Source organism: Burkholderia puraquae, assembly GCF_002099195.1.
Lineage (GTDB): Bacteria > Pseudomonadota > Gammaproteobacteria > Burkholderiales > Burkholderiaceae > Burkholderia > Burkholderia puraquae.
In genome coordinates, this window is sequence record NZ_NBYX01000001.1 from 911291 (window position 1) to 968961 (window position 57671).

Here is a 57671-nt window from a genome sequence, read left to right on the forward strand (position 1 = left end):
GCACGACGATCACGATCGCGATCAGCGCGGCTTCGAGCGTCACGCCGTACGTCGCATTCCAGAAGCCACCGAGCCGATGTTCGGCGAGCGGCATGCCGATCAGCACGACAACGATGATCGCCGTCACGATGCGTGCCTCTCCGCGCCACGACCGAATCCACGCTTCGAGCCGTTCGCGGTTGAGCGACGCATAGCATCCGATCAGGATCGAATCGACGCCCGTGTGAAGCATCATCCCGAGTTGCCCGCGCAGCGCGGGCGCAACGAAATACGTGACGGCGCGCACGAGCGGCACGATCAGGATCAACGCGCCCAGCCAGCGCGTGCCGCCACGGCGCATCCCAGACACGAACAGCAGCGGCCAGAACCAGTAGAACTGTTCCTCGAGCGCGAGCGACCAGAAATGACCGAGATACCATGCGCCGTCCGGATGCAGCGCGTTGTCGCCGGTCAGCCCGAACCACGCCGAGTAATTCCACAGGTGGAGCGCCGCATACAGCCACTGCCGGCGGTCGACGTCGAACCAGCCGGCGAAGGCCGCGATCGCGACCGCCGCGAGATACACGTAGCAGGCCGGCCAGATCCGCAGCGCGCGGCGCACGTAGAACGACGTCAGCGCGATGCCGCCCGTGCGCGCGAATTCGGCGCGCAACACGTTGGTGATCAGGAAGCCGCTGAGGACGAAGAAGATCAGCACGCCGAGCCGGCCGTCGGCGATCAGCCGCAACGGCGCGTACCAGCCCGTATAGCCGCCGGGCAGCACGTGCTCGGCGTGCCCGATCACAACCATCGCGACCGCGACGGCGCGCAACCCGGTCAACTGCGTGACGCGATGGTTCATCGGCTGGTTTCCGTTGGCACGGTGGATGGGCAGCAGACCGGCGCCGCCGTTCCGGCACGCCGATATGTCGCCGGGATTTTGTATGAAAAATATCGGAATGAAATTGCTTCAAAAATCCCCGGGCCCGCACCGGCGGCTGCGCACGCCGCGACGACCCGACGCCCGGGGCGGCGAATGGGCATAATGACTAGCCTTGTCCGGCGGCGGCCGGTCCGATGCCAACACAACGAATTTTGCGGCGGCGCAATATCCGTGGTCCCCTGCCCGCACGCCGGCCCGTGCCTCGTCCGCCTCCTGTCGCCCCTTACCCGGAGCCTGCCTGTGTACCCACCGATCGAACCCTACGCCCACGGCCATCTCGACACCGGCGACGGCCACCGCATCTACTGGGAGCGCTGCGGCAACCCGGCCGGCAAGCCCGCCGTGTTCCTGCACGGCGGGCCCGGCGCGGGCTGCAGCCCCGACCATCGCCGCCTGTTCGATCCGGAGCGCTACGACATCCTGCTGTTCGACCAGCGTGGCTGCGGGCGCTCGACGCCGCATGCAAGCCTCGAGAACAACACGACGTGGCATCTGGTCGCCGATATCGAACGCCTGCGCGAGATGGTCGGCGCGGAAAAGTGGCTCGTGTTCGGCGGCTCGTGGGGCAGCGCGCTGTCGATCGCGTACGCGGAAACACACCCCGAGCGCGTGAGCGCACTGGTCGTGCGCGGCATCTTCACGATGCGTCGCGCGGAATTGCTGTGGTACTACCAGGAAGGCGCATCGTGGCTGTTCCCCGACCTGTGGGAAGACTTCCTTGCGCCGATTCCGGAAGCCGAGCGCGGCGACCTGATGGCCGCCTACCATCGCCGGCTGACCGGCAACGACGAAGCCGCGAAGCTCGAAGCCGCACGCGCATGGAGCATCTGGGAAGGCCGCACGATCACGCTGCTGCCCGACCCCAAACTCGCCGCGCACTTCGCGGATGGTCACTATGCCCTCGCGTTCGCGCGGATCGAGAACCACTACTTCGTGAACAAGGGTTTCGTCGAGGAAGGCCAACTGCTGCGCGACGCGCATCGCCTCGCCGGCATTCCGGGCGTGATCGTGCAGGGCCGCTATGACGTCGCGACGCCCGCACGAACCGCATGGGACTTGTCGAAGGCATGGCCGGACGCGACGTTCGAGATCGTGCCCGGTGCCGGGCATGCGTACAACGAGCCGGGGATCCTGGAAGCGCTGATCGCGGCAACGGACCGGTTCGCGGCTTAGTCAACGCGATGCAACGCGGTGCGTGCGGCCGTGCCTGCCGCACGCTCACGCGCCGCCCGATCAAAGCGCCGCTTCGACGATCGCCTTGCCGCTGATCGCCCGCTCGACGAGCTGTTCGTCGCCGACCTTGCGGATCGCGTCGTCGAGCAATCCTTCCGGCGCTTCGGTTGCCACCTTCAGCAAGCCCGACAGGCCGCGCGCATCGAGCACCACCAGCGTCTCCATCGAATCCGCGCGGCTCACGAGCACGCGGCGCCACGCCGGCCCCGCGCCGAAGCTCGCGCAGAGCGCAATCGTGTCGCTGCCGAGCGTGTAGTCGAAGTGCTTGATCATGATCCGCCGCCGTTGCAAGGGAATGGCGATGCGCGTCGGTGCGGCGCCGTGACGTCGACGCACCCGCGCGTGCCGCCGGTGCCCCGGATCGAGTCCGATCCATGCGCCGGCATGACCATGCTAGGCAGGCAGTATTAACGAAGACTTAAACCGCGATTCGCGCCGGCACGCGGGATGCGTTACGCCGCGTCGAGCGGCTCCACCGTCACGCCGACCTTCAGCTCCTGATCCGCGCCGCCGCCGCGGATCACGCCGCGCAGCGGCGTCACGTCCGCATAGTCGCGGCCGATCGACAGCATCACGTAGTCGTCGCCCGGCGCGCGATCGTTGGTCGGATCGAGCTGCAGCCAGCCGTTGTCCTCGGGCCACGCCGGGTCGTACACCTCGACCCACGCATGCGACGCGTCAGCGCCGATCAGCCGCGGCTGCCCGGGCGGCGGCTGCGTGAGCAGGTAGCCGCTCACGTAGCGCGCGGCCAGCCCGAGCGAGCGCAGCGCGCCGATCATCACGTGCGCGAAATCCTGGCACACGCCCTTGCGCAACCGCAGCGCATCGAGCGCCGACGTCGTGATGTCGGTGCTGTTCGGCGTATACGCAAAATCGGCATGCACGCGCCGCATCAGCTCCCACGCGGCCTGCACGAGCGGCCTTTGCGGCGTGAAGCTCGCGGCCGCATACGCGGCGAGCTCGGGATCGCAGGCGACATGCGGCGACGTGAACACGAATTCGCTCGCGGCGTCGTAAGGCTGCCCCGCGCGAAACCGCAAGCGGTCGCGCACGGCTTCCCATTCGGTCGCCTGCTTGGCATCGGGATGCGCGATGGCGGGCGGCGGCTCGCCGCGCGCGCCGCGCGACCACACGGGCGGCGTCACGCGTACCGTGCTGCGGCTGCGCACGAGCAGCGCGTCGTGCGGCTGGTTCAACGCGAACGATGCACGTGCGTTGCCGAATGCATCGATCTCGGTACCGATCGATTCCGGCACGGGATCGATGTCGAGCGCGAACGACAGCACCTGCTGGCGCGGCGTGACGAGCGGTTGCAGGCGTGCCTGGTGCTGCGCCGATTCGACGCGCGCCGCGTAACGGTATTCGGTGTCGTGCGTGACACGCAGCAACCGGCCCGGCGCAACGTCGGCCGGTGCGGCCGGTGCGGTCGGCGAGGCCGGCGCTGATGCCGGTGCCGATGCGTTCCGTGCATTCCCGGAACCGGGTGGCGCCTTCGCCGCGCCTTTCGTCGTCACCATAACGTCCTGCCCGCCTCGCGCACGTGGCTGAAATAGCGCTCGCCGATCCGGTTCGACAGTTCCCAGACCGCCTTCACCGTCGTGTCGAGCGCACCGAGCAGCTTCTCGTGCCGGCCGCCGTCGGCGGTCTCGCACAGCTCGTGCAGCGACCATGCGGGGACGTCGGGAATCGTCTCGGCCAGCTCGGACAGCGCGTAGCCTTCGCTGCGCTCGACCTTCGACATCCGGCCGCGCAGCGCCTGCACGACCCAGCCGAGCGAGCGCGGGTTGTCGGTATCGAGCACGACGAGCGACAGCAGCGGCGCGACATCGAAGCCGCGCTGGAACCGCGAACGGAACGTGATCGTGCTGTCGAACAGCTCCAGCACGAGCTCGAAGCCGTCCTGCCGGTGCACGGCGCCTTCGTCGAACGCGAACTTCAGTACGCTGCACAGGAAATCCAGCCGGTCGATCTGCCGGCCGATCGACAGCAACCGCCAGCCGTCGTCGCGCGTCATGTTGTCGGTCTGCGCGCCGGTGATCGCGCCGAGCAGCAGGCCGAGGCGCTCCAGCAGCTGCAGCGCCTCGTTGCCGATCTGCTCCTCGGCTTCCGGCTGGCCCGCGCTGTCCGCGAACAGTTGGGTTGCGTCGTCGATCAACCGCCACTGATCGCTCGACAGCCGTTCGCGGATCGCGGCGGCCGCGCCACGCATCCCGAACAGGCACGACGCGATGCCCGACGTGCGATCGGCGCCGCGCGTCAGCGACATCGCGAGCGTGTGCTGGAATACACGCGGCGCATCGACGGCGTTCGGCGCATCGGCCGCGATCAGGCCCGTGTCGCGGCACAGCGTGTCGATCAGCTCCAGGTGCGCGGGGCTGTCGACGTCGTCCTCGCCGCGCAGCCGTTCGAGCGCGGCGCGCGCGAGGCGCATCAGGTTGGTCGCGCGCTCGGTGTAACGGCCGAGCCAGAACAGGTTCTCGGCCGCGCGGCTCGCGATCGCGCGCGGGCGCTCGACGAGGTCGTCGGGGCCGAGGTGCGTCTGCAGCAGCGTCGTCGAATCGACGATGCCTTCGGTCATCACCCACGTATCCACGGTGCTGCCACCGCGCGGCATCGGCGCGTTGAACAACGTGTCGCGCGTACCGACCCGCGACAGCCCGCCCGGCAGGAGCCGCCAGCGCTGCGCGCCGTCGGCGAGCGCGAAGACGCGCATCAGCACCGGCTTCGGCACGATACGCGCGCTGCCGTTGCTGTCGGGCGCGTCGTGGCGCGGCCAGGTCGGCGCCTGCGACAGCGGCAGGTCGGCCTGCACCGTATAGTGCTCCGGCCGCGCGAGGATCCGCGCGCGCCACTCGGCCAGCTGCGCCTGCGTGAGACGCGCGCCGATCACCGGTTCGAACGAGCTGTCGGCCTGCACGTCGGGCGGATAGGATGCCTTGATAATGCCGCGCGCGAGCTGCGGCAGCGCATCGTCGCACGCGGCTGCCTCGCCGCACCACCACGAATGCACGGCCGGCAGTGTCAGCGTTTCGCCGAGCAGCCCTTCCGCGAGACGCGGCATGAAGCCGAGCATCGCCGGCGATTCGAGGAAGCCCGAGCCCGGCGCGTTCGCAAGCAGCACGTTGCCCGCGCGCACGGCTTGCAGCAGCCCCGGCACGCCGAGCATCGAATCGGGCCGCAATTCGAGCGGATCGAGCCACGCGTCGTCGACGCGCCGCAGGATGCCGTGCACGGGTTCGAGCCCGCGCAGCGTCTTCAGGAATACGCGGTTGTCGCGCGCGGTCAGGTCGCCGCCTTCGACAAGCGTGAGGCCGAGGTAGCGCGCGAGATACGCGTGCTCGAAATACGTCGCGCTGTGCGGCCCCGGCGTCAGCAGCACGATCCGCGAATTCTTGCGGGCCGGGCTGAGCGCCTGCATGCTCTGCAGCAGCGCGCGGTACGCGGACGCGAGCCGCTGCACGCGCAGCCCGCGAAACCCGCGCGGAAAGAGCCGCGACACGATCAGCCGGTTTTCGAGCAGGTAGCCGAGCCCGGCCGCGCCCTGCGTGTGCTGCGCGACGATCCGCCACTGCCCGTCCGGGCCGCGCGCGAGATCGAATGCGACGACGTGCAGCCAGGTATCGCCCGGCACGCGCGCGCCGCGCATCGCACGCAGGTAGCCGGGATGCCCGGTGACGAGCGCGGGCGGCAGCAGCCCGCGCTCGAGGATCGTCTGCGGCCCGTACAGGTCGGCCAGCGTCGCGTTGAGCAGCCGCACGCGCTGCAGCACGCCGCGCTCGATCGTGACCCAGTCCTCGGGCGTGACGATCAGCGGCAGCAGGTCGAGCGACCACGGGCCGGCTGCGCCGTCGCCGGCACGCTGCTCGTGCAGCTGGTAGAACAGGCCGTTCTCGCGCATGCGCCGGTGCAGCGCATCGGCGCGGCGATCGAGGTCGGCCACGCCGTCGCTGCCGATCGACGTGAAGAAGCTGCGCCACGCGGGCGCGAGCGCAGGTGCGTTCAGGCCGGCCGCGCTGCCGCGCAGTTCGTCGTAGCGGCCGGCAGACGCCGGCGCCGCGAGCGCGGCGGCCAGTTCGGCGGCGTCCGGCTGCGCGCCGGTATCGAAAAGCGTGGGCATCGCGTCGGAGGCGGCGAGATGATCGGTGTCAATGGGCGGCACGGTGTCGTTCCGTCGTCAGGGCGCGGCCGCGCACGCGCACCGCCACACGAGTGGCGGTGCGCGGCGTGCGGCCGCAATCTGCCCGCATCCTAGCATTCCGGCGGGGCCGCGACCGGCCTGTTTGCCCGGAGATCGCGAACCGCGCATCGTCGTCCGCCTCGTCATCGTCCGGTCACGGCCGCCGCAGGTCGAGCGTGAACGGGAATTCGCGGCTCGGCGCGGCAGCCGCGACATCCATCCGGCCCGGCGTATGCCCCATCTCGACGAAGCGCGCGAGCCGGCGGCTCTCCGCTTCGTACGCATTGACCGGGAACGTCGCGTAGTTGCGCCCGCCCGGATGCGCGACGTGGTAGCGGCAGCCGCCGAGCGAGCGCTGCAGCCACGTATCGACGATGTCGAACGTGAGCGGCGCGTGCACGCCGACGGTCGGATGCAACGCGGACGGCGGCGACCACGCCTTGTAGCGCACGCCCGCGACGTATTCGCCGACGGTGCCGGTCGGCTGCAGCGGCAGCGCGCGGCCGTTGACGGTCACCACGTGCCGGTTGTCGTTCAGCCCCGTCACGCGCACTTCGAGCCGTTCGACCGACGAATCGACGTAGCGCACGTTGCCGCCGGGTGCACCCTCCTCGCCCATCACGTGCCACGGCTCCAGCGCACCGCGCAGCGACAGTTGCATCCCGTTCACCGCGATCTGGCCGAACAGCGGGAAGCGGAATTCGAAGTGCGGCGCGAACCACGCCGGATCGAACGCGAAGCCGGCATCGCGCAGTTCGGCCAGCACGTCGTCGAAATCCATCTGAAGAAACGCCGGCAGCATGAAGCGGTCATGCAGCGCGGTGCCCCAGCGCGTGAGCGGCGTCGTGTACGGTGCGGCCCAGAAACGCGCGACCAGCGCGCGCAGCAGCAATTGCTGCACGATGCTCATTCGTGCATGTGGCGGCATCTCGAACGCGCGCAGTTCGAGCAGGCCGAGCCGGCCGGTCGACGAGTCGGGCGAATACAGCTTGTCGATGCAGAACTCGCTGCGGTGCGTGTTGCCGGTCACGTCGATCAGCAGGTTGCGCAGCACGCGGTCGACGAGCCACGGCGGCATGTCCTGCCCGAACAGCAGCTTGTTGCGCTGGATCTCGGCGAACGCGATGTCGAGTTCGTAGAGCTGGTCGTTACGCGCCTCGTCGACGCGCGGCGCCTGGCTCGTCGGCCCGATGAAGAGCCCGGAGAACAGGTAGGACAGCGACGGATGGTTGTGCCAGTACGCGATCAGGCTCGCGAGCAGGTCCGGGCGGCGCAGGAACGGGCTGTCGGCCGGCGTCGCGCCGCCGAGCACGAAGTGATTGCCGCCGCCCGTGCCGACGTGGCGACCGTCGACCATGAACTTCTCGCTGCACAGCCGCGATTGCCACGCGGTGTCGTACAGGAATTCGGTGTGGTCGACGAGCTCGTCGAAGTTCGCGGCCGGATGGATGTTCACCTCGATCACGCCGGGATCGGGCGTCACCTGCAGCAGCTTCAGGCGCGCGTCGCGCGGCGGCGGATAGCCTTCCAGCACGAGCTTCACGCCCAGCGCGTGGGCGGTCAGCTCGATCGCGCCGAGCAGGTCGAGATAATCCTCGAGCGCGGCCAGCGGCGGCATGAACAGGTACAGGATGCCGTTGCGCACTTCGACGCACAGCGCGGTGCGCGTGATCCACGCGGCCGATTCGAAGCGCTCGGGGTGGCGACTCGGGTCGCGCGCGGCCGGCCGCCCGTTCCCGGCCATGCCGTCGTCGCGCCACTGCATCACGGTCTGTGCGGACGCCTCGCGATGCACGCCGGACAGATAGCGCGGCGCATCGTCCGGGCCCGCGTAGCGCGCGCGGATTGCGGCAGCGTCCGGCAGCGCGGCGCGCGGCGCGAACGGATCGCGTTCGACCAGGTACGGATAGTCGGCGCGGCTGGCCCACGGCAGCGAATCGAGCGGCAGCCGATAACCCATCGGCGAATCGCCGGGCATGAGGTACATCCGCTCGTCGCGGAAAAACCACGGGCCCGTCTGCCAGCGCGGCCCGTCGAGGCCCGGCCGATCGCGGCCCGGCGCGTCATCCGCGCGCTTGACCGGCAGTACGTAGCCGACCACGCTGTCGAGCTGCTGCTCGAACACCTTGCGCAGCCGCGCGCGTTCGAGTTCGTCGTCGAGGCGTGAGTCGAACGGGTCGACGTTGACCGGCAGCCGACGCTCGCGCCACAGGTAGTACCAGACATCCTCGTAGCCGGGCCGGATGAATTCGCCGGTCAGGTTCAACCGCGCGGCGAGCGCGTCGATGAAGCGCTTCGCGTCGTCGGTCGTGTAGGCGGACGGCTCGCGCTCGTCGGCGAACAGCGACGGATCGTGCCACACGGGCTGGCCGTCGGCACGCCAGAAGATCGACAGCGCCCAGCGCGGCAGTTGCTCGCCCGGATACCACTTGCCCTGCCCGAAATGCAGGAAGCCGCCGTCGCCGTATTCGGCGCGCAGCCGCTGCACGAGTTCGGTCGCGAAGCCGCGCTTGGTCGGGCCGAGCGCGTCGGTGTTCCACTCGGCGCCGTCGCGGTCGTCGATCGACACGAAGGTCGGCTCGCCGCCCTGCGTGAGCCGCACGTCGCCCGCGGCCAGCGCGCCGTCGACCTGCGTGCCGAGCGCCAGCACGGCGTCCCATTGCGATTCCGTATACGGCTTCGTCACGCGCGGCGATTCGTACACGCGCGTCACGGTCATCTCGTGCTCGAACGACACCTCGCACTCGTCGATCAGCCCCTCGACCGGTGCGGCGCTCGTCGGCTGCGGCGTGCAGGCCAGCGGAATGTGGCCTTCGCCGGCGAGCAGGCCCGAGGTGGGGTCGAAGCCGATCCAGCCGGCGCCCGGCAGGTACACCTCGCACCACGCGTGCAGGTCGGTGAAGTCGACCGACGTGCCGCTCGGGCCGTCGAGCGACTTCACGTCGGGCGTGAGCTGGATCAGGTAGCCCGACACGAAACGCGCGGCGATGCCGAGATGACGGCACAGCTGCACGAGCAGCCATGCGCTGTCGCGGCACGAACCCGAGGCGAGTTCGAGCGTCTGCTCGGGCGTCTGCACACCCGGCTCCATCCGCACGAGATAGCCGATATCGCGCTGCAGTTGCTGGTTCAGTGCGACGAGGAAGTTCATGGTGCCGGCCGGCGTGCGATCGACGCCGTCGACATACGCGCGGAACAGCGGCGCCGCGCTCGCCTGCGGATCGCACACGAGATACGGCGCGAGCTCGGTCTTCAGCGCGTCGTCGTAGCTGAACGGGTATTGCTCCGCACTGGCTTCGAGAAAGAAGTCGAACGGGTTGTACACCGACATCTCGGCGACGAGATCGATCGTGATCTCGAAGTGCTCGGTGCGCTCCGGAAACACGAGCCGCGCGAGATAGTTCGAGAACGGGTCCTGCTGCCAGTTGACGAAGTGCTGCGCGGGCTCGACCGTCATCGAGTACGCAAGGATCGGCGTCCGGCAGTGCGGCGCGGGCCGCAGCCGCACGACCTGCGGGCCGAGGTTGACGAGCCGGTCGTAGCGATAGCGGGTGGTGTGATGCAGCGCGACGTGAATGGACATGGGAGCTCGGTTCGGGTTGGGCCGGCCGCGCGCCGGGTCGCGCTCAACGCGACCCGGCGGCCCGGCCTGGCGGATTCGGCGAAAGCGCGCGTGAGGTCAGACGAGTTCCGGCGTCTGCACGACGCTGATCTCGACGCCGACGGCCATCGCGCCGAGCCCCGTCACCGGCTGCGCGTCGCGATAATCGAGGCCGACCGCGATGCGCACGTAGCGCTCGTCCGGGCAGCGATTCATGAACGGATCGAAGCCGACCCAGCCGAGCCCTTCGACATAGGCCTCGGCCCACGCATGGCCGGCCGGCTGCTGCATCAGCCCGGCCGCTTGCGGCTGCGCGCCGAGCGCCGGCTGCGGCAGCCCCTGCGACTGCGCGGCATGCGACGCGCCGAGTGCCTGCTGCATGCCCTCGCCGCTCTGCAGCGCGAGCGCTTCTTCTTCCTCGTCGTCGCCCGCGTTCTGCTTCGCGTCGGCGATGCGCTGCATCGCGCTGTCTGCCAGCACGTAGCCCGAGATATAGCGCGCGGGAATCTTCAGCACGCGCGCGGCCGCGATGAACGCATGCGCATGGTCGCGGCTCGTGCCCTCGCCGCTTTGCAGCGCGGTTTCCGCATCGACGGGCGCGTCGGCGGCCAGGTTCGGCGCATATGCGATGCGGTCGTGCACTTCCGTCATCAGCCAGTGCAGCGCGTCGAGGCTGCGCGGCTCGATCGGCAGCGCTTCGGTGAGCGCACGCACGGTGTCGCCCGCCTTCGTGAGCGCGGTCTCGCGCTCGAAGATCCACGGCGGCGCATAGCCTTCAGGATTGCCGATGATGCCCGAGCGGTCCTGCGTCTCGACGACGCCGGCCGCGATGACGACGATCTCGGCCTTCGCGCCGCGCTCGTGCCGCACGAGGTCGATCCGGTTGCCGAGCCCGTCGGCATAAGACAGCGTCGGCTCGACGCCGTCGATCGTGACCTGCCACGCGCGCACCGTCTGCCCGGGGCCCGACTGCGGACGCAGCCGCAGCCGTTGCAGTGCATGGGTGGCTTGATCGTCGAACTGATAACGCGAGATGTGTCGGATGGCGAGTCGCATGGCAAGTCTCAGTCGAAGTTGTAGGCCTGGGCGATTTCGAGCCCGAGGCTGTTGTTGCGGCCGATGAAGTCGGTCAGGAACTCGTGCAGGCCGCTCTTGAAGATCCGCTCGACCGAGGTATCGGACAGCATTTGCAGGATCTTCGCGGCCGTGTCGTGACACGGGTGTGTCATGCCGTAATCCTTCGCGAGCAGGTTCAGGCTCGACACGACGCGCCCGTAGCAATAGCGCAGCGAACGCGGCATGCGGCCGTTCAGGATCAGGTAGTCGGCGATGTTCATCGGCTTGTACTGCACGTCGTACACCCAGCGATACGACCGGTGCGCGGCGACGCAGCGCAGGATGGTCTCCCACTGGTAGTTGTCGAGGATCGTGCCGACGTGCGACACCGACGGCAGCAGCAGGTGGTATTTGACGTCGATGATCCGCGCGGTGTTGTCCGCGCGCTCGATGAACGCGCCGATCTGCGCGAAATCGAAGATCTCGTTGCGCAGCATCGTGCTGTAGAAGCTGCCGAGGATCAGCGCGGTTTCGCGCTTCACCTCGTCGAGCACGGCCGGCAGTTCGCTCTCCGGCACCGGCTGTGCAAGCGCACGGCGCAGCGCGAGCCACGCGCCGTTCACGCTCTCCCACGCCTCGCGCGTGAGCGCCGTGCGCACCATCCGCGCGTTCGAGCGCGCGGCTTCGATGCACGACAGCACGCTCGACGGGTTGTCGCGGTCGCGCAGCAGGTAGTCGGTCACGGTATCGGCCGCATACGCGTCGTATTTCTGCCGGTAGCCGTCGTCCGTGCCCGAGCTGACGAGCACCGACGACCATTCGGCCGGCGCGTCGGACGTGCGCGTGAGCGCCATCCGCAGCCCGGCATCGACGATGCGCGCGATGTTCTCCGCGCGCTCGATATAGCGGTACATCCAGTAAAGACCGCTCGCAGTTCGTCCCAGAAGCATCTCGTGTCCACTCCGTCTTCGTTCGGTTCGCGCGCCGGCTGCGGCGCGCGCGGTCGTGCCCGGCTCAGTCGGCCAGCACCCAGGTGTCCTTGGTGCCGCCGCCCTGGCTCGAGTTGACGACAAGCGATCCTTCCTGCAGCGCGACGCGCGTGAGCCCGCCCGGCGTGATGCGGATCCGGTCCGACACCAGCACGAACGGCCGCAGGTCGACGTGGCGCGGCGCGAGGCCGGCTTCGGTCAGGATCGGCGTCGTGGACAACGCCAGCGTGGGTTGCGCGATGTAGTTCGCGGGCCGCGCACGCAGCTTCGCGGCAAATGCCTCGAGCTCGGCCTTCGACGCGCACGGCCCGACCAGCATCCCGTAGCCGCCCGAGCCGTGCACTTCCTTCACGACCAGTTCGTCGAGATGGTCGAGCACGTACTTCAGGCTGTCGGCCTCGCCGCAACGCCAGGTCGGCACGTTCTCCAGCAGCGCCTTGCGGCCCGTGTAGAACTCGACGATCTCCGGCATGTACGAGTAGATCGCCTTGTCGTCGGCGATGCCCGTGCCGGGCGCGTTCGCGATCGTGATATTGCCCGCGCGATAGACGTCCATGATCCCCGCGACACCCAGCACCGAATCGGGCCGGAACGTGAGCGGATCGAGGAACGCGTCGTCGACGCGGCGGTACAGCACGTCGATCGAGCGGAAACCCTCGGTCGTGCGCATTGCGACGCGGCCGTCGATCACCTGCAGGTCGCTGCCCTCGACGAGGTGCACGCCCATCTGGTCGGCGAGGAACGAATGCTCGTAGTACGCGGAATTGTGGATGCCGGGCGTGAGCACGGCGATGGTCGGGTTATCGGCGTTGCCGCCCGGCGGGCACACCGCCGCGAGCGACTGGCGCAGCATCTGCGGATAGGTCTCGACCGGGCGCACCTTCACCTGCTGGAACAGCTCCGGGAAGAGCTGCATCATCGTTTCGCGGTTTTCCAGCATGTACGACACGCCGGACGGCGTGCGCGCGTTGTCCTCCAGTACGTAGAACTCGTTCTCGGCGGTGCGCACGATGTCGACGCCGATGATGTGCGTGTAAACGTTTCCGGGCGGCCGGAAGTCGATCATCTCAGGGATGAACGCTTCGTTGTGCGCGATCAGGTGCTTCGGCACGATGCCCGCGCGCACGATTTCCTGGCGATGGTAGATGTCGTCGAGGAACGCGTTGAGCGCCATCACGCGCTGCTCGATGCCGAGCGACAGCCGGCTCCATTCCGCGCCCGAGATGATGCGCGGGACGATGTCGAACGGAATCAGCCGCTCGGCGGCCTCCGCGTCGCCGTAGACGGCGAACGTGATACCCGTCTTGCGGAACACGCCTTCCGCATCGTGGGCTTTCTGGGCGAGGCTCGCGGGATTCTGGGTGTCGAGCCACTGCTTCAGGCGCGCGTAGGGCGCCCTTACCATGTCGCCGGATTGCAGCATTTCATCGAATGGCTTCATCGATCTTTTCTCCATCGATCGTTTTCCCCGGCATTGCGCATGCCGGACCGGCGTACTGAATGCTTTGCAAGGAACGTGCCTTGCACGATCCCCCTCGATATCCCCCCGTTTTTACGTCGCGCCAGGCACGCCCGCGCGGCATTGCGCACCACAACGGTGCAACCCCGGACGCGACGAGCGACTGCGGTGCGCCGCAAACGCGCACGGCCCATGCTGCGCCGCGTCTTACGAACATAGTTCCCCCGCGTGTCATGAATGCGCAATCTGCACTGCACAAAAAAAACGGCCTGCCCGGGCACCGGGCCACCGGAACGACGGGACGGAAAGGCGGGCCGGCACGTACACGGCGCAACCGGCCCTGGGGGAAGTACCGTCTGCGGCGGCACCGGCAGTTCGACGCGGTGAACTGTCCGGTTAGCCGGGTCCGGCACCTCAACGCTATGCAGCCGTAATCCCGCCGACAACGCCCATGCATATTTCGACTGACACCTATCGAAAAAAAACATCGGGCCGGTCGGCGCAAGGCGCGGTACGCTAGAAAATTGGTGCAGCGAAGCGACGCCGCCTTTCAGGCACCCGACTATAAAAAGCGAAGATCGAAATGGAAGCAAAGTGGCTGGAAGATTTCCTGAGCCTTGCGGATACCAAGAGCTTTTCCCGGGCCGCACGTCACCGGCACCTCACGCAGTCGGCATTCAGCAGACGAATTGCCGCACTCGAAACCTGGATGGACGCGAAGCTGGTCGACCGCAGCATCAACCCGATCACGCTGACGCCGGCCGGCCAGATGTTCCGCGGGCTCGCCGCGGACATCCTGCGCAGCATGTATGCGGCGCGCAATCTCGTGAACGGCTACGACCAGTTCGCGGCCAGCGACCAGGTCGTGCGTTTCGCGGTCGCCCATACGCTCGTCTTCACGCTGTTTCCCGAATGGCTCAAGCAGCTCAACGGCGAGGTCGGCCACGTGACCGCCCGCGTCAACGCGGTGAACGTGCCGGAAGGCGTGCAGCAGCTCGTCGAAGGTGAATGCGACCTGCTGCTCGGCTATCACCATCCGCAGCTGCCGATCGTGCTCGACCCGAACCACTTCCCGTTCGTCAGCCTCGGCGTCGAGCGGATCCTGCCCGTGTCGACGCCCGACGCGCGCGGCAAGCCCGTGTTCCAGCTGCCGGGCACCCCCGATGCACCGTTGCCGCTGCTCGCGTATTCGTCGGGCGCGTTTCTCGGCAACATCGTCGAGATGCTGCTGCTGAATGCCACCGAGCCGTATGTGCTGCACCGGTGCTTCGAGACGCACATGTCCGAGGCATTGAAGGGCATGGTCGTGGCCGGGCACGGGATCGGCTGGCTGCCGGAGAGCTGCGTCGAGAAGGAACTCGCGGAAGGCACGCTCGTATGCGCGGGTTCCGGCGACTGGATCACCGAGCTCGAAATCCGCCTGTACCGGTCGGCGCGCAAGCGCGGGCTCGCGGCCGAGCAACTGTGGACATACATCATGAACCGGCCGCACGCGGCGGTCGCAGGTGCTGCAGCCGGCGCGGCCGAACCAGCGGCCGCGCCGGCAATGCGCATCGCGCGGCGCAGCGCGGGCGGCAGCCGCTGACCTTCGCGTTCGCGTCGTGTCCACCGACGACGCGAACGCGAGGACGGTTTGCAGCCATCCGGTGTGCGCATGCATCCGCGCCGCATCGTTTCCCGGCGAATGCGACCCTCTCTCCAGCAGCAAGCTTCTGCAGCAAGCGGCGATCCCGCTATCACCTGAAAAATTACCGCCCCAGACCGGTAATCGTTATCAGAGGAATCGCAAACGTTTGCAGTTCCGGAATGAATTATTTCCGCCCGGCACAGTGCATCGGTATTTTCTGTCTGATTATCAGGACAGACATAACCTGTTACAGAACAAATTAAAAGTTTCGATTTACCTGTAACAATCTAAAATACCAAAACGTCGCTGCCTCTTTCCATATTGTGCAATCTGTATCTGGATCGATATCGATTCGCCTGGAACACAGCCGCAAAAATTCCTTTTATCAGTCGTTATTTTTCGGCACGAATTTCGATACCCCCGACGTGGATCAATGCGTGCGGGATCATCGTTACCGAATCGCAATGTTCATATTTGGCAATATCGACTTTCTTCAGCGTTAAGAGAGTCGTACGAATCCGTCGTTATCCTATTTAAATAATATATTTGAGCACCGTCCCATTCGGGCCACACGCGATTGTTGATTCAGAATCCATCGTGTATCAATAGCGTGTCGCAAAAAGAACGCTGGCAAATCTGACTCGGAATAAATGCTTGCCATTGATTCCGGACGGGAGGTTGCAATGTCTTCCTCGTTTCGACAGCATGCTCGCCCTTTCCTGAGCGCCGTCATCTCCGCGCTCTGCATGAATGCGACGGCCCAGACGCCCGCGTCCGGGCCGGGAGACGGACGCTACGTGATCTCGTATATCTGCGGCGACGCGCGGATCGACGGCACGGCCCCGCTGCCCCCCGACGGCCGGCCGTACAACCTGGGCGTGTCGTTTGCGTCGGCCCAGACCGGACAGCCGCTCGCCAACGTGCAGGTGCGACTGCGGCGACATGGCCGCGTGCTCGTCGAATTCAACGCCTCCGGATCACGGTGCCTGTTCAGCGTGCCCGATGCAAGCTACCGGGTCGAAGGAACGTACCAGGGGGCCACACAGTTCGCGATCGTGGAAACGGGCGTACTCACCACCCAGTTGCGATGGTAAGCACCGCCTGAGCCCGCCCCGATCACGTCATTCACCGCACCGTATCGAATCGAGGAGCATCGCATGACTCCCGTAGAACGACCGGAACACCCGGCCGCCCCCCAGCCGAAACCGTCCTGGGGACCGGGCAGGAACGCAGCACTCAGCTTCGTCGCATTTGCCACGATCTTCGGCCTTTTCGCCTATACCGAGCGGGATACGGCAGTCGGCCATCCAAGCGTGACACACGACATCTCCGGCGCGATCGGAGCCGCGGTCGGGAAGTACCGCAAGACGATCGTGACCATGGCCTCCCGCGCAACCGGCGCGTCCGGGACATCCGGGGCATCCGGTGCTCCCGGGCCGGCGCCGACACGCGCGCAGGCCACGCCGCCCGCGCCGCCGACGCAGGTAGCGTCGGCTTCGGCCGCCCCCGAGGTATCGACCGTGCCGCCCGTCACGCTCGCGCTCGCGCTCGAACCGGACGCCGCGCCGCGGCCCGCGCCCCGCACCGCCGCGAAACACCGGGCGTCGCCGCATGCGCCGCCCGTGACACTCGCGGCCGGTACGCATGCGGCGACGGCCTACGGTCGCGCCGCCACGCGCCACGGCGCCGCGCATCGTGCGCCGCGTACCGAAACACTGGCAGGCACGGGCAAGCGCATGGACGCCGTACCCAAGCCCCGGCCGTATGGCACCGACACCGCACACATGCAGACGGCAAGCATCACGCACGCGGAACTGGAAAGCGCGCGTGCGCTGGCAAAGGCGCGCTCGTGCGCGGTCATCGATGAATGGAACTGCGTGGAGCAAAACGCGAGCCGCGCGCTCGCGATCGACCCGAAAAACAGCGAATCGCGCGCGCTGCTCGGGCAAGCGATCCGCAATCGCCTGTAGGCCGGCCCGGCATGACCGGGCCTCGCCTCCCGGCCGCGCGACGCGCAGCGGCGCTGCATCGTCGGGCATGCAACCGATGTGATCGTTACCTAGTGAGGACACACCGTGGACAACAATCGGAAACAACAATGCACCACCGTCGCTCCGTCCAACCGGCGGATCCTCCTGCATGCACCGCTGGTGTTGCTGCTCGTCGCGTCCGGCCCCTGCTTCTCCGCCGACGGCGATACGGAAGCCGGCCGCATCAACGAAATCGCCGGGACCAACGGCGCGCCGGATGCGCCGCCGCGCGACATGCAGCCAACGGTCGTATCGATCCAGATTGCCCAGGCGATGGGCGCCCCGCCCCCTCATGCGCCGACGCCGATCGCGCAGGCTTCGGATGCGTCGATGCAGATCGCGCAGGCGTCGAACCCGCAGCCGCCGACCATGCCGACCATGGTCGTGGTGGAACCGGAGGCGCCGCAATCGGGCAACCCGGTGCCGGGCGCGCGATCGCCTGATACGCCGGCACCGGTCGCGCAGACGCCGGATGCGCCGATGCTGCTTGCGCAGGCCACGAACGCCCAACCGCCCGATGCGCCTGCACTTCCGGCCTCGACGATGTCCGACACGGCGGCGTCCCCTTCGCCTGCGCCGGTCGTGCCGACGCCGGACACCCCGCCCGAGGTCGCACAAGCCGCACCCACCGCGCCGTCGACTGCGCCGACACAAACTGCGCAGTCATCCGGCACCCCGATGCCGAACTCGCCTGCACCCGCTCCCCAGATGCCTGGCTCGGCACCGATGTCGCCCCCGGCGTCGAACTCGCCGACGCCCGGCGCCCAGCTGCCCGGTGAACCGACACAACGATCGCAAGGCCCCGACGTCGAAACGCCGAATGCCCAGGCGCCGAACCTCCGTACCGCCGACGTCGAGACCGTGCGCAACGACGTGTTCGGCCTCGCGGCGAGCGGCGGCGCGATCAAGGCGCTCGACGAAGCAAAGGCGCGGCCCGATGCGTTCTCCGCCGTCGACATCGCGCAACTCGAAGAACTGTCGATTCGCCAGCAGGTGCGCGGCGGACGCGACAAGTCGCGCTCGATGACGAGCACCGACCGCTTCGACGGGATCGACAGCGCACTGCACGCGGCGGACGATCTCGACAAGCGGATGCCGGCCACGCCCGAGTACACGCCGGTCAGGACGGCGCTCGCGGGCGACCGCACGGTCGCCTATGCGGCGCGCGGCGACATGGAGACGGCCGTCGCGACGTTCGAGACCATTCCGTCCAACGCGGAGATCTCGATCGATGCCCTGTCGGCCGTCGGCGACGCCTACCTGTATCTGAGCGAACCGGGCAAGGCCAACGCCGTCTACCAGCGCGCGCTGAAGCAGGCGACCGCATCGCCGACGGACCGCGCGACCCGCGGCTTCCAGTACGGTACGCGCACGCGCCCGATCGAACTGCGTGAAGGGCTGTTCTGGTCGTACGTCGACCAGGCACGCGCGGCGGACGCGAAGCAGGTGCTCGACGACATGGGCAACTCGCTGCCGCCGGTCAAAGAGGTGCAAAACGTCGGCCCCGAGGAAAGTGACTATCTGCGCTACTACCGGCTGCGCGCGCAATACCTGATCTTCACGGGGCACGTCGATCAAGGGATCGCCGCGCTCGAAGAGCTCGAGAAGCAGGTGCCGTTCAACGCGGAGATCCGTGCCGCGCACGCCGACGCCGTGTCCGGCCAGGCGCATCCCCGCCAGGCGATCGCGATGTATCGCGCGTCGCTGACCGACCACCCGGACAGCGTCGAGATGCTCGCGGGCCTCGGCCGTGCGTCGCTCACGGCAGACGACTACGCGAGCGCGAAGACCGTCGACCAGACCCTCGACAACACATTCCCGGACAGCGGTGCCGTGCGCACCTTCAAGCGCGACTACAAGGCGTATCGCAGCCCCGTGTTCACGACCGACCTGAGCTTCGAGCACGGCAACAGCGCACTGGCCGACAACAGCTTCACGTCGGACAGCTACATCTATTCGCAACCGTTCGGCGACAACTGGCGCGTCTTCTCGCACACATTCTTCGGCCATGCGCAAACCGACGGCGGCAACGTCAGCCGCACGCGCACGGGCATCGGCGGCGACTACCGGCACGGGCCGCTCACCGTGCAGGGCGAAGTCACGCGCTCGCTCGGCGGGGACGGCCGAACCGGCGGCCGCGGATCGATCGCATACGCGCTGAACGACTACTGGACGGTCAGCGGTGCGCTCGACACCAACGACAACTCGCTGCCGTGGAAAGCGTATGCCGCGCACATCTGGGGCCGCTCCGCGAACGTCTCGGTCGTGTATCGCCAGAACGACCGTCGCGAGGTCAAGCTGAGCTACGGCGTGAGCCGCTACAGCGATTCGAACCTGCACCAGGAGATCGCGGCAACCGCCACGCAGCGTGTGTACACGACCGCCAACCAGCTCGTCAACGTATCGCTGGATCTCGGCACCGACAGCAACACGCGCCAGAACGCGCCCTACTTCAGCCCGGGCCGCGACTACGCGGCCGCGGCAACCGTCATGCACCAGCTGACGCTGTGGAAGAAGGGCGACATGGGGCTGCAGCAGCGCATCTCGGTGTCCGGCGGCGTGTACAACGAGCGCGGCTTCGGCACCAGCCCGCTGTGGAGCGCGCGCCTCGAGCATGCGTGGACGTTCAAGCACGACATCACGCTGAGCTATGGCGTCGAGGTCAGCAGCCACGCATACGACGGCGAGCGCGAGCGCTCCGAAACCGGCTTCCTGTCGGTCAACCTGCCGTTCTAGCAAGGAGATCGAGTAATGCAATCCAGACGGACCTTCATGTGCGGATGCCTCGGTACGTTTGCCGCCTGTTCGCTGTTTCCTGGCGTGACCAATGCCAGGATGATCGACCTGCTGCCACCTTCCGACCCGGCCGACGGCAAGACGTTTCGCGTGATCTGCATGCACGACGTACGTGACAACCTGATGGCGTCGTTTTCCTCGAAGTCGGCGATGATCGACCCGTTCGCGGTCGATACCGGCACGCTGACCGCGATCTTCTCGTGGCTGCAGACCAACAACTACCACACCATCACGGTCAAGCAGATCGAGGAGTCGCGGCACGGCGGCAAGCCGCTGCCGCCGCGCGCGGTGCTCCTCACGTTCGACGACGGTTTTCGCAGCCACTACACGAAGGTGCTGCCGCTGCTCGAGCGGTTCAAGTATCCGGCCGTGATGGGCATCGTGACCGCGTGGATCGATACACCGCCGGATACGCCGATCCGCATCAGCGACAAGGTCCAGGTGCCGCGCGACTACTTCATGTCGTGGGACGAGGTGAAAAAGGTCGGCCAGTCGCAGCTCGTCGAGCTCGGCTGCCACACGCACAACCTCCATCACGGCGCAGTCGCGAATCCGCAAGGCAACGAATTGCCGGCGACCACGTCGCACCTCTATCTTCAAGACGAGAAGCGCTATGAAACCGACGCCGAATTCGAAGCGCGCGTGCACAACGACCTGCAGACATGCGTGCGGCAGATCCGCGAACGTACCGGCATCGTCGCACGCTCGATGGTGTGGCCATACGGCGCGGAAAACCAGCCCGTGCGCACGATATCGACGTCGCTCGGCATGGACATCCAGTTCAGCCTCGATGCCGGCCCGAATACGCCGGACGTGCCGCTGGACCGGCTGCGGCGGATCCTGATGATGTACGACGTCGACATCGGCGGGTTCGAGCGCTCGATGCGCGAGCCGGCGTCGAACCGCGGCGACGTCGACGTGCCCGAGCGCACCGTGCAGGTCGATCTCGACCAGGTCTACGATCCGGATCCCGCGCGGCAGGAAGCGAATCTCGGCAAACTGATCGAGCGCATCTACCGGATGCAGCCCAAATCGGTCTACCTGCAGGCGTTTGCGGACCCGAAAGGCACGGGTGTGGCCGAAGCCGTGTATTTCCCCAACCGGCACCTGCCGATGCGCGCCGACCTGTTCTCGCGCGCCGCGTGGCAGCTCAACACGCGCTCCAACGTGCAGGTGTACGCATGGATGCCGGTGCTCGCGTTCCGGCCGCCGGCCGACAAGCAGCGCGGGCTCGAGGCCGTGAGTGCCTATGGCGGCGCGCCGGCCCGGGAGAACGGCACGCGCACGTTCCGGCTGAGCCCGTTCGATCCGGCTGCGCGGCTGATGATCCAGCAGATCTACGAGGATCTCAGCAAGCACGCATCGTTCAGCGGCATCCTGTTCAGCGACGACGCGGTGCTCGACGACTACGAGGATGCGAGCCAGCATGCGCTGCGCACCTATTCGCAGTGGGGGCTGCCGGCCGACGTCGGCAAGATCCGCGAGAACCCCGACCTGATGAAACGCTGGACCCGGCAGAAGACGCGCTACCTGATCGACCTGACCCGCCAGCTCGAACAGGTCGTGCTGGCCCACCAGAACGTGGGCGACGTGCTGACCGCGCGCAACATTTTCGCGATGCCGGTGCTCAAGCCCGAATCGGAAGCGTGGTACGCGCAGAACTACGACGATTTCCTCGCCACCTACGACTACGTCGCGCTGATGGCGATGCCGTACATGGAGCAGGCGAAGGATCCCGAAGGCTGGATGGACCAGCTCGTGCGGGCCGTCAGTGCGAAGAAGCTCGGGCTGCGGCGCACCGTGTTCGAACTGCAGTCGTACGACTGGCACGCACGCAAGGACGTACCCGCCAGCACGCTGCTCGCGCAGATGCGGCGGCTGCGCAGCGAGGGCGCGGTGAATTTCGGCTACTACCCGGACAACTTCCTGAACGGCCTGCCGGAACTCGATGCGATGCGCGACGTGATGTCGCTGAAGTCGCGCCTCGACCCGACCTCGATCAACGCACTGATGCAGATGCAGAAACCGCAGGGGGCGAAGACGCCATGACCACCCACAGCATCATCCAGCGCGTGCAGGATTTCGTCTTCTACTACCCGTTCTTCATGTCGTACCTGTGGATGATCGGCGGCGTCGTGCACTACTTCCTGCTCGAGGAAGGCCGCGAGCTGTCCGCGCGGACGATCGCGTCGAGCGGCATCCCGAAGATCTCGATCATCGTGCCCTGCTTCAACGAAGCGTCGAACGCGCGCAGCGTGATCGGCCACCTGAACAGGATGCAGTATCCGAACTACGACATCATCGCGGTCAACGACGGCAGCCAGGATCGCACCGGCGAGATCCTCAACGAGCTGGCCGTCGAGATCCCGCGGCTGCTCGTGATCCATCACGCGCGCAACGAAGGCAAGGCGGTCGGGCTCACGACCGCGGCGGCCGTGTCGAACGCGGAATACCTGCTGTGCATCGACGGCGATTCGTTGCTCGCGCACGACGCGATCGGCTGGATGCTCGAGCACTTCCTGACCGACCCGGGCGTCGGCGCCGTGACCGGCAACCCGCGCATCCGCAACCGCACGTCGCTGCTCGGCCGCATGCAGGTCGGCGAATTCTCGTCGATCGTCGGCCTGATCAAGCGCACGCAGCAGGTGTACGGCCGCATCTTCACGGTGTCCGGCGTCGTCACGATGTTCCGCAAGACCGCGCTCGCCGACGTCGGCTACTGGAGCTCGGACATGCTGACCGAGGACATCGACATCAGCTGGAAGCTGCAGTGCCGCGACTGGCGCGTCGTGTACGAGCCGCACGCGCTGAGCTGGATCCTGATGCCCGAGACGCTGAAGGGCCTCTACCGGCAGCGGCTGCGCTGGGCAAAGGGCGGCATCCAGGTGCTGATGAAGTACGCGGGCACGCTCGCGCGGCCGACGCAGATGATGATGTGGCCGTTGTTCGCCGAGTACCTGATCGGCATCGCGTGGGCCTACTCGATGTCGTTCATCCTGCTGCTCGCGCTCGTCAATGTCGTGTACCCGCTGCCGCAAAGCTGGCACGTATCGGTCGTGCCGCACTGGCACGGCATGCTGCTGGTCGCCACCTGCATCCTGCAACTGATCATCGGCAGCATGATCGATCGTCGCTACGACGAAAAACTCCTGATGTATTTCCTGGACACCATCTGGTATCCCGTCGCCTTCTGGGTGATCAGCATGATCACCACCGTCATCGCCCTGCCCGCCATCGCGCTGCGGGGCCGCGGCAAGCGGGCCATATGGGTCAGCCCCGACCGAGGCATTCAACATGAAGAACGCGCCGATTATTGACCTTTCCCTGCGCGCACCGCGCGAAATGATCGCCGAACGCGGCCGCGTCGTGGGGCTCGCGCTGGTCGTCTGGTTCCGCCTCGTGCGGCCCGCGCTGGTGGGCGCCGTGTGGGCATCGATCTGCATCTACACGTACCGCTACCTGCTGCCGTTCAACCCGGCCGAGATGCCGATCGAACAGATGGTGTTCTACGCGACCAGCATCGCGCTCATCGCGGGCACCATCGTCACGTGGCTGATCGCCGGGCGCGTCGTGCATCCGCTGGCCTACCGGCTGCGCGTGTCGAAGATGCTGCGGCGCTCGGCCAGCGCGAAGGTGCGCTCGGTGCCGCCGACCGTGCTGGCCAGCGCCCGCCGGCGCGGCGCGCGGCGCACGACGCGCATTCTCGTCGCGTCGCACGACGCGAACGGCTCGATTTCCGGCATCGAATGGGTAGCCCACGCGGGGCCGCCACCCCGCGAGTAGGCCAGCGGAGCCGCGCCACCGTGCACGGGACTGCATCGGTGCCGCGCGGCGCCGCTCCTGACACCGTGCTGCCGAGCATTGCCGGCAGGGCGGCAACCTTTTGTGGACGAGGTGAATCATGTGCGGAATCGTCGGAGCAAGCGGCCTGAACAATCAGGTGCCGCAACTGGTCAATGCACTGAGCCGGCTCGAATATCGCGGCTACGATTCGTGCGGCATCGCCGTACAGGACGACGGCCGGCTGCGCAGCGAACGCACGCTGCGGCGCGTGACCGACCTGCAGGCCCGCGTGCTGACGCTGGGCCTCGAAGCGCAGACCTGCATCGCGCATACGCGCTGGGCGACCCACGGCGCGCCGTCGGAAACGAACGCGCATCCGATCATGTCCGGCGACACGATCGCGGTCGTGCACAACGGGATCATCGAGAACCACGACGCGCTGCGCGCGGAGCTGCGGGAGCGCGGCTATACGTTTCGCGGCCAGACCGACACCGAGGTGATCGCGCACCTGATCCACAGCCTGTATCGCGACGACCTGTTCGACGCGGTCGTGCGCGCCGTCAAGCGGCTGCACGGCGCGTACGCGATCGCGGTGCTGAGCGCGAGAGAGCCGCAGCGCCTCGTCGCCGCGCGCGCCGGCTCGCCGCTCGTGATCGGCATCGGCGCCGAGCAGAACTACCTCGCGTCGGACTGCGCGGCGCTCGGCGACCTGACCGACCGCTTCGTCTACCTGGAAGACGGCGACGTCGCGCTGATCACGCCGGACCGCATTGCCGTGGTCGACTCGGGCGGGCACGCTGCCCAGCGCCCGCTGTGCCAGGTGAAGGCACGCGAAGGCGACGCCGCGCTCGGCCCGTACCAGCACTTCATGCAGAAGGAGATCTTCGAGCAGCCGAAGGCGATCGACAGCACGCTCGACGGCATCGACACGATCTCGCCGGCGCTGTTCGACGCGACCGACGCCACGCGCGCGCGGCTGGCGAGAGTGAGGAGCGTGCTGCTGCTCGGTTGCGGCACCAGCTACTACGCCGGGCTGACCGCGAAGTACTGGCTGGAGGCCATCGCGGGCGTGCCCGCCCAGGTCGAGATCGCCAGCGAATTCCGCTACCGCGATACGGTGGCCGATCCGCGCACGCTCGTCGTCGGCATTTCGCAATCGGGCGAAACGGCCGACACGATCGGTGCAATCGAGCGGGCGCGTGACATGGGCCAGGAACTGTCGATGGCGATCTGCAACGTGGCGACCAGCACGATCGCGCGCAACGCGCCGCTGCGGTTCCTGACGCGGGCCGGTATCGAGCTCGGCGTCGCGTCGACCAAGGCATTCACGACGCAGCTCGTCGCGCTGTTCGTGCTGACGCTGACGCTCGCGCAGCTGCGCGGCCGGCTCGACGCGGCGCAGGTCGCGCTGCACCTGAAGCAGTTGCGTGCGCTGCCCGAGCGCATCGGCCACGCGCTCGCGCTCGAAACGCAGATCATGGGCTGGGCCGCGAAATTCGCGCGCACCGAGAACGCGCTGTTCCTCGGGCGCGGCATTCATTTCCCGATCGCGATGGAAGGCGCACTGAAGCTCAAGGAGGTGTCGTACATCCACGCGGAAGGCTATGCGGCCGGCGAACTGAAGCACGGCCCGCTCGCGCTCGTCACGAGCGCGATGCCGGTCGTCACGATCGCGCCGGACGACCGCCTGTTCCAGAAGCTGAAATCCAACATGGCCGAGGTACGCGCGCGCGGCGGGCGGCTCTACGTGCTGGCCGGCGATCAGCTCGGGATCGACGCCGACCGCGACACGCACCTGATCCGCGTACGCGAATCGGGCGACCTGCTGTCGCCGATCGTCAACGTGATCCCGCTGCAGCTGCTCGCGTATCACGTCGGCTGCGCGCGCGGCGCCGATGTCGACAAGCCGCGCAACCTCGCGAAATCGGTGACCGTCGAATGATGCGACGAGCGCGCCCGGCGCAGGCGGTCGCGCAGTGCGTCGCGACCGCGCTGTGCGGCGCATGCGGCATCGTCGCGGCGCCGCCGCCGGCCTGCTCCGCCACGCCGGCCGTGCACACGGTGACCGTGCAGGACGCCCCGTCACCCCACCCTGCCACCGATCCACGCAGCTTCATGCACGGCATCGGCGTGGCCGACGGCGGCGACGGCAAGCGCTGGGTGTTCTTCAGCAGCTCGGGCATCGTGCCGCGCGGCGCGCTGCGCAACGGCAACTGGCCGCACGACGTATACGTCGGCGAATGGCTGCCCGGCAAGCCGCACCTGCTGCACGTCCATCCGTTCATCAGCCGTCCCGAGGCGCAGGAGCCGGTGTCGATCGCACAGAACGCGCGCGGCGACATCTTCGTCACGTTCGAGGACGGCTGGAACGCGCCGCAGGAAGTCAGCCAGCGCTACGGCGTCTACCGCCGCGACCTGAAGCCGATCAAGCCCTACCCGAACGACGTCGAATCGGGCGGCCACTCGGGGCATGTCGCCACGGCGGCCGACCGCTTCGTCGTGTTCTACTCCGCCGACTGGATCGACGGCGGCGGCGTCGACAACCTCGGCACCGGCAACGGCGTCTACGTGAAAACCTACGACGCCGCCGGGCGCGTGCTGAACCAGATCGCGGTTGCACCGCACCGCCGCGAGTGGTGGCCCGTCGTCGCGGGCTCGCCGCATGCCGCGCTGCTCGTGTGGCAGAAATTCATCGAAGGCAGCACGGACGCGACGCTCGAATACGCGATGTTCGACCCGGTCACCGCGAAGCTGGACAAGCTGGGGACGCTGAACGATGCGATCCGGTACTACGTGTATGCGTCGGCTTACGTACCGGAGATCGACCGCTTCATCGTCGTCACGACGACGGCGGACGATCGCGGCGTCGCGATGCTGATCGCGCCGGATGGCCGCCGCACGGCGACGCTCGACTGCCTCCCGGCATCGGTGCGCGAATCCGGCATCGGCGTGTCCGGCACGCATGCGTATGTGCCGATCCGCGACGGGCGGCTGCTGACGCTGGCGCTCGGGCCGGCGAACATCGCGGTAAGCGGCGTGCAGCGTGCGTCGATTCCGTGGGGCACGACGGGCATCGCCGGCTTCCCGGCGCGCGGCACCGCGATGCATTTCGTGTCGCTGACGCCGTCGGGCGCGCGCGAAGCCGATTTCGAACCGGAGCATGAAGCGCCGTTGCCGAAAAGCGAAGCGACCTGTTCGAGTCATTGACGGCGGCCCGGTAACGAGCATGCCGTGAGCGCGGGGGCCCGTGCGCTCGCCCCGGCCCGTCCGCCCCGCCGTGCCCGGGTCGCGCCGCGCAACACCACCTCCGTCTTGCCCCCGATCGCCAGGCACGCAGCGGCCAAGCCGGCCGACCATGGCCGCCCCCTTCCCTGCGCCGCAGTCGCCAGCGCCGCGCGTACCGGATAGACTGTCGCCCGATTCTTTCCATCGGCCGCGGCGAGCTCCGCCTGTCGCCGCCGAAACGCCCCTTCCCGGAGAACGAATGCTGACGCGCCGGTGGTTTTCGCTTTTGCTGCTGACGGTTTGCCTGATCGGACAACGCGCGTCGGCCCAGTCCGCGCTTGAACTCGAGACCGACGGCACGGCCCGCGCCCTCACCCGGCAAACGCTGCTCGCGCGCCCCGATGCCGCCGACATCCACGTGCCGCGCGACATCGCATACGGCCGGCCGATGACGTTCCGCGCGGTGCCGTTCGCCGCGCTGCTCGGCGACACACCGCTGCCGGCCGACGGCGTGCTCGAAACCCGCGCAGCCGACGGCTTCGCCGCGCAACTGCCGCTGGATCTCGTGCGCCGCCGCACGCCGGCCGGCGCCATCCCGTGGCTCGCGATCGAGGATCCGGCGCATCCATGGCCGAAGCTGCCCGGCAAGCAGGTCAGCGCCGGGCCGTTCTATCTGGTCTGGCTCGGGCCGGATGCGTCGTCGGTGCGCGGCGAGCAGTGGCCATACCAGATCGTGCGCGTCACGATCGAATCGTCGCCGCTCGCGCGCTGGCCGTCGCTTGCCGTCGATGCCTCGCTGCCCGCGGACGCTCCGGCCCGCGCAGGCCAGCACCTGTTCGTCACGCAATGCCTCGCATGCCACCGCCTCGACGGCGCGGGCAGCAGCCATGCCGGCCCCGACCTGAACACCCCGATGAATCCTGTCGACTACTTCCAGCCTGCCGCACTGCGCCGCTATATCCGCAACCCGGCGTCGGTACGCGACTGGCCGGGCCGCAGCATGCCGGCGTTCCCGCCCGATCAGCTGAGCGACCGCGAACTCGACCAGATCGTCGCGTATCTCGCGTACAGGGCGCGGCGCAAGGCCGCTCAGTAGCGCGCGGCTAGGCCATACAAGGAACGTTGATGACGTCAGGCGATACGCTGTTCACCATCGCATCGATCGAGGCCGCGCAGACGCACCCGCTCCGGGCGGCGGTCCTGCTGAATGGCGATCTGAACGCGTGCGAACTGGCCGGCGACCATGCGCCGACGACTTTGCATGTCGGCGTACGCGACCCGTCGGGCATCGTCGCCGTTGCGTCGCTCTGCGAGGCGTTGCGTGAAGACGATCATGCGCAACCGGCGTGGCGGCTGCGCGGGATGGCCGTCCACCCTGCCGTTCGCGGCCTGGGCTTCGGGCGCGTGCTGGTGGAGGTCTGCGTGCGGCACGCGGAAGCACGCGGTGCCGCGCTCGTGTGGTGCACCGCACGCGAAACCGCGTACCGGTTCTATGAAAAACTCGGCTTCACTGCCGATGGTGCGACGGTGACGATGCCGGGGCGCACCGATACAGCGTTCCATGTGATGCGGCGATACATCGATCGACATTCGCCGACGGCCTGACACCGATCGCACGCTGGCGGCGTCAGAAGGAAACCGGCGCGGCCCGGCGCACGCCCTCCCGCCGGACCGCCGCCGTCACACTCGGGCTCAGGCTTCCTGCGCGCTCTGCAGCACCGCACGCAACAGCACGTCGGCGCCCGCCGCCGCCCATTCGGGCGTAATCGCTTCGGCCTCGTTGTGGCTCAGCCCGTCGACGCACGGCACGAAGATCATCCCCGTCGGCGCGACACGCGCGACATAGCACGCGTCATGACCTGCACCGGACACGATATCCATGTGCGACAGCCCGAGCGCCCGGGCCGCGTCACGCACCGTGTCGATACAGCGCGGCGCGAACGGGATCGGCGCATACGTGAAGATCTGCTCGATCTGCGCGCCGAGGCCCGTTTCGTCGGCCACGCGCGCGAGCTCCGCACGCAGCGCCGCGTCCAGCGCGTCGAGCACCGCATCGTCGGGGTGCCGAAACTCGACCGTGAAGAAGCAGCCGCCCGGCACCGTGTTGCGCGAGTTCGGCCGCGCCTCGATCATTCCGACCGTCGCACGCCCGTACGGCGCATAACGGCGGCCGAGCACTTCGACGAACGAGATCATCCGCGCGGCGCCGACCAGCGCATCGCGGCGGAATTCCATCGGCGTCGTGCCCGCGTGCGCATCGACACCGGTGAGCGTCACCTCGTACCAGCGCTGTCCCTGCCCGGCCGTCACGACGCCGATCGTCTTGCCGGCCCGCTCAAGAATCGCGCCTTGCTCGATATGCAACTCGTATGCCGCGTGCACCGGATAGCCGCCGACGGGCTCTGCGCCCGCATAACCGATCCGCGCCAGTTCCTCGCCGATCGTCCTGCCCGCGCCGTCGGTGCGCGACAGCCCGTATTCGAGCGTATAGACGCCCGAGAACACGCCGGCCGACACCATCGCCGGCGCGAACCGCGAGCCTTCCTCGTTGGTCCAGATCACGACATCGATCGGGCGCTCGGTCTCGATGCCCGCATCGTTCAGCGCGCGCACGACCTCGAGCCCGCCGAGCACGCCGTAGATGCCGTCGTAGCGGCCGCCCGTCGGTTGCGAATCGGCGTGCGAGCCCGTCATGACCGGCGCGGCGTCGGGGTTGCGGCCCGCGCGGCGCGCGAACAAGTTGCCCATCTGGTCCACGCGCACCGTGCAGCCGGCGTCTTGTGCCCATTGCACGAACAGGTCGCGCGACTCGCGATCGAGATCGGTCAGCGCGAGGCGGCAGACGCCGCCCTTCGGCGTCGCGCCGATCTGCGCCATCCGGTCGAGCGACGCCCACAGACGGTCACTGTCGACGCGCGGCGCGCTCACGCTGTCCGCGTTGGCATTCGCGTTGTGGTCACGCATCGCCGTTCTCCGGCGCGGCTTGCAGTGCGTAGCGGAAATCGCAGCGCTTGCCGCCCTGCATGATCGTGCTTGTGCGCGTGAGCGCGATGTCCGGCGCATAGCCCTGGATGAAAAAGCTGTCGCGCGCGCAGCTCAGCAGGTGCCCGATCTCGCCGAGTCCCATCGCGTGATACATCTCCGCGTAGCTGCAGCGATGTACGTCGTAGTCGTAGTGCGAGTCGTCCGCGCGCCGCACCTCGACGTCGAGCGCATCGTCCTTCTCCCACAGCACCTGCAGCGCGATGAACGACTTCACGCTCGTGCCGGCCGGCTCCTGCGCCGCGAACGTGCGGCCGGCGTCGACGGCCGCGCCGCGTACGGCTTCCGCGATCACGGCCTGCGCGCGCTCGGCGCCGAACTCGCGCTTCATGATCTCGTAGATCGGCTTGATGATTTCCGCTTCGATGCGGCGCCGCGCGAGGATCCCGAGGCGCGTGTCCTCGGGTGCGGCGGCGGATGTCTGGGTCGCTTCGGTCATGGGGATCGTCTCGATTTTTATCGCTGTTTCGTTGGCTGGGTTGCGGTGCGCGAACCGCCGAGCACGTCGACGACGGCCCACTTGCCGCCGCGCACCTGGTAGATCGTGAAGGCCGGATCCTTCAGGTTGCCTTCGCCGTCGAACGCAATCCGCCCCGTCACGCCGGCCCGGTCGATCGCACGCACCGCCGCGACCAGCTTCGCCGGCTGCGTCGTGCCGGCCTTCTGCGCGGCCGCGATCAGCGTGGCAGCCGCGTCGTACGCGAACGGCGCATGCAGTTCGATCGGGGCGCGAAAGCGTGCCTGGTATTGCGTGTCGAATGCCTTGCCGCCCGGCATCCGGTCGAGCGGCCGGCCCGGTTCGAGCGCCGTCACGCCGTCGCCGTCCTTGCCCGCGAGCGACAGGAAAGTCTGGCTCACGAAGCCGCCCGCACCGAGCAGCGGCGCGTTCACGCCGAGCTGGCGCATCCGGCGCGCGATCGGCGCGGCCTGCGCATCGAGACCGCCGAAGAACACGAGATCCGCGCGCTTGCCCTTGATCGCGGTCAGCACGCCGCTGAAGTCGGTCGTCTTGTCGTTCACGTACTGGCGATCGACGATCGCGCCGCCGTTCGCCTGCACGCCCTTGATGAACTGGTCGGCGAGCCCCGCGCCGAACGACGTGCGATCGTCGATCACCGCGATGCGCTTCGCCTTCAAAGCCTTCACCGCATACGCGCCGGTGATATTGCCGCCCGCATCGTCGTGACCCATGATCCGGAAGGCCGTTGCATAGCCCTGCTGCGTGTATTGATGGCCGGTGGACGCCGGCGCGATCTGCGGAATGCCCGCATCGCGGTAGACGCGCGACGCCGGCACGCTGCAGCCCGTGTTCCAGTGGCCGACCACGCCGATCACGTGCTGGTCGACGAGTTGCTGCGCGACCGCGACAGCCGTGCGCGGATCGGACTGGTCGTCGGCCGCGACGAGCTTGTAGACGACCGGCTTGCCGCCGATGGTCGGATGCTGCGCGTTCGCGTCGTCGATCGCGAGTTGCGCGCCGTTCTGCAGGTCCTTGCCGATCCGGGCGGACGGGCCCGTGAGCGGCGCGGCGAGACCGATCAGGATCGTCTGCGGCGCGGATTGCGAGAACGCGGGAACGGCGGCGACCAGGGCGGCCGCCGAGAAGGCAAGGCTGGCGGGAAGGAAAGCGATTTTCATGTGCGGGGGATCGGTGAATCGGATCAAAACATGAAAAATATTAAATATTCAGCATCCAAACCCCAAATACCCAATTGTTGGATGCTTATGCCGTTCTCTGCACATTAACCTATCACCCTGTAAATGAAGGACATTTTCATGTTGTCGCTTACCCTGACTTTTCTATAAAATTCGACACATGAAAAATATCGAACAATTACCGCACGATCCGCCGCTGCGCGCGGTGCGTGCGTTCGAAGCCTTCGCGCGCCTCGGGTCGGTCACCGCGGCGGCGGGCGAGCTCGACATCACGCCGTCGGCGGTCAGCCATCAGCTGCAGCTGCTCGAAGCGTTCATCCAGACGCCACTGACGGTGCGCGAGGGCCGGCTGCTGGCGCTCACCGACGAAGGCCGCGACTACTACCGCTCGATCAGCGCCGCGTTCTCGGTGCTGCGCAGCGCGACGCGCTTCGTGCGCGACCGCTCGTCGCTGCGGCAGATCACCGTCAGCCTGATTCCGCTGCTCGGCATCGGCTGGTTCATTCCGCGGCTGCACGCATTCCTGGCCGCCAACACGGACGTCGACGTGACGGTGCTGTACGCGCATCACCGCAACTACCGCAGCGACGCGTCGGACCTGTCGATCCGCTTCGGCACCGGCGACTGGCCCGGCTACCGCTGCGAGCGGCTGCTGCCGGGCGCGATGGTGCCGATGTGCAGCCCGTCGTTCCTGAAGCGCCACGGGCCGTTTCGCACGCCGGCCGATCTCGCGCGCGCGCCGCTCGTGCACGACGAGGATCGCAGCACGTGGGTCAACTGGCTGCAGGGCGCCGGCGTGCGGCATGTGTCGCATGCGGTGGGGCCGATGTTCGAGGACGGCCAGCTCACGCTGAGCGCCGCGCGCGCGGATCTCGGCGCGGCCTTGCTGCGCGCGCCGCTGGTCGAGCGCGAGCTGGCGAATGGCGAGCTCGTGAAGCTGTTCGATCATGCGCTCGACGACGGGCGCGATTACTACCTGTGCACGCGCGAAGATGCGGACATGCCGGACGGGGCGCGGAGGCTGGCGGAGTGGCTGAGGAAGATGGCGGGGATTTGAGCGGAGCGCCGTACCGATTCACTTGCTACTGTCTTGCAGACCGCTGCTCGGGTATATATGATATGCATATCATATATCGGAGGCTGTCATGGGCCGAATCCTGGTCGATCTGTCGGACGGCCAACTCGACGAGTTGGCCGTCATCGTCGAGACTCAACACCGTCCCCGCGCCGCGATCATCCGCGATGCGATCGATGCATACATTGCTCTGCACAAGCACCGGCACGCCGACGACGTCTTCGGTCTCTGGAAGGATCGCAAGGTTGACGGGCTCGCCTATCAGGAAGAACTGCGCTCGGAATGGTAAAAGCACTCTTCGACACCAATATCCTGATCGACTATCTGGGCGGCGTGGAATCCGCTCGCGCGGAACTGGGCCGTTACGACTATCGTGCGATCAGCGTGATCTCGTGGATGGAGGTCCTGGTCGGCACTTCCGTATCGGACGAAGCTCCGATCCGCGCATGGCTCTCGTCGTTCGATGTCATCGCGCTCGATGGCACGGTCGCGAATCGCGCCGTGACGATCCGCAAGGCGCGCCGCATCCGCTTGCCCAATGCGATCGTCTGGGCATCGGCCCAAGTGAACGGGCTGCTGCTCGTGTCACGCAACACGAAGGATTTTCCCGCCACCGAGCCTGGCATTCGCGTGCCTTATCAGATCTGAGCCGATGATCGCGGCGGCGTCCGCTCACCCCGCCGCACCCAATACGAACGCACGAAACGACGCATCCTGCGCCTGCGAGGCATGGCTGTGCGCGTCGACACCACCCGCCGCCCCCGCTCTCGCCCACATTCCACCGCCCCCACTCAACGCGTCAAAAGCGCCACTCCGCACCCCATCCAATCAAGGGCCGGAAGCAGATAGAAATTCCCGATGCCCCGGATTGAAACAAGCAATTTCACAAAGTCAGGGTGAACCCGGATACTGGCAACACTCCACTCACCACTGAAGCAAAGGAACTCTCCAGATGCCGATCATCAACACCCAAATCAAGCCGTTCAAGGCAACCGCTTACCACAACGGCGAATTCGTGCCCGTCTCGGAAGAGAACTTCAAGGGCAAGTGGTCCGTCGTCGTGTTCTACCCGGCCGACTTCACGTTCGTCTGCCCGACCGAGCTGGGCGACCTCGCCGACCGTTACGCGGAATTCCAGAAGCTGGGTGTCGAAATCTACGGCGTGTCGACCGACACGCACTTCACGCACAAGGCATGGCACGACACGTCGGACACGATCGGCAAGATCAAGTACCCGATGATCGGCGACCCGACGCTCACGCTGTCGCGCAACTTCGACGTGCTGATCGAGGAAGAAGGGATGGCCCTGCGCGGCACGTTCGTGATCAATCCGGAAGGCGAGATCAAGCTGTGCGAAATCCACGACAACGGCATCGGCCGCGACGCAGGCGAACTGCTGCGCAAGGTGCAGGCGGCGCAATACATCGCGGCGCACCCGGGTGAAGTGTGCCCGGCCAAGTGGACGCCGGGTGCGGAAACGCTGACCCCGTCGCTCGACCTGATCGGCAAGATCTGACGATCGCTCCGCGCGCCTCGCCCGAGGCGCGCGAGACGCACGAATACGGGCCGCCGCTGCGCGCGGCCCGCGCCCTCCTCCGGCACGACGTGCCCGACCAGAATCATTAATACGGAATCCGAAACGCCATGCTCGACGCCAATCTCAAGAACCAACTGAAAGCGTACCTCGAAAAGATCACGCGCCCGATCGAACTCGTCGCCTCGCTCGACGACAGCGCGAAATCGCAGGAACTGCTGGCGCTGCTGAACGAGATTGCGTCGCTGACGGATCGCGTGACCGTGGCCGAACGCCGCAACGACGCCGAGCGCAAGCCGTCGTTCTCGATCGGCGAGCCCGGCAAGCCGGCCGGCATCCGCTTCGCCGGCATCCCGATGGGCCATGAATTCACGTCGCTCGTGCTCGCATTGCTGCAGACGGGCGGCCACCCGATCAAGCTCGACGACGACGTGATCGACCAGATCCGCGCGCTCGACGGCGACTACGCATTCGAGACGTATTTCTCGCTGTCGTGCCAGAACTGCCCGGAAGTCGTGCAGGCGCTGAACGTGATGTCGCTGATCAACCCGCGCATCCGTCACGTCGCGATCGACGGCGCACTGTTCCAGGATGAAGTCGAGTCGCGCCAGATCATGGCCGTGCCGACGATGTTCCTGAACGGCGCTTCGTTCGGCCAGGGCCGCAGCAGCGTGAAGGAAATCCTCGCGAAAATCGATACGGGTGCGAGCGCACGCGCCGCGAAGTCGCTTGAGAACAAGCCGGTGTTCGATACGCTGATCGTCGGCGGCGGCCCGGCAGGCGCGGCCGCCGCCATCTACTCGGCGCGCAAGGGCATTGCGACGGGCGTCGTCGCCGAGCGTTTCGGCGGCCAGGTGCTCGACACGATGGCGATCGAGAACTTCGTGTCCGTGCAGGAAACCGAAGGGCCGAAATTCGCGACCGCGCTCGAACAGCACGTGAAGCAGTACGACGTCGACATCATGGACGTGCAGCGCGCCGACGCGCTGATTCCGGGCGACGTGCACCAGATCCGCCTCGCGAACGGCGCGGTGCTGAAGGCGAAGACGATCGTCCTGGCAACCGGCGCGCGCTGGCGCGAAATCAACGTGCCGGGCGAGCGCGAATACCGCAACCGCGGTGTCGCGTACTGCCCGCACTGCGACGGCCCGCTGTTCAAGGGCAAGCGCGTCGCAGTGGTCGGCGGCGGCAACTCGGGCGTCGAGGCCGCGATCGACCTCGCCGGCATCGTGAAGGAAGTCACGCTGGTCGAATACGGCGCGCAACTGCGCGCGGACGAAGTGCTGCAGCGCAAGCTGCGCAGCCTGCCGAACGTCACGATCGTCACGCAGGCGCAAACGACCGAGCTGACCGGCGACGGCAGCAAGCTGAACGGGCTCGTCTACAAGGATCTGCGCTCGGGCGACACACAGCGCATCGATCTCGAAGGCGTGTTCGTGCAGATCGGCCTCGTGCCGAACACCGAATGGCTGAAAGGCACGGTCGAACTGTCGAAGCACGGCGAGATCGTCGTCGATGCGCGCGGCGCGACGTCGATACCGGGCGTGTTCGCAGCCGGTGACGTGACGACGGTGCCGTTCAAGCAGATCGTGATCGCCGTGGGTGAAGGCGCGAAGGCATCGCTCGGCGCGTTCGACCACCTGATCCGGCAGGACGTTGCACCGGTAGCCGCCGCGCAGCCGCAGGCCGAAGAAGCGGTCGCCGCGTAACGCGCGTCAGCCGGCCGGCACCACCATTTGTCTCTCTTGGCCCCGCATGCTTTGGTCGGCGTGCGGGGCCCTTTTTATTCCGGAAGCGAAGGTGACTTGGTCGTGCCCGGGCTGCCGTTCGCGGGCGCCGCCGACGGTGGTGACTTGAAATTGCTCGACGACCTGACCAATTGCTCGGTCATCGCAGCAGCAACCGGATTTGCACCCGACGACGAACCGCCCTGCCGGGTCGAACCGCTGCTCGCCGACATCGACGAGATCGACGACATCGACGGCGGCGGCAACGACGGGTCGAGCTTCGCCGATTCCCTGACGAGTGCCGCCGTCTCCGGCGTTTCGGATTTCGTCGCCGCAGGCGCCGCGGCCGCGTGGCGTTCGAGGCCGTCGCGCTTGCGTGATGCGCGTTGCGTCACCTGCGCGGGTGCGACCGGCTGGACTGGTTTCGCAGCAGGCGGTGCGGCCGGCGGGGTCGAATCCTGCGCATCGACGGTCACGACATTGACCTTCGGCGGCGGTGCGCTCGGCTGCGCTTTCTCGCTGACGACGGGAACGGCGGGGACAGATGCGGGTGCGGCGCTGACACGCGCGGGGGCGGGTACAGGTGCGGCCGGTGCCGGCGGGTGCGGCGGAACGGCTGCCTGCTTCGATGCCGTATCGGCCTGGGCTGCCGGGGCTGCCGGGGCCGGCGGCGCGATGGTGCCCTGCACCGCGTGATCGTTGCCTGCGGGCGCCGCGGCAACGGGCGCGGCCGAATCGCCGATGCCGGCATCTTCGATCGCGCGGTGGTCCGCGCGCAGGAGCATCACGTAGGCAGTGCCGGCCGCGGCTACCAGGAGCCCACCGGCGATCATCAAGGTCTTGCGGGTACTCGTCATGCTTGCTCACCGATCATGTCGACGTGAACAAGCCATCATACGCGGCGATCGGCCGTCGATCCCGCATGAATACATTTGGTTGCATTGTGCCGGAACAGGCCGGCAACACGTTCGTCAGACGTATCGCCGCCCCTGCTCCTGCACGATCACCGCATGGCGATCACTCCGGAAACGGCAATTCGGTCTGCCCGTCCGCGCGCATGCCGAACGTGTTCAGCGTCATCGCGACGAGCGCGTAGTAGCCGAGCAATGCAACGAGATTCACGACGGTTTCGTGGCCGAAGCGCGCTTCCGCCCGTGCGAACGTCGCGTCGCTCACGCGCCGCGTGTCGTACAGTTCGCTCGCGAACGCATGGATCAACGCATCGTCGTCCGACTCGAATGCGGGTGCGACACCGCGCCGGATCGCGTCGGCCGTCGCGGCCGGCACGCCCGCATCGAGTGCGATCGGATGGTGGATGTGCCACTCGGCCTGCGAGCGCCAGCGCGCGGCCGTCACGAGAATCGCGAGTTCCGACAGGCGCAGCGGCAGGCCCGTGCGATAGCGGCAAAATGCACCGAGCTTCTGCGCGTGCTGAGCCAGTTCGGGGCTCGCGATCCAGCCGAGAAATGGCCCGTTCAGGTTGCCGCGCGGGCCACTGAGAATGTCGGCCAGCACGGCCTTCTGTGCATCGGTGGCCGATGCAGGATCGAATGGAGGCAGTCTGTTGGTCATGGCGAAGTCCGGACAAGGTTCGACGAATGCGGTCACGCGCCGGCCGACGCGAGCGCCGCGCCGATCGCGCCCGACAGCCGCTCGACGATCGTATCGATCTGCTGCGCAGTGCAAATGAACGGCGGCGCGACCAGGACGTGATCGCCGTGAACGCCGTCGATCGTCCCGCCCATCGGATACACCATCAAGCCGCGCTGCATCGCTTCGCGCTTGACCGCCGCGTGCAGCTTCAGCGCCGGATCGAACGTCGCCTTGCTGTCGCGATCACGCACGAGTTCGACGCCGACGAACAGCCCGCGTCCGCGCACGTCGCCGATATGCGGATGCGCGCCATAGTGCTCGCGCAACGACGCGCGCAGTTGCTCGCCGCGCGCCTTCACGTTGTCGAGCAGCTGCTCTTCGGCGATCACGCGCTGCACTTCGAGCGCGGCCGCGCATGCGGTTGCATGGCCGAGGTACGTGTGGCCGTGCTGGAAGAAACCCGAGCCGTCGACGATCGTCCGGTAGATGCGGTCGCTGACGAGCGTCGCGCCGATCGGCTGGTAGCCCGCGCCGAGCCCTTTCGCGATCGTCAGCAGGTCGGGCGCGACGCCGTCTTCATCGCATGCGTACAGGTAGCCCGTGCGTCCCATCCCCGACATGATCTCGTCGAGGATCAGCAGCACGCCGTACTTGTCGCACACGGCGCGAATCTTCTTCAGGTACGTGCGCACCGGCGGCACCGCGCCGGCCGTTGCGCCCACCACCGTCTCCGCGACGAACGCCGCGACGGTGTCCGCCCCGAGTTCGACGATCTTCTGCTCGAGCTCGTCCGCCAGGCGCTGCGCATACGCTTCGTCGGTTTCACCCGCCTGCTGGTCGCGGTATGCGAAGCACGGGCTCACGTGATGCGCGTCGATCAGCAGCGGCAGGAACGGCTCGCGCCGCCACGCATTGCCGCCGATCGCGAGCGCGCCGAGCGTGTTGCCGTGATAGCTCTGCCGCCGCGCGATGAAATGGCGGCGCTGCGGCTCTCCCTTCTCGACGAAATACTGGCGCGCGAGCTTCAGCGCGGCCTCGACCGCCTCGGAGCCGCCCGACACGAAATACACGTGTTCGAGGCCGGCCGGTGCGGTGTCGACGAGCCGGTCGGCCAGTTCCTCGGCCACGTCGGTCGTGAAGAACGACGTATGCGCGTACGCCAGCTGCTGCGCCTGCCGCTTGATCGCGTCGATCACGCGCTGGTTGCTGTGGCCGAGACACGAAACGGCCGCGCCGCCGCAAGCGTCGATATAGCGTTTGCCGGTCGAGTCGATGATCTCGATGCCGTCGCCTGCGACGGCGACGGGCAAGGTGGCGCGCGGAGCGCGATGGAAAACGGTCGTCATGCGTTGCCTCATGGATCAGGATGCGTCGTGCACACGTCCGGACGGCACGATGCGTGTCGCGAAACGCGGCGTGCCTTGCTGGTGAATGATGAAATCGATCGACGCCGCGCCGATCGCGAACACCGCCGTGGCCAGCGTGTTCTCGTCGTCGGGGTCGGCCGGATCGTCGCGATAGATCGGCAGCCCTTGCGGCGCGCGATCGCCGAGCACGCGCAACAGCGCGGCTTCGTCGATCGCATCGATGCCGGGCGTCAGCGAATCGACGCGGCGCTGGCGGTCGGCCGACGATTGCGTGACGATCTGCGCTTGCGCATCGCAGCCGGGATGCACGAGATGGTTCGCATGCCCTGCGAGCCGCGCGACGTCGATCACCGAACAGCGCGCGACGCTGGCCTCGATGCTCCAGAGCCGCGCATCGCCGGTCGCGCCGAGCGTGTGATGAAAGCCGCTCGCGCGCGCATGACCGCGCAGCACGTCAGCCGCCGCGTCGAGCGACGTCGCATCGAGCACGGCGCGCGCAAGGATCATGCGCGGCACGCCCGGCGCAGGTGCGCGGATCCGCAGGTTGTTGATCGCCTGCGCGACGCCCGCGCGGTTTGCGGCAAAGGTATGGCCGGGCAGCGAACCGGGGTAGTAGAAGCTGATGAAGCCCGGCTTGCCCGCCGGCCGCACGTCGACGAGCAGGCAGCGCTCGCGCAGGAACGGATCGCCGTCCTCGTTGTGCGCGATCCAGCGCATGCCGGCCGCGTCGCGCGCGGCGAGCGTCGTGCAACCGTCCGGCGCGTGGTGGATCAGCTCGCCGCGGCAGTTCCACAGAAAGATGTCCTCGGCCGGCCAGCCGACGCCCGCCGCGATCCCGTCCAGTTCCGCGACGAGATCGGGATACGCGGCCAGCGCGGCCTGCCGCAGTGCAGCGACGAACGGATCGCCGCGCCAGCGGCGCACGGCCTGCCACGCGCTGCTCTGCTGCATATATGCGTCGAACACGGGGCGGGCGAGCTCGCCGAGGCGCATGCCGATGTCGAACGGCGTGCCGGCGATGACGGGGGAAAGGGAAAGCGGCATGTCGGAAGTATCGGTTTCGTTCAGGACACGTGTTTCAGGAATTCCTTCAGGCGCGGGGTCGGCGGCCGGTCGATCAGGTCGACCGGATGGCCGTCCTCGGCGATCCCGCCCTGATCCATGAACAGCAGGCGCGTGCCGACCCGTTTCGCAAAGCCGATCTCGTGCGTGACGACGATCATCGTCATCCCTTCGGTCGCGAGATCCTGCATCACTTTCAGCACTTCGTGGCGCAATTCCGGATCGAGCGCCGAGGTCGGCTCGTCGAACAGCATCAGCCGCGGCCGGATCGCGAGCGCGCGTGCAATCGCGACGCGTTGCTGCTGGCCGCCCGACAGCTCCGACGGGTAGTGATTCGCGCGCGATTCGAGGCCAACCTTGTCGAGCAGCGCCATCGCCTGGTCGCGTGCGTCGGCACGCGATGCGCCGCGCACCTGGGTCGGCCCGAACATCACGTTCTCGAGCGCGGTCATTTGCGGAAACAGGTTGAACTGCTGGAACACCATGCCGGCTTCGAGCCGGATGTTGCGGATCGTCGTCGCGTTGCCGCGCACGCTCTGGCCGTCGACGAGCAGCTCGCCGCCGGTGATTTTCTCGAGCGCGTTGATACAGCGCAGCATCGTCGACTTGCCCGAGCCGGACGGGCCGATCACGACGACCACCTCGCCTGCGTCGATCTTCAGGTCGATGTGCTTCAGCACCGGCACGTGGCCGAAGCTCTTCGACACGTTCTGGAATTCGATCATGCTCACAGGATCCTCATGCGCTTTTCGACGAGCCGCAGCGTCAGCGTCATCGCGCCGGTCAGCAACAGGTAGATGACAGCCACGGCGGTCCAGATCTCGACCGCCTGGAAATTGCCCGCGATGATTTCCTGTCCCTTGCGCGTCAGTTCGCCGACACCGATCACGATGAACAGCGACGTATCCTTCAGGCTCACGATGCACTGGTTGCCGAGCGGCGGAATCAGCCGCCGGAACGCCAGCGGACCGACCACCTTCAGCAGCACGCGCGGCATCGACAACCCCATCGCGAGCCCCGCTTCCGTCAGCCCCTTCGGGATCGACAACAGCGCGCCGCGCACCACTTCCGCGAGATACGCGCCGGAATTCACCGTGATCGCGATGATCGCGGCCGTCAGGCCGTCGATGCGGATATGCGCGAGCAGCGGCAACGCGAAGTACAGAAACATTACCTGCACGACGATCGGCGTGCCGCGGATCAATTCAATATAAACCTGTGCAAGCACGTTCATCGCCTTCGGCCCGTATGCGCGAAACATGCCCGCGATCATCCCGACGATGAAGCCGCCCACCAGCCCGAACAATGCGATGAACACCGTCAACCGGACCCCGTCCATCAGGTCCGGCAACGCCGCCCAGATCGCCGACCAATCGAAATTCACTTGTCGCTCCCCGTTCGATTCAAGACCGGCACGGCCGCCCGGCCGCGCGCTGTTGCGGCGTCGCGCTCACATCTTCGGCGGCTCGGCACCGAACCACTTCTTGTAGATCTGCGCGTAACGGCCATCGGCCCGGATCTTCACGAGCGACGCGTTGACCTTCGGCACGAGCTGGCTGCCCTTCGGGAAGCCGATCCCGTACTTGTCGCCGCTGACCGGCTGGCCCGCGACCTTCACCTTGCCCTTGCCCTCGTTGTTCACGAAGAACAGCACGTTCGGCGTGTCGTGCATCGCCGCGTCGACGCGGCCAGCTTCGAGCGCGAGGTAGGCCTGGTCGATGTTCGGGAACTGGCGGATTTCCTTTGGCTTCAGGTGCGCCTTGATCCAGTCGATCGTCGCAGTACCTGTTTTCGCGGCGATCACCTTGCCGTTCAGGTCGTCGATCGACCCGATCGTCGTATTGCCGGTCTGCACCATCGCCGCGAGGCCGCTGTCGTAGTACGGCGCGGAGAAGTCGATCGCCTTCTTGCGCGCCTCCTTGATCGTCATGCCCGACAGCGCGACATCGATGTTCTGCGTCTGCAGCGCCGGGATCAGGCCCGCGAAATCCATCGGCTGGATCGTGTATTTCCAGCCCTGGTCCTTCGCGATCTCTGCCCACAGGTCGAGATCGAAGCCGACGTACTTGTCGCCCTGCTTGAACTCGAACGGCATGAACGACGTGTCGGTCCCGACGACGAGCGTCCTGGTATCCGCGTGCGCGATGCTTGCGCCGAGCGCGGCAACGACCGCGACGGCTGTCAGGAAGGAACGGCGACTCATGGTTTCTCTCCGCATGATTGAGCGATGTGACCGGCCAGCCGGCCGGCGGGAACGACGACAGCAAGCCGCACCGCAACATGCGATGTTGAATTAGACCTTAGTGCAACAAGTGTTGTCAATGGCGATACTACGACAACAAAAAAAGGCGCAACGGATAAATGCATCGAGACAAACCCGGGAGCGCGGGACGGGTCAATCGGAGGAAAGGGCGTGCGGCCCGGGGCGGACCGCCCGGGCCGGCCGATGGCGGCGCCTGGGAAGCGGTTGACGGTGAAGGGCCCGGACGGGCAGGTTTGCCGTCCCGGGCATCGCGCGCAAGTGGAGGATGACGGCGCGACGGCGCGGACAATCGCCGCCGTCCGCGCGCTCGTTCGCGTGGATCGTCGGCAATTCGACGTGCGCCGCGCCGGGGCGGCTGCCTCCGCGATGCCGACAACCGCCGGCGCGGCGCAACGAATGTTGCGGAATGCGCGCGGAGCCGCCGGCCGGCCGCGCGCCGATGCCGCGTCGGCTAGGCCGCCACCCCGCTCGCTTGATGCGACACGAGCCGCGCATACGCGCCCTGCCGCGCCATCAGATCCGCATGACATCCGGCCTCGATCACGCTGCCGTGCTCCATCACGAGGATCAGGTCGGCATTGCGCACGGTCGACAGCCGGTGCGCGATGATGATCGACGTGCGTTGCGTCATCAGGTCTTCCAGCGCCGCGCGGATCTGCTGCTCGCTGATCGTGTCCAGATGGGACGTCGCTTCGTCGAGGATCAGTACGGGCGCATCCTTCAGGAACGCGCGCGCAATCGCGACGCGCTGGCGCTGGCCGCCCGACAGTTGCACGCCGCGCTCGCCGACGCGCGTCGCGAGCCCGTCCGGCAGCCGCGCGACGAATTCGCCGAGCGCCGCATGGTCGATCGCGCGCTGCACGTCCGCGTCGGACGCGCCGTTCGCGGCGAGCCGGATGTTCGCTTCGAGCGTGTCGTTGAACAGGTAGGTATCCTGCGCAACCAGCGCGATGTGCTGCCGCAGGTCGTCGAGGCGCAGGTCGCGCAGATCGACGCCGCCAAGCGTCACGCGGCCCTGCTGCGGATCCCAGAAGCGCAGCAGCAGGCTCGCGACCGTCGACTTGCCGGCCCCCGACACACCGACCAGCGCGACCGTGCTGCCCGGCGGCACCTCGAAGCTCACGCGGTCGATCGCGGGCACGCTGCGGCCCGGATACGTGAAGGACGTGGCTTCGAAACGCACCGCCGGATTGGCGGGCATCGCGTGCGTGCCGTCCGTCACGGCAACGGGCTCCTTCTCCAGCGCGCGCACACGGCGCGTCGATGCGATCGTGTCGGCGAGCTGGCGCGCGACCTGGCCGATTTCGGCCACCGGCATGAAAGCGGCCACCGCAACCAGCACCAGCAGCGGCAACGACTCGCGCGGAAACCAGCCGTGCGCGCACAGCAGCGCGCCCAGCGCCGCGACGGTCAGCCCGCCGAGCCCGCTCGCGATTTCCAGTGCGGCGCTCTGCGCCGACAGGTCGTCGAGCAGCGCCGCGCGCTGCTTGCGGTACGCATCGACTTCGGCCACGAACGCTGCGCGCCGGCGCGCGACGGCCTGGAACGCGGTCAGCTCCGCGAGCCCCTGGATCGTTTCGGTCAGGTGCGCGCCGAGCTGGCCGAGCGCTTCGCGCGCGCCGGTGCCGAGCCGGTCGACCTCGCGCCGCGCCAGCACCGGCGCAAGCCCGGCCCACAACAGGAACGGCAGCAGCACGAGCGCGAGCGGCCACGCGACCGATGCGAGCAGCACCAGCACGGCGGCCGGCACGAGCACCGCGACGAATGCGGGTGCCAGCGTGTGCGCATAGAAATATTCGACGGTCTCGACGTCCTGCGTCGCGAGCGACACGAGATCGCCGGAACGGCGGCGCAGCAGGCCGGCCGGTGCGAGGCGTTCGAGCGTCGCGAACAGCGCGATGCGCATTTCCGCGAGCAGCCGGTACGCCATGTCGTGCGCAAGCCACGATTCGAGCCAGTGCAGCACGGCCGCCACCGGCGCGATCACGAGCAGTGCAGTGACGAGTGCCGGGCTCACATGGCCGCCCGGCACCGCACCGACCACCAGTGCGCCGATCACGCCGACACCGATGAACGCAAGCACGCGACCGATCCCGAACAGCACCGTCAGCACGACCTTGCCCGTCCACGGACGCACGAACCGCAGCAGCGTCTGCAGGGTTTCCGGCCAGCCGATCGTCGCGGCATCGTCGTTCAGCGGCCGCACCTGCGGGCCCGACGACGCGCGCGCGGTCGCACCGGCCGCCGGCGCTGCGCCGACCGATTCGGCGACCGCCTCCAGTTGCGGCCCCATCAGCCGGCGATACGGGCCGTCACGTGCAATCAGCGCCGCGTGCGTGCCCTCGTCGACCACCTGCCCCTGGTCGAGCACCAGGATGCGGTCGGCACCGATCACGCTGGACAGCCGGTGCGCGAGCACGAGCGTGGTCCGCCCGCGCGTGAGCCGGTCGAGCGCCTGCTGGATCAGCGCTTCGTTCTCCGCGTCGACCGACGACAGCGCCTCGTCGAGCAGCAGGATCGGCGCATCGCGCAGCAGCGCGCGGGCAATCGCGAGGCGCTGGCGCTGGCCGCCCGACAGCATGAGGCCGCGTTCGCCGATGCGCGTCGCGTAGCCGTCGGGCAGCGCCGAGATGAAGTCGTGTGCGTTGGCGGCACGCGCGGCGGCGATCATGTCCGCATCGCTCGCGTCGGGGCGGCCGAGCTTCAGGTTGTCGGCCACGCTGCCGTCGAACAGCGTCGCATCCTGCGCGACGACCGCGATCATCTCGCGCACCTGGCCCGCATCGAGCGTGCGCACGTCGTGGCCGCCGATGCGGATCGCGCCGCCCTGCGCATCGTGCTGGCGCAGCAGCAGGCGCACGATGGTCGACTTGCCCGCGCCGCTCGGCCCGACGATCGCCACCGTCTCGCCTTCGCGAACCGAGAAGCTCAGCGCCGCATGCGCGTCCGCGCGGCGCCCCGGATACGCGAAGCTGACGGCGTCGAATGCGATCTCCGGCCGCAGGCCCGGCACGCGCGGCGCATCGTTGGCCGGCGCGTGGCTATCGGCGTCGAGCAGCGCGTGGATCGCATTCGCCGCCGACTGGCCGATCATCCCCTGGTGCAACACGGAACGCAGGTCGCGCAGCGGCCGGAAGATCTCGCTGCCGGCCATCAGCACGATCAGCAGCGCCTCGAGGCTCATGTCGCCGTGCCGCACGCGCCACGCGCCGACCGCGATCGCGGCGGCCGCGCCGAGGCCGGTGCCGAGATCGGTAAAGAGCCGCGTCAGCAGGCCGAGCGCGAGCACCCAGAACGTGCTGTCGGACAGCGCGCGCGCCTTCGCGGCCAGCTTCGCGCCGAACGCCGTGCTTTGCCCGAACGCCTTCAGCGTCGGCAGGCCTTGCACCGCGTCGAGAAATTCCTCGCCGAACGCCTTGAACGCGGCCGAGCGCGCGAGCGCCGCGCGCTTGTCGGCGCGATGCACGAGTTGCGGCAGCGCGAGCGTGACGAGCGCCGCGACCAGCAGGATCGCGGCCGTCGGCACGTCCCACCACGCGAGTACCGCGAAGATCATCACCGGCGCGCAGGCGGCGATCACGAGCTGCGGCAGGTAGGTGCCGAAAAAGGTCTGCAATTGCTCGACGCCGTCGACGATGGCGAGCATCACGCCGCCCGTGCGTTCGCCGCTGAACCAGGCGGGGCCGAGCGCGGCGATCCGGTCGAACAGCCGCGCGCGCAGCGTGGCCTGCACGCGCCCGGCCGTGTGCTGCGCGAGCACCGTGCGGCGATGGTCGAGCCATGCGCGCAGGAGCACGCAGGCCGCCGTCGCAACGACGGCTTCGCCGATGCTGCGCGCCGGCGCGCCGGAAAAGACCAGCGCCAGCACGCGGCCGAGAAACACGAAGCGCAGGATGCCGACACCCATCGCGAGCAGGCCGAGCGCGACGGCCGCGGCGACCCGCCAGCGCAGTCCCGCCATCATTGCCCATAGTCGTCGGTCGAAATACATGAATGAGGCCCTCCGGTAGTGTCCGATTACGTTGTTTTCTTGACCGGATCGAGGCTACCCGCGCGGCCCGCGCGCGGCAAAAGATGATTTTTCAACGGGTGTTGAGTCAACTACAATACCCCGCATGTCGCACCTCCCTCCCCTTGGCGCATTGCGGGCTTTCGAGGCGGCCGTCCGCCTCGGCGGGTTCGCGCGCGCGGCAGTCGAGCTGAACGTATCGACGAGCGCGGTCAGTCACCAGATCCGCGCGCTCGAGGAATCGCTCGGCGCGCGCCTGCTCGAACGCAGCACGGGGCTCGGCGGCATCAGCCTCACGCCGGACGGCGCGCGCCTGCTGCCGGCTGTCAGCGATGCGCTGTCGCGCCTGACCGACGCCTGCGCCGAGATTCGCGGCACCGCAAAACGGCTGACGGTATCCGCCAACGCACCGTTTTCGGCAATGTGGCTTGCGCGCCGCCTCGCGGAATTCTCGTCGCTTCATCCCGAAACGCCGCTGCATGCCGTCGTGCTCGACGACGAACCGGATTTCGCGCGCAGCGGCGTCGATCTGGCGATCGTGCACGTGCCCGCGCACCGGTCGCAGCCCGACGACGATGTGCTGATGCGAGAGACGGTGTTCCCGGTCTGCAGCCCCGAACTGTTTCCGTACGCTTCGGGGAATGTGTGCCGCTCGCGGCTATTGCAGGAAATGCACGAGAACAGCCCCGAGATCGACTGGCGCAATTGGGCCTCGGCATTCGGCTTGCCGGACGACTTCGAGACGAAGATCGTCCGTTACAGCAGCTTCAGCCAGGTGATCGGTGCGGCGGTCGGCGGCGCGGGCATCGCGCTCGGCCGCATGCCGCTGATCGAGCCCGAGCTGCGCAGCGGGCGCCTGGTGCCGTTGAAGCCGGGCCTCGAACGCGCCGCGTCGTGGCGCTTCGTGCTGCGCCGCAATCCGTCGACGCGGCACCGGCTGCTCGATCCGCTGGTCGCGCTGCTGCGCCGCGAAGCGGAAGCGGAATCAACGCCGGTTGCAGGCCCGATCGTTGCGCCCGCATCCAACGACAGTCTCCTGCGCGGCACGGGCGGCGCGACCGGCAAGTAACGCGACGGCCTCGCCCGCACACGCCGCTTACGGCGCAGCGAAGAACAGCGCGACCACGCACGCCATCCCGCCAAACCACACGAGCGAACGCAGCGACGCCCAGTTCAACAGGTACATCAGCGTATAAGCGACGCGGATCGCGACGAACGCCATCGCAAGCTGGTCGACGCGATGCACGTTCGCGCCGTTGTGCCACGCCACCACCAGCGCGGCCGTAAACAGCGCGAGCGCCTCCCACGCGTTCTGGTGCGCGGCCTGCGCCCGCGCGCGCCAGCCTTCGAGCTTTGCCAGATAATCGCGCGGCGCGCGGTTGTCGTAGCCCTTGCGGGCCTTCGCGAGAAACGTCATCGGGAACGGCAACAGCGCCACGATGAACAGGCACAGCTGGGACGTCGTCATCAAAAGTCTCCTCCTTTATGATTACATTGATCAATGACAAGATCGCCGAGAGCTTAGCATTGCGTCGCGCCGTGCGGGCACCGGTTTTCTAGACAGGAGACTCGGCTGCACGGCCCGCCGATAGCCGTAGCCAGCCTGGTTCGACACCAAAATTTCCACCAAATCGTCGACAAATACGTTAATTAAAACTGGTCGAACACCAATAAGATAGCGTTCAACACTGGCTTGGCGCGTTGTCGCGCCAGGCTGCCGAACCCGCGCCGCCGCGCGCGCCGAACGACATCCGACCCGAGACATCGTCATGCCCCGCCCCATCGTCGCCCATATCCGCCCTGACGCCGTCCGCCACAACCTCGACTTCATCCGCCGCACCGCCGCGCAATCGCGCGTATGGGCCGTGGTCAAGGCGAACGCGTACGGCCACGGCATCGAGCGGATCTACCCGGGCCTCGCGGCCGCCGACGGCATCGCGCTGCTCGATTTCGACGAAGCCGTACGCGTGCGCGAGCTCGGCTGGGACAAGCCCGTGCTGCTGCTCGAAGGGATCTTCGAGCCGGCCGATGTCGAGCTGGCCGATCGTCACCGGCTGACGGTGGCCGTGCACTGCGACGAGCAGCTCGACCTGCTGGTCGCGGCAAAGCCGCAGCAGCCGATCGACATCCAGCTCAAGATGAACTCCGGGATGAACCGGCTCGGCTACCGCCCTGCCGCTTTCCGTGCCGCGTGGGAGCGCGCGGCCAGCGCGCCGTCGATCGGCAAGATCACGCTGATGATGCATTTCGCGAACGCCGACGAAGGCGAAGCCGACTGGCAGCTCGAGCAGTTCGATGCGGCCACGGCGGGGATTCCGGGTGAGCGCTCGACGTCGAATTCGGCAGCCGTGCTGTGGCATCCGCACGCACACCACGACTGGGTGCGGCCCGGCACGATCCTGTATGGCGCGTCGCCGACGGGTGCGTCGCGGGATATCGCCGACACGCCGCTGATGGCTGCGATGACGCTGACGAGCAGGATCATCGGCGTGCAGACGCTGTCGCCGGACGAAACCGTCGGCTATGGCCGCCGCTTCACGGCCGACCGGCCGATGCGGATCGGCGTCGTCGCGTGCGGCTATGCGGACGGCTATCCGCGCCACGCACCGACCGGCACGCCGATCGCGGTGGACGGCGTGATGACGCGCGTCGTCGGCCGCGTGTCGATGGACATGCTGACCGTCGACCTGACGCCGTGCCCGAACGCGGGCATCGGGTCGAGTGTCGAGCTGTGGGGCGACCAGGTGAAGGTGGATGACGTGGCGCAAGCCAGCGGCACGATCGGTTATGAGCTGATGTGCGCACTCGCGCGCCGCGTGCCGGTGGTGATCGTGCCGCCTGGTGTGTCGAGCGAACAGCCGGCGTTGCGCACCGGGAGCGACGGGCGCTAAGCAGCGTCAATACGGCGGCATACTGATGCGTCGCCTGACGTGCTGCTTCGGTTGCGGGCCGCCTCGGGCGGCCCGTTTGCTTTGCGGTGTGCGGGAAAGGCGTGGGTGACGGCCCTTCCGAGCCGCTCCCCCCTTCCACCACGCACTACGAACGCCACGTCGGCTTGCGCTTCTCGAGGAACGCGTCGATCCCTTCGCCCGCATCCTCTTCCATCATGTTGCGCGCCATCACGTCGCCCGCATACGCATAGGCTTCGTCGAGCGGCAACTCGCGCTGACGATAGAACATCTGCTTGCCGAACCGCACCGCGGCCGGGCTCTTCGCGACGATCTCGGCGACCTTGCGTGCGACGGCCGCATCGAGCGCATCCTCGGGCACGGCCTCGTTGACGAGCCCCCAAGCGGCGGCCGTCGCCGCATCGACGAAGCGCCCGGTCACGAGCATGTCGAACGCGCGCTTCGCCGTGACGTTTCGGCTCAACGCAACGGCCGGCGTCGAACAGAACAGCCCGACGTTGATGCCCGATACCGCGAAACGTGCGGTATCGGCCGCGATCGCCAGATCGCTCGCGGCGACGAGCTGGCAACCGGCCGCCGTCGCAATGCCGTGCACGCGCGCGATCACCGGCACCGGCAACGCGCGCATCGCGAGCATCACGCGGCTGCACTGCGCGAACAGCGTGCGGTAATAATCGAGCTCGGGCTTGCTGCGCATCTGCCGCAGGTCGTGGCCCGCGCAGAACGCCTTGCCTTCGGCGGCCAGCACGACGCAGCGCACGTGCGGATCCGCGGCGAGCGACGCAAACGCGTCGTGCAGGCTCGCGAGCATCGCCTCGGATAACGCGTTGAACTGCTGCGGACGATTCAGCCGCAGCGTGACGACGCCGTCGCGCGCGTCGCGCAGCAGGATCGGCTCGGCAGTCTCTTGATCGGGTTCCATGATGTTCCGCTCGACGGGGTTCGGCAGGATGACGGTGAAATGGTCCTCCACATTGCCCGCGACGTCCAGCCGCGGTGCGGCGGCGCTCAATCGCGCGTGCGCCGTTCGCGCCGCGCGCGCAGGCCCGAGCGCAACTGCGCCGCACCGCCCAGGAAAAACGCGCTGCCCATCCCGGCCAGGAACAGCGCGTCGCCCCAGATCGCGCCAAACGTGTTCAGCCGCGCGGTCATCGACGGCGCATCGGCCGCATAGCGCACCTCGACCGCCGCGCCGTCCTCGACGCTGACCGCTCCGCCCTGCGGATATTCGACATGCTCGCCCGCCCGCGTGGTGAACGCGACCTCCGGATGATGCCGGCCGGCGTTCAGCTTGACGACGCGGCCCGGCACGACGATCGACGTGCGCAGGAATTCGCGCGTCCACTGCACGTTGAAGCCCGCACCGATCAGCAGGCACGTACCCAGCGCGATGAAAACGATGCCTTTCGGGATCTGCATGGCGAGGTGCCGCGCGTCGGTGCGGTCGCGGCCGGAGGCCCGGTCGATGCCCATCGGAAGATGCCCCGTTGCTGGTTGTGGTGGTTGCCGGGCGCGATACGCTCGGCGTCGTGCAGATTACGGGCATCCCGGCCGACTGTAAATTGCGCGGCGTGCCGACACACATCGGGCGGCTGCCGTGCGTCAGGTCGACGAAGCCGATCCGGTGCGTCCGGCCCGCCGCGGAATGTCAAACGCGCGAACGCGCGTCTGCCGCATCGGCACGCGCCTTCAACGCCGCCCACGCAGCGCTCGCATAAACGGCCGCGCTGACCGCGGCAACGGCCCAGAGCGCCGACGCCCGCTGCGGCAGCAACATCGTCGCCGCACCGGCGATGGCGACCCCGAGCAGGCTCCCGGCCTGCCGCGCCGCATTGAGAAACCCCGACGCCACGCCGGCCGCGTCCGCCGGCACCTGGTCGAGCACCGTCGCGATCATCGGCGCCACGGACAGCGCGGTGCCCATACCGAACGCCGCCATCGCCGCCCACGTCACGAGCCACGGCGCGTGCAGCGCGAGCGCGGCGGCCAGCGCCGGTGCGGCGAGCGTCGCCAGCCCCAGGCCGCCCGACATCAGCCAGGCCGGATCGGTCCGCCCGAGCAGCTTGCCGGACAGCACGTTGCCGAGCGACAGGCTCAGCGCGAGCGGCAGCAGCGTCAGGCCGGTCTGCCGCGCATTCAGGCCGACGCTGCCGTGCAGATAGAGGCTCAGCACGAACAACAGGCCGAAGTAGCCGACATAGACGAGGCTGCCCATCAGGTTCATCGCGACGAACACGCGATTGCGAAACCACGCGAGCGGCACCATCGGCTCGGCGACGCGCCGTTCGACGACGATCAGCACGAGCGCCGCGAGCGCGGCAGCCAGCAACGCGGCCCGGACTTCCGGCGCCGCGAAGCCACGCGTCGGCAACTCGATCGCGGCAAAGCACAGCGCGCCGAGCGCCGCCGCGCCGGTGAGCTGGCCGGCCCAGTCGAACCGGCGCGCCTGACGCAACGCCGGCGCACGCACGAGCAGCGCCGCCCCCGCGAACGCGGCCGCGCCGGTCGGCACGTTGACGAGGAACGCGCTGCGCCAGCCGAAGTCCTCCACCAGGACTCCGCCGAGCACCGGCCCGATGGACGCCGCAACCGACGCGATGCCGGCCCACACGGCAATCGCGCGCGCCCGCTCGGCCGGCACGTCGAAGGTGCTGCGCACGATCGCGAGCGACGCGGGCAGAAAGAGCGCCGCGCCCACGCCCTGCGCGAATCGTGCGGCCACGAGCATCGTCACCGACGGCGCGAGGCCGCAGGCCGCCGACGCGCCGATGAACAGCGCCAGCCCCGCCAGATAGACGCGCCGCGCGCCGAACCGGTCGGACGCCGTGCCGCCCGCGAGGATCAGCACGGCGAAGCTGAACGTATAGGCATCGACGATCCATGCGAGCCCCGCGACCGACGCGCCGAGGCTCGCGCGCATCGCCGGCAGCGCGACGTTGACGATCGTCGTATCGAGCACCGCCATGAACATCCCGATCGCGACGAGCGCGAGCGTCAGGTGGCGCCCCCGCGCGGTCGAGCGGACGGCCGCCGTCACGGGCATGGCGGCTGAAACGGAAACGGAAGCTGAAACGGAGGCGGACTGGCACTCGCTCATGAGAACTCCTGGTCGATCCCGGGAGTCTAGAAACTGCGCGACATGCAGAAAAGTGGTAATTTCGCATTTCCCCGATGCAGAATTGCATCATCACTTTCCGTACCGGCCCCCACCATGAACTGGGACAACGCCCGCTACTTCCTGGCCCTGGCGCGCACCGGCACGCTGCGCGCCGCCGCGGCTCGGCTGAACGTCGACCAGGCGACGGTGGGCCGCCGCATCGCCGCGCTGGAGGACGAGCTGGCCGCGCGCCTGTTCCTGCGCACGCCGACGCTGTACGTGCTGACGACCGCGGGCGAAGCGCTGCTCGAGCCCGCCGAGACGATGGAACACGCGTCGCTGACGATCGAGCGGCGCGTCATGGGGCTCGACGACCAGTTGTGCGGCTCCGTTCGCATCGCCACGACCGACACGCTCGGCAAGCGCTTCGTGATCCCCGCCATCGCCCGTCTGCGACACCGGCATCCCGGTATCGACGTGGTCTGCGTGACGTCCGCGGAAATCGCCAATCTCACGCGCCGCGAGGCGGACCTCGCGATTCGCACGCTGCGGCCGGAATCGCCGGACCTGATCGTCAGGCGGCTCGGGCATCTGGAAACCGGTATCTACGCGTCGCGCGGCTACCTGGCCGAACGCGGCGAGCCGGCGCCGGGCAGCGCGTTCGACGGGCACGACCTCGTGATGTACCAGCAGCCGGTGGTTCCGACGATGTGGGACGCGCTGTGCGGCGAGTCGACGTCGCGCGGCCACGTGATGTTCCAGACCTCGTCGACGATGATGCTGGTCGAAGCCGCGCTCGCGGGGCTCGGCGTCGCGGAACTGCCCTGCTTTCGCGCCGACGCCGAACCGCAGCTCGTGCGGCTCATGCCGCAACGCTGCAATTACTTCGACGTCTGGCTCGTCGCGCATGCGGACCTCTACAAGACCGCGCGGCTCCAGGCCGTGATCGAGGCCGTCGTCGACGAATTCGCGGCTGCCGGCGCGTCGCCCGCGTGACGCCCGGCCCGCCGGCCGCGCTCAACCCGCGAGTTTCTTCAGCGCGTCGAGCACCGCGTCGCCCTTGAACGGCTTCACGATCCAGCCCTTCACGCCGGCGGCCTTGCCGCGCTCCTTCATCGCCGGGCTGCTTTCGGTCGTCAGCATCACGACGTTGACCGTCGAGTTCGCCAGTTCGCCCCGGATCTTCTCGACCATCGTCAGGCCGTCCATGTTCGGCATGTTCACGTCGCTGATCACGAGGCGCACGCCGGGCGTCGCCTGGAGCTTCGCGAGCCCGTCCTTGCCGTCGACGGCCGTCGCAACGTCGAGCCCGTGATTGCGCAGGAAGCCCGCGACCTCGTCGCGCACCGTGCCCGAATCGTCGACCACCAGAATCTTTGCCATGTCGTATTCCCCTTCCTTCCCTTGTTGCTGACTTCAATAGTCAAAACAGTTCGAGTTCACCCGATTCGACCATCGGCCCCACGTCCTGCACCGATTCGCGAAAATCCTCCGGCGACCAGCTCAGGCTGAACACGAAGCGCTGGTCGAGACAGACCGAGCGCCCCGATGCCGGGTCGGTCATCCGGTACTTGAAGCAGAGCTGCGGGCAGTCGCCGCCGAACGAAATGAACTTCTGCTTGTGATTGACGACGAGCGGCACCTGCACCGGATGGCGCGCCAGTGCCTCGGCGTCGCCGAGATAGCGGTTCTTGAACGCACCCCACACGAGGTTGGTCAGCTCGCCGAGCACACTGTTCACGTCGCGGAAATCCGGCGCGCGGCCGGCGTCGCGCGTGCCGCCGAGCATGTCGAGCAGCGGCTGCTCGCTCGTCTGCAGCAGCATGTAGCCGCGGCACCACGCGCTTTCGAGCGCGATCAGGCTGAACACTTCGCCGAAGATGATCTGGTCGCGCACGATGCACGGCGTTTCGTGCTCGATCGTCATGCCCGGGAACAGGCTGTCGATGCGCGCCTCGGTGATCTCCGAGATGCCGCGCACGAGTGCGTTCGGATAGTCGCGGCCGAACAGGTATTCGTCGATCGCCCGCTTGAGCGGCGTCATGTCGTCCGCGACGTAGGCCGCGCATGCAACGCGCGCGAGCGCCTCGGGCAGCCCGTCGCGCGATGCGAGCGATTGGCGGCGCAGGATGATCGGCAGCTCGGGGCGCAGCGCATCGATCTGCGTCGCGATGATCGCGCTTTCGGCCGGCGAGCCGCCGTAATCCTCGGCCAGCAGGATCGCGCCGAGGTCGATGTTCGAGCGCAGCACCTTCAGCAGCCGGTTGCGCCGCACGGTCAGGCCAACCAGGTTGTGCTCGTCGCAGAAACGCTTGATCGCGTCGGCATGCGCGCGGCTGTCGTCGAGCACGAGCACCTTGCTGACGGGTTTATCCAGGGTCATCTCAAGGAATCCTCGTGGTCGGTCAGAACAGTTCGAGCTCGCCGCCGGTTTCCATCACGGCCGTTTCCGGCACATGGAAATCGACCGGCGCATTCGCGCACACGCACAACGTCGCACCGACCCGCACGTCGCCGTCGAGCGTCAGGTCGTAGGCGGCCACGTGATCGGGCGCCAGCGCGGGCAGGTAGTCGATGCTCGATCCGCTCAGCAGACAAGGCGTCGACATCCCCAGGTCGGGAAACGGCACGGTCAGCGCCTGGTTGATCGCGCCGCAGCACAGGTTCGCGACTTCCATGAACGCTTCGGGCAGCGGCCGCTGGCTGCTCGTGCCCGCCGTCGCACCGGCGAAATGACGGCGCGTCGCATCGTCGTCGCTGAAGCGCAGCGCGAGCAGCAGCCGAAAATGCAGCGCCGAGATCGTCAGCACCGCGACATGCTCGGGCACCTTCGGCTTCGCGCGCGACTGCGCGTGCGCATGATCGAGCCCGTCGTGTGCGGGGCCGGCGGCCGGCCGGATGTCGCACGCGCCGCCGGACGCGAGCCGCGTGCGCGCCGCATCGAAGAAGATCCGCTCGAAACCGGCTTTCGCCTGCACGCTGATCACGCCGCGCCTCCTTCGATCCGCGCATGCAGCTGCCCGGCCAGCGTCTCGACGGTCGCGAGCGCCGCCGTGATCATCTTGCCGCCGGCCTGGATATCCTGGAACGTCGCGGCCGTCACGAGATCGTTGCGGTTCAGGCTGTCGCGATAGCTGTTCGACAGTTGCTGCGAGCGCGCGGCCAGCCCGCGCACCTCGCTCGCGACGATCGAGAAACCGCGCCCGGCCGTGCCGGCGCGCGCGGCCTCGATCGACGCGTTCAGCGACACGATCGACACGTGCGCGACGATCGCCGACAGCTCCTGGTTCTTCGCGCGCATGTCCTGGTTCTGCGTGGTCAGCGAGATCATCTGCTCGTGCCAGCGTTCGAAGGTGCCGGCGAGCCCGCGCAGGCGCGCGGCTTCTTCGGCGATCTTCATCGCATGCTGCGCCAGCGCCGCGCGCTCGGCCGCCAGCGCCTGCATTGCGTCGCGCCGCGCGCCGGTCGCGGACGTCTCGCGCGCCAGCGCATCCTCGAGCTGCGCCGCGCGCTGCGCCCATGCGTCGGCCGCCTCCGCATGCGCCGACGCCGCGTCGGCGACGCGCGCATCGGCTGCGTCGAGCGCGCCGCGCAATTGCGCCGTGTCGCGCGCAAGCGCCGCGACGAGCCGCTTGCGCGTCACGCGAAACACGACCGCCGCCACGATGGCGACGACGGCGCCGCCCGCCAGTGCGGCGGCCATCTGGATCATCCACGCCTGCACGATCACGTCGTCACTCCGCCGCGCCGATATGCGCGCTGCGCGCACGCTCGTGCACGACGCCCTGGGCGGCACCGTCCGCCGCGAAGCGGGCCGGCAACGACACGATCGTCTCGAACGCGCGATACGGCGCGCCGACGCGATCGTCAGTGAAGCGCAGCGCGATATCGCCGCCGTCGCGCTTCAGGAAGTTGCGCACCGCGTCCATGCCGACGCCGCGCCCCGACACTTCGGTCACGGCACTCGCGGTCGAGAAGCCCGGCCGGAAGATCAGCTCGGCCACCGCATCGTCGGACAGCGCCGCGTCATGGCCGGCATCGATCCAGCCGCGCTCGCGCGCGAGGCCGCGAATCCGGTCGAGCGCGAGGCCGCGGCCGTCGTCGCTCAGCACGAACCACAGCTCGCCGCCGCCTACGCCGACCGCGATGTCGATCGTGCCGGACGCCGCCTTGCCGGCCGCACGCCGCTCGTCGGACGATTCGATCCCGTGGTCCATCGAATTGCGCAGCAGATGCATGAACACGTTCTTCAGCGTCGCGGCGATTTCGCTGCGCACGCGGTGGCCGTGGCTGTCGATATGCACGACGGGCGTCGGCTTGCCGAGTTCGGCCGCGAGCGACGGCAGCGACTCGATCACGCCGCCGAGCGCATCGCCGATGCCTTGCGTGCCGAGCTGGCTCAGCATGCGGCGCACGGCATCGCGTGCCGCGTGCCAGTCGGCCGCGTTCGCCGGATCGGCGCCGTCGAGCACGCGCAGGCTCTCGCTGATGTGCGCGCGTTCGACCATCAGGAAGTCCGCACCGCCCTGCACCGCTTCACCGCTGCGGCCGAGCGTGACCGCGTTGATCGTCGCGTAGTGCTCGACCGCCTCGCGCACGCGGGCCAGGTCGTCCATCAGCGCGTCGCGGTTCCACTCGGGGCCGCCGTCCGCGCGGCGCAGCGAGTCGTACGCCTGCTCCGCTTCGTGGACGATGTTCGTCAGGTGCTGGAGGCTGTACGTGCGCGCGTTGCCCTTGATCGTATGCATGTTGCGGAACAGTGCCGCGACGATCGAGTGATCGGCGCGCTCGTGCTGGCGGATCATCCGCTCGTTCTCGCTGAGGAAGCCTTTCGCGCTGTGCACGAAGTCGTGGAACTTGTCCTGGCTGATCGACAAAATCTCGCCGATCATTTCGAGGCGGCGCTGCTGTTCGCCGGCCTGCGCGGTCAGCTCGCGAATCTCGGTCACGTCGCGCACGCACAGCATCAGGCGCACGACCGTGTCGGTCTCGTCGGTGATTGCCGACCAGCTCAGGTCGAGCCACTTGTCGCGGCCGTCGGGCATCCGCTTCGCGACTTCGTTCACGAGCAGGTGCGCGTTGAATTCGAAGTTCATGCTGTCTTCGCCGAGGCACGCGTGCACGGCCGCATCGACCTGCGAGCGTGCGTCGGAACCGATGTTCGAGTCGTCGAACACGAGCGCCATCAGGTCGCGGCCCGCGATGTCGTTCGTCTCGAAGATGGTTTCGAGGTACGCCGAATACTCCGCATGCACGACGCCGCCTTCGACGACGGTCAGGATCCCCTGCTGCATGTTCTGCAGCATCGCCTGGATGTCGGCCGTCTTCTGCTTGAGCTGCGCGGCGTTCTCCTGGATCTTCTCGATCATCCCGTTGAACGCGACGATCGAATGGCCGATTTCGTCCATCCGGCCCACCGGCACGCGGCGCGTGAAATCC

At 67.9% G+C, this 57671-nt stretch carries 49 protein-coding genes (2 of these 49 running past the window's edge); 21 read left to right on the forward strand and 28 right to left on the reverse strand.

Annotated features, from left to right (window positions below):
* Positions 1 to 841, reverse strand: the 5' portion of a protein-coding gene (locus tag B7G54_RS04065; RefSeq protein ID WP_085037854.1) for an acyltransferase family protein. Its footprint begins 311 nt before the window's first position; 841 of the gene's 1152 nt are visible here — the first part of the coding sequence; the start codon lies at positions 839 to 841; the stop codon falls past the left edge of the window.
* Between the two features lie 321 nt (positions 842 to 1162).
* Here B7G54_RS04065 and pip point away from each other — a divergent pair, with 321 nt between their 5' ends.
* Positions 1163 to 2095 carry a prolyl aminopeptidase gene (pip, locus tag B7G54_RS04070; RefSeq protein WP_085037855.1) on the forward strand — a complete coding sequence of 311 codons (933 nt, stop codon included), beginning with the start codon at positions 1163 to 1165 and terminating at the stop codon, positions 2093 to 2095.
* Between the two features lie 60 nt (positions 2096 to 2155).
* Here the strand turns inward: pip and B7G54_RS04075 are convergent, their stop codons facing one another.
* From B7G54_RS04075 to B7G54_RS04105, 7 genes are all read right to left on the reverse strand, one after another.
* Positions 2156 to 2428: a hypothetical protein gene (locus B7G54_RS04075; RefSeq protein ID WP_085037856.1), complete on the reverse strand. Its 273-nt coding sequence runs from the start codon at positions 2426 to 2428 to the stop codon at positions 2156 to 2158.
* Between the two features lie 179 nt (positions 2429 to 2607).
* A complete protein-coding gene (locus B7G54_RS04080; protein ID WP_085037857.1) occupies positions 2608 to 3672 on the reverse strand; it encodes a transglutaminase family protein in 1065 nt (354 codons plus the stop codon).
* Positions 3666 to 6272, reverse strand: a complete 2607-nt coding sequence (locus tag B7G54_RS04085; protein ID WP_085037858.1) for a circularly permuted type 2 ATP-grasp protein — start codon at positions 6270 to 6272, stop codon at positions 3666 to 3668. Before B7G54_RS04085 ends, B7G54_RS04080 begins: the two co-directional genes overlap by 7 nt.
* 214 nt (positions 6273 to 6486) lie before the next feature.
* Positions 6487 to 9915, reverse strand: coding sequence for a transglutaminase family protein (locus B7G54_RS04090; RefSeq protein ID WP_085037859.1), 3429 nt, complete (start codon positions 9913 to 9915; stop codon positions 6487 to 6489).
* Positions 9916 to 10011: 96 nt separating this feature from the next.
* Positions 10012 to 10989 carry a transglutaminase family protein gene (locus B7G54_RS04095; RefSeq protein ID WP_085037860.1) on the reverse strand — a complete coding sequence of 326 codons (978 nt, stop codon included), beginning with the start codon at positions 10987 to 10989 and terminating at the stop codon, positions 10012 to 10014.
* Between the two features lie 8 nt (positions 10990 to 10997).
* On the reverse strand, positions 10998 to 11939 hold the full coding sequence (locus tag B7G54_RS04100; RefSeq protein ID WP_085037861.1) for an alpha-E domain-containing protein: 942 nt from the start codon (positions 11937 to 11939) through the stop codon (positions 10998 to 11000).
* Between the two features lie 64 nt (positions 11940 to 12003).
* Positions 12004 to 13419: a circularly permuted type 2 ATP-grasp protein gene (locus B7G54_RS04105; RefSeq protein WP_085037862.1), complete on the reverse strand. Its 1416-nt coding sequence runs from the start codon at positions 13417 to 13419 to the stop codon at positions 12004 to 12006.
* A gap of 601 nt (positions 13420 to 14020) precedes the next feature.
* On the opposite strand from B7G54_RS04105, the gene B7G54_RS04115 reads away from it, so the two are divergent.
* The 12 genes from B7G54_RS04115 (at position 14021) to B7G54_RS04170 (ending at position 28503) form a co-directional block, all read left to right on the forward strand.
* Positions 14021 to 15022 carry a LysR substrate-binding domain-containing protein gene (locus tag B7G54_RS04115; RefSeq protein ID WP_085037863.1) on the forward strand — a complete coding sequence of 334 codons (1002 nt, stop codon included), beginning with the start codon at positions 14021 to 14023 and terminating at the stop codon, positions 15020 to 15022.
* 16 nt (positions 15023 to 15038) lie between these two features.
* Positions 15039 to 15347 carry a hypothetical protein gene (locus B7G54_RS38500; RefSeq protein WP_133059139.1) on the forward strand — a complete coding sequence of 103 codons (309 nt, stop codon included), beginning with the start codon at positions 15039 to 15041 and terminating at the stop codon, positions 15345 to 15347.
* A 400-nt stretch (positions 15348 to 15747) separates the two neighbouring features.
* Positions 15748 to 16158, forward strand: coding sequence for a hypothetical protein (locus B7G54_RS04125; protein WP_085037865.1), 411 nt, complete (start codon positions 15748 to 15750; stop codon positions 16156 to 16158).
* Positions 16159 to 16221: 63 nt separating this feature from the next.
* Complete coding sequence (locus tag B7G54_RS04130; protein ID WP_085037866.1) at positions 16222 to 17034, forward strand: hypothetical protein; 813 nt, start codon at positions 16222 to 16224, stop codon at positions 17032 to 17034.
* A 105-nt stretch (positions 17035 to 17139) separates the two neighbouring features.
* Complete coding sequence (gene pgaA, locus B7G54_RS04135; RefSeq protein ID WP_085037867.1) at positions 17140 to 19830, forward strand: poly-beta-1,6 N-acetyl-D-glucosamine export porin PgaA; 2691 nt, start codon at positions 17140 to 17142, stop codon at positions 19828 to 19830.
* 15 nt (positions 19831 to 19845) lie between these two features.
* Positions 19846 to 21939: a poly-beta-1,6-N-acetyl-D-glucosamine N-deacetylase PgaB gene (pgaB, locus tag B7G54_RS04140; RefSeq protein ID WP_085037868.1), complete on the forward strand. Its 2094-nt coding sequence runs from the start codon at positions 19846 to 19848 to the stop codon at positions 21937 to 21939.
* Complete coding sequence (pgaC, locus tag B7G54_RS04145; RefSeq protein ID WP_085037869.1) at positions 21936 to 23207, forward strand: poly-beta-1,6-N-acetyl-D-glucosamine synthase; 1272 nt, start codon at positions 21936 to 21938, stop codon at positions 23205 to 23207. Before pgaB ends, pgaC begins: the two co-directional genes overlap by 4 nt.
* Positions 23185 to 23673, forward strand: a complete 489-nt coding sequence (locus B7G54_RS04150) for a Biofilm PGA synthesis auxiliary protein PgaD (protein ID WP_085037870.1) — start codon at positions 23185 to 23187, stop codon at positions 23671 to 23673. Before pgaC ends, B7G54_RS04150 begins: the two co-directional genes overlap by 23 nt.
* Before the next feature lie 118 nt (positions 23674 to 23791).
* A complete protein-coding gene (glmS, locus tag B7G54_RS04155) occupies positions 23792 to 25615 on the forward strand; it encodes a glutamine--fructose-6-phosphate transaminase (isomerizing) (RefSeq protein ID WP_085037871.1) in 1824 nt (607 codons plus the stop codon).
* Positions 25612 to 26880 carry a hypothetical protein gene (locus tag B7G54_RS04160; RefSeq protein ID WP_085037872.1) on the forward strand — a complete coding sequence of 423 codons (1269 nt, stop codon included), beginning with the start codon at positions 25612 to 25614 and terminating at the stop codon, positions 26878 to 26880. Before glmS ends, B7G54_RS04160 begins: the two co-directional genes overlap by 4 nt.
* Before the next feature lie 277 nt (positions 26881 to 27157).
* The gene (locus tag B7G54_RS04165) at positions 27158 to 27994 is read left to right on the forward strand and encodes a c-type cytochrome (protein ID WP_085037873.1); all 837 of its coding nucleotides are present in this window, start codon (positions 27158 to 27160) and stop codon (positions 27992 to 27994) included.
* Between the two features lie 29 nt (positions 27995 to 28023).
* Entirely contained in the window at positions 28024 to 28503 is a 480-nt protein-coding gene (locus B7G54_RS04170) for a GNAT family N-acetyltransferase (RefSeq protein ID WP_085037874.1), read from the forward strand.
* 87 nt (positions 28504 to 28590) lie between these two features.
* Here the strand turns inward: B7G54_RS04170 and B7G54_RS04175 are convergent, their stop codons facing one another.
* The 3 genes from B7G54_RS04175 to B7G54_RS04185 are packed head-to-tail and all read right to left on the reverse strand — an operon-like array spanning position 28591 to position 31578.
* Entirely contained in the window at positions 28591 to 29862 is a 1272-nt protein-coding gene (locus B7G54_RS04175; RefSeq protein WP_085037875.1) for a Zn-dependent hydrolase, read from the reverse strand.
* Complete coding sequence (locus B7G54_RS04180) at positions 29855 to 30379, reverse strand: L-2-amino-thiazoline-4-carboxylic acid hydrolase (protein ID WP_085037876.1); 525 nt, start codon at positions 30377 to 30379, stop codon at positions 29855 to 29857. Before B7G54_RS04180 ends, B7G54_RS04175 begins: the two co-directional genes overlap by 8 nt.
* A 17-nt stretch (positions 30380 to 30396) precedes the next feature.
* Positions 30397 to 31578: a branched-chain amino acid ABC transporter substrate-binding protein gene (locus B7G54_RS04185; RefSeq protein WP_085037877.1), complete on the reverse strand. Its 1182-nt coding sequence runs from the start codon at positions 31576 to 31578 to the stop codon at positions 30397 to 30399.
* Between the two features lie 178 nt (positions 31579 to 31756).
* On the opposite strand from B7G54_RS04185, the gene B7G54_RS04190 reads away from it, so the two are divergent.
* The 5 genes from B7G54_RS04190 (at position 31757) to ahpF (ending at position 35914) form a co-directional block, all read left to right on the forward strand.
* Positions 31757 to 32653: a LysR substrate-binding domain-containing protein gene (locus tag B7G54_RS04190; RefSeq protein ID WP_085037878.1), complete on the forward strand. Its 897-nt coding sequence runs from the start codon at positions 31757 to 31759 to the stop codon at positions 32651 to 32653.
* Positions 32654 to 32741: 88 nt separating this feature from the next.
* The gene (locus tag B7G54_RS04195) at positions 32742 to 32960 is read left to right on the forward strand and encodes a CopG family transcriptional regulator (RefSeq protein ID WP_085037879.1); all 219 of its coding nucleotides are present in this window, start codon (positions 32742 to 32744) and stop codon (positions 32958 to 32960) included.
* On the forward strand, positions 32954 to 33319 hold the full coding sequence (locus tag B7G54_RS04200) for a type II toxin-antitoxin system VapC family toxin (protein ID WP_085037880.1): 366 nt from the start codon (positions 32954 to 32956) through the stop codon (positions 33317 to 33319). The genes B7G54_RS04195 and B7G54_RS04200 overlap by 7 nt, the downstream gene beginning before the upstream one ends.
* Before the next feature lie 304 nt (positions 33320 to 33623).
* A complete protein-coding gene (gene ahpC, locus B7G54_RS04205; protein WP_034179823.1) occupies positions 33624 to 34187 on the forward strand; it encodes an alkyl hydroperoxide reductase subunit C in 564 nt (187 codons plus the stop codon).
* A gap of 128 nt (positions 34188 to 34315) precedes the next feature.
* Positions 34316 to 35914, forward strand: coding sequence for an alkyl hydroperoxide reductase subunit F (gene ahpF, locus B7G54_RS04210; protein ID WP_085037881.1), 1599 nt, complete (start codon positions 34316 to 34318; stop codon positions 35912 to 35914).
* Between the two features lie 74 nt (positions 35915 to 35988).
* Here the strand turns inward: ahpF and B7G54_RS39525 are convergent, their stop codons facing one another.
* From B7G54_RS39525 to B7G54_RS04250, 8 genes are all read right to left on the reverse strand, one after another.
* Positions 35989 to 36789 carry an extensin gene (locus B7G54_RS39525; protein ID WP_085037882.1) on the reverse strand — a complete coding sequence of 267 codons (801 nt, stop codon included), beginning with the start codon at positions 36787 to 36789 and terminating at the stop codon, positions 35989 to 35991.
* Between the two features lie 160 nt (positions 36790 to 36949).
* Complete coding sequence (locus tag B7G54_RS04220; RefSeq protein ID WP_085037883.1) at positions 36950 to 37504, reverse strand: carboxymuconolactone decarboxylase family protein; 555 nt, start codon at positions 37502 to 37504, stop codon at positions 36950 to 36952.
* A 32-nt stretch (positions 37505 to 37536) separates the two neighbouring features.
* Positions 37537 to 38871, reverse strand: coding sequence for an aspartate aminotransferase family protein (locus B7G54_RS04225; RefSeq protein WP_085037884.1), 1335 nt, complete (start codon positions 38869 to 38871; stop codon positions 37537 to 37539).
* Between the two features lie 15 nt (positions 38872 to 38886).
* Entirely contained in the window at positions 38887 to 39936 is a 1050-nt protein-coding gene (locus tag B7G54_RS04230) for a C45 family autoproteolytic acyltransferase/hydrolase (protein WP_085037885.1), read from the reverse strand.
* 20 nt (positions 39937 to 39956) lie between these two features.
* Positions 39957 to 40685: a glutamine ABC transporter ATP-binding protein GlnQ gene (glnQ, locus tag B7G54_RS04235; RefSeq protein ID WP_048246371.1), complete on the reverse strand. Its 729-nt coding sequence runs from the start codon at positions 40683 to 40685 to the stop codon at positions 39957 to 39959.
* Complete coding sequence (glnP, locus tag B7G54_RS04240; RefSeq protein ID WP_085037886.1) at positions 40682 to 41338, reverse strand: glutamine ABC transporter permease GlnP; 657 nt, start codon at positions 41336 to 41338, stop codon at positions 40682 to 40684. Before glnP ends, glnQ begins: the two co-directional genes overlap by 4 nt.
* A 66-nt stretch (positions 41339 to 41404) precedes the next feature.
* On the reverse strand, positions 41405 to 42157 hold the full coding sequence (gene glnH, locus B7G54_RS04245; protein WP_085037887.1) for a glutamine ABC transporter substrate-binding protein GlnH: 753 nt from the start codon (positions 42155 to 42157) through the stop codon (positions 41405 to 41407).
* Between the two features lie 511 nt (positions 42158 to 42668).
* The gene (locus B7G54_RS04250; RefSeq protein WP_085037888.1) at positions 42669 to 46208 is read right to left on the reverse strand and encodes an ABC transporter ATP-binding protein/permease; all 3540 of its coding nucleotides are present in this window, start codon (positions 46206 to 46208) and stop codon (positions 42669 to 42671) included.
* 124 nt (positions 46209 to 46332) lie between these two features.
* On the opposite strand from B7G54_RS04250, the gene B7G54_RS04255 reads away from it, so the two are divergent.
* Entirely contained in the window at positions 46333 to 47295 is a 963-nt protein-coding gene (locus tag B7G54_RS04255) for a LysR family transcriptional regulator (RefSeq protein ID WP_085037889.1), read from the forward strand.
* Positions 47296 to 47322: 27 nt separating this feature from the next.
* Here the strand turns inward: B7G54_RS04255 and B7G54_RS04260 are convergent, their stop codons facing one another.
* The gene (locus B7G54_RS04260) at positions 47323 to 47694 is read right to left on the reverse strand and encodes an MAPEG family protein (RefSeq protein WP_085037890.1); all 372 of its coding nucleotides are present in this window, start codon (positions 47692 to 47694) and stop codon (positions 47323 to 47325) included.
* A gap of 301 nt (positions 47695 to 47995) precedes the next feature.
* Here B7G54_RS04260 and alr point away from each other — a divergent pair, with 301 nt between their 5' ends.
* Complete coding sequence (gene alr, locus B7G54_RS04265; protein WP_085037891.1) at positions 47996 to 49117, forward strand: alanine racemase; 1122 nt, start codon at positions 47996 to 47998, stop codon at positions 49115 to 49117.
* A 145-nt stretch (positions 49118 to 49262) separates the two neighbouring features.
* Here alr and B7G54_RS04270 read toward each other — a convergent pair whose 3' ends face one another.
* The 3 genes from B7G54_RS04270 to B7G54_RS04280 form a co-directional block, all read right to left on the reverse strand.
* Positions 49263 to 50057 carry an enoyl-CoA hydratase gene (locus B7G54_RS04270; protein ID WP_085037970.1) on the reverse strand — a complete coding sequence of 265 codons (795 nt, stop codon included), beginning with the start codon at positions 50055 to 50057 and terminating at the stop codon, positions 49263 to 49265.
* Positions 50058 to 50143: 86 nt separating this feature from the next.
* Complete coding sequence (locus tag B7G54_RS04275) at positions 50144 to 50554, reverse strand: DUF3592 domain-containing protein (RefSeq protein ID WP_244289245.1); 411 nt, start codon at positions 50552 to 50554, stop codon at positions 50144 to 50146.
* Between the two features lie 229 nt (positions 50555 to 50783).
* Entirely contained in the window at positions 50784 to 52232 is a 1449-nt protein-coding gene (locus tag B7G54_RS04280; RefSeq protein WP_085037893.1) for an MFS transporter, read from the reverse strand.
* Between the two features lie 114 nt (positions 52233 to 52346).
* Between B7G54_RS04280 and B7G54_RS04285 the strand changes: the two genes are divergently transcribed.
* Positions 52347 to 53228 (forward strand): LysR family transcriptional regulator, encoded by an 882-nt coding sequence (locus B7G54_RS04285; protein ID WP_085037894.1) that lies wholly within the window; start codon positions 52347 to 52349, stop codon positions 53226 to 53228.
* A 21-nt stretch (positions 53229 to 53249) separates the two neighbouring features.
* Here B7G54_RS04285 and B7G54_RS04290 read toward each other — a convergent pair whose 3' ends face one another.
* The 5 genes in view from B7G54_RS04290 to B7G54_RS04310 are tightly spaced (at most 40 nt apart) and all read right to left on the reverse strand, a layout consistent with a single transcriptional unit that may run on beyond the window.
* Positions 53250 to 53615, reverse strand: a complete 366-nt coding sequence (locus tag B7G54_RS04290; protein WP_085037895.1) for a response regulator — start codon at positions 53613 to 53615, stop codon at positions 53250 to 53252.
* A 40-nt stretch (positions 53616 to 53655) separates the two neighbouring features.
* On the reverse strand, positions 53656 to 54615 hold the full coding sequence (locus B7G54_RS04295; protein WP_085037896.1) for a chemotaxis protein CheX: 960 nt from the start codon (positions 54613 to 54615) through the stop codon (positions 53656 to 53658).
* A 22-nt stretch (positions 54616 to 54637) separates the two neighbouring features.
* The gene (locus tag B7G54_RS04300; RefSeq protein WP_085037897.1) at positions 54638 to 55219 is read right to left on the reverse strand and encodes a hypothetical protein; all 582 of its coding nucleotides are present in this window, start codon (positions 55217 to 55219) and stop codon (positions 54638 to 54640) included.
* Positions 55216 to 55944 carry a methyl-accepting chemotaxis protein gene (locus B7G54_RS04305; RefSeq protein WP_085037971.1) on the reverse strand — a complete coding sequence of 243 codons (729 nt, stop codon included), beginning with the start codon at positions 55942 to 55944 and terminating at the stop codon, positions 55216 to 55218. Before B7G54_RS04305 ends, B7G54_RS04300 begins: the two co-directional genes overlap by 4 nt.
* 22 nt (positions 55945 to 55966) lie before the next feature.
* Positions 55967 to 57671 carry the 3' portion of an MCP four helix bundle domain-containing protein gene (locus tag B7G54_RS04310; RefSeq protein WP_085037898.1) on the reverse strand. The gene runs 680 nt beyond the window's last position, so only the last 1705 of its 2385 coding nucleotides appear in the window; its start codon lies beyond the right edge, outside the window; its stop codon occupies positions 55967 to 55969.

Bases quoted from the DNA above. Each gene is read 5' to 3' on its own strand.
- B7G54_RS04075 (WP_085037856.1), bottom strand. From the start codon at position 2,428: ATGATCAAGCACTTCGACTACACGCTCGGCAGCGACACGATTGCGCTC.
- B7G54_RS04080 (WP_085037857.1), bottom strand. From the start codon at position 3,672: ATGGTGACGACGAAAGGCGCGGCGAAGGCGCCACCCGGTTCCGGGAAT.
- B7G54_RS04085 (WP_085037858.1), bottom strand. From the start codon at position 6,272: ATGCCCACGCTTTTCGATACCGGCGCGCAGCCGGACGCCGCCGAACTG.
- B7G54_RS04090 (WP_085037859.1), bottom strand. From the start codon at position 9,915: ATGTCCATTCACGTCGCGCTGCATCACACCACCCGCTATCGCTACGAC.
- B7G54_RS04095 (WP_085037860.1), bottom strand. From the start codon at position 10,989: ATGCGACTCGCCATCCGACACATCTCGCGTTATCAGTTCGACGATCAA.
- B7G54_RS04100 (WP_085037861.1), bottom strand. From the start codon at position 11,939: ATGCTTCTGGGACGAACTGCGAGCGGTCTTTACTGGATGTACCGCTAT.
- B7G54_RS04105 (WP_085037862.1), bottom strand. From the start codon at position 13,419: ATGAAGCCATTCGATGAAATGCTGCAATCCGGCGACATGGTAAGGGCG.
- B7G54_RS04115 (WP_085037863.1), top strand. From the start codon at position 14,021: ATGGAAGCAAAGTGGCTGGAAGATTTCCTGAGCCTTGCGGATACCAAG.
- B7G54_RS04125 (WP_085037865.1), top strand. From the start codon at position 15,748: ATGTCTTCCTCGTTTCGACAGCATGCTCGCCCTTTCCTGAGCGCCGTC.
- B7G54_RS04130 (WP_085037866.1), top strand. From the start codon at position 16,222: ATGACTCCCGTAGAACGACCGGAACACCCGGCCGCCCCCCAGCCGAAA.
- pgaB (WP_085037868.1), top strand. From the start codon at position 19,846: ATGCAATCCAGACGGACCTTCATGTGCGGATGCCTCGGTACGTTTGCC.
- pgaC (WP_085037869.1), top strand. From the start codon at position 21,936: ATGACCACCCACAGCATCATCCAGCGCGTGCAGGATTTCGTCTTCTAC.
- B7G54_RS04150 (WP_085037870.1), top strand. From the start codon at position 23,185: ATGAAGAACGCGCCGATTATTGACCTTTCCCTGCGCGCACCGCGCGAA.
- glmS (WP_085037871.1), top strand. From the start codon at position 23,792: ATGTGCGGAATCGTCGGAGCAAGCGGCCTGAACAATCAGGTGCCGCAA.
- B7G54_RS04160 (WP_085037872.1), top strand. From the start codon at position 25,612: ATGATGCGACGAGCGCGCCCGGCGCAGGCGGTCGCGCAGTGCGTCGCG.
- B7G54_RS04165 (WP_085037873.1), top strand. From the start codon at position 27,158: ATGCTGACGCGCCGGTGGTTTTCGCTTTTGCTGCTGACGGTTTGCCTG.
- B7G54_RS04170 (WP_085037874.1), top strand. From the start codon at position 28,024: ATGACGTCAGGCGATACGCTGTTCACCATCGCATCGATCGAGGCCGCG.
- B7G54_RS04175 (WP_085037875.1), bottom strand. From the start codon at position 29,862: ATGCGTGACCACAACGCGAATGCCAACGCGGACAGCGTGAGCGCGCCG.
- B7G54_RS04180 (WP_085037876.1), bottom strand. From the start codon at position 30,379: ATGACCGAAGCGACCCAGACATCCGCCGCCGCACCCGAGGACACGCGC.
- B7G54_RS04185 (WP_085037877.1), bottom strand. From the start codon at position 31,578: ATGAAAATCGCTTTCCTTCCCGCCAGCCTTGCCTTCTCGGCGGCCGCC.
- B7G54_RS04190 (WP_085037878.1), top strand. From the start codon at position 31,757: ATGAAAAATATCGAACAATTACCGCACGATCCGCCGCTGCGCGCGGTG.
- B7G54_RS04195 (WP_085037879.1), top strand. From the start codon at position 32,742: ATGGGCCGAATCCTGGTCGATCTGTCGGACGGCCAACTCGACGAGTTG.
- B7G54_RS04200 (WP_085037880.1), top strand. From the start codon at position 32,954: ATGGTAAAAGCACTCTTCGACACCAATATCCTGATCGACTATCTGGGC.
- ahpC (WP_034179823.1), top strand. From the start codon at position 33,624: ATGCCGATCATCAACACCCAAATCAAGCCGTTCAAGGCAACCGCTTAC.
- ahpF (WP_085037881.1), top strand. From the start codon at position 34,316: ATGCTCGACGCCAATCTCAAGAACCAACTGAAAGCGTACCTCGAAAAG.
- B7G54_RS39525 (WP_085037882.1), bottom strand. From the start codon at position 36,789: ATGACGAGTACCCGCAAGACCTTGATGATCGCCGGTGGGCTCCTGGTA.
- B7G54_RS04220 (WP_085037883.1), bottom strand. From the start codon at position 37,504: ATGACCAACAGACTGCCTCCATTCGATCCTGCATCGGCCACCGATGCA.
- B7G54_RS04225 (WP_085037884.1), bottom strand. From the start codon at position 38,871: ATGACGACCGTTTTCCATCGCGCTCCGCGCGCCACCTTGCCCGTCGCC.
- B7G54_RS04230 (WP_085037885.1), bottom strand. From the start codon at position 39,936: ATGCCGCTTTCCCTTTCCCCCGTCATCGCCGGCACGCCGTTCGACATC.
- glnH (WP_085037887.1), bottom strand. From the start codon at position 42,157: ATGAGTCGCCGTTCCTTCCTGACAGCCGTCGCGGTCGTTGCCGCGCTC.
- B7G54_RS04250 (WP_085037888.1), bottom strand. From the start codon at position 46,208: ATGTATTTCGACCGACGACTATGGGCAATGATGGCGGGACTGCGCTGG.
- B7G54_RS04255 (WP_085037889.1), top strand. From the start codon at position 46,333: ATGTCGCACCTCCCTCCCCTTGGCGCATTGCGGGCTTTCGAGGCGGCC.
- B7G54_RS04260 (WP_085037890.1), bottom strand. From the start codon at position 47,694: ATGACGACGTCCCAGCTGTGCCTGTTCATCGTGGCGCTGTTGCCGTTC.
- alr (WP_085037891.1), top strand. From the start codon at position 47,996: ATGCCCCGCCCCATCGTCGCCCATATCCGCCCTGACGCCGTCCGCCAC.
- B7G54_RS04270 (WP_085037970.1), bottom strand. From the start codon at position 50,057: ATGGAACCCGATCAAGAGACTGCCGAGCCGATCCTGCTGCGCGACGCG.
- B7G54_RS04275 (WP_244289245.1), bottom strand. From the start codon at position 50,554: ATGCAGATCCCGAAAGGCATCGTTTTCATCGCGCTGGGTACGTGCCTG.
- B7G54_RS04280 (WP_085037893.1), bottom strand. From the start codon at position 52,232: ATGAGCGAGTGCCAGTCCGCCTCCGTTTCAGCTTCCGTTTCCGTTTCA.
- B7G54_RS04285 (WP_085037894.1), top strand. From the start codon at position 52,347: ATGAACTGGGACAACGCCCGCTACTTCCTGGCCCTGGCGCGCACCGGC.
- B7G54_RS04290 (WP_085037895.1), bottom strand. From the start codon at position 53,615: ATGGCAAAGATTCTGGTGGTCGACGATTCGGGCACGGTGCGCGACGAG.
- B7G54_RS04295 (WP_085037896.1), bottom strand. From the start codon at position 54,615: ATGACCCTGGATAAACCCGTCAGCAAGGTGCTCGTGCTCGACGACAGC.
- B7G54_RS04305 (WP_085037971.1), bottom strand. From the start codon at position 55,944: ATGATCCAGATGGCCGCCGCACTGGCGGGCGGCGCCGTCGTCGCCATC.